This is a genomic window from Nonomuraea pusilla (genome assembly GCF_900109355.1).
Classification (GTDB): domain Bacteria; phylum Actinomycetota; class Actinomycetes; order Streptosporangiales; family Streptosporangiaceae; genus Nonomuraea; species Nonomuraea pusilla.
The window spans coordinates 54,285-106,061 of sequence record NZ_FOBF01000026.1; the positions used below are offsets into that span (position 1 = coordinate 54,285).

At 71.7% G+C, this 51,777-nt stretch carries 68 protein-coding genes, 1 tRNA gene and 1 pseudogene (2 of these 70 running past the window's edge); 46 read left to right on the forward strand and 24 right to left on the reverse strand.

What is annotated here, in order from left to right:
• On the reverse strand, positions 1-33 hold the beginning of the coding sequence (locus tag BMX74_RS37130) for a BlaI/MecI/CopY family transcriptional regulator (RefSeq protein ID WP_305728684.1). The gene continues 324 nt to the left of window position 1, outside the view; only the first 33 of its 357 coding nucleotides appear in the window; it begins with the start codon at positions 31-33; its stop codon lies off the left edge, out of view.
• Positions 34-87: 54 nt separating this feature from the next.
• Here BMX74_RS37130 and BMX74_RS37135 point away from each other — a divergent pair, with 54 nt between their 5' ends.
• On the forward strand, positions 88-591 hold the full coding sequence (locus BMX74_RS37135) for an O-acetyl-ADP-ribose deacetylase (RefSeq protein WP_055504986.1): 504 nt from the start codon (positions 88-90) through the stop codon (positions 589-591).
• Here the strand turns inward: BMX74_RS37135 and BMX74_RS37140 are convergent.
• Both BMX74_RS37140 and BMX74_RS37145 read right to left on the reverse strand, forming a co-directional pair.
• Positions 564-1,508: a class I SAM-dependent methyltransferase gene (locus BMX74_RS37140; protein WP_256257510.1), complete on the reverse strand. Its 945-nt coding sequence runs from the start codon at positions 1,506-1,508 to the stop codon at positions 564-566. The genes BMX74_RS37135 and BMX74_RS37140 overlap by 28 nt on opposite strands.
• A complete protein-coding gene (locus BMX74_RS37145) occupies positions 1,501-2,244 on the reverse strand; it encodes an SDR family NAD(P)-dependent oxidoreductase (protein WP_091105179.1) in 744 nt (247 codons plus the stop codon). The genes BMX74_RS37140 and BMX74_RS37145 overlap by 8 nt, the downstream gene beginning before the upstream one ends.
• A gap of 93 nt (positions 2,245-2,337) precedes the next feature.
• Between BMX74_RS37145 and mshA the strand changes: the two genes are divergently transcribed.
• From mshA to BMX74_RS37160, 3 genes are read left to right on the forward strand one after another with little or no spacing between them, the layout of a single operon-like run.
• Positions 2,338-3,615 carry a D-inositol-3-phosphate glycosyltransferase gene (gene mshA, locus BMX74_RS37150; protein ID WP_269085606.1) on the forward strand — a complete coding sequence of 426 codons (1,278 nt, stop codon included), beginning with the start codon at positions 2,338-2,340 and terminating at the stop codon, positions 3,613-3,615.
• A 32-nt stretch (positions 3,616-3,647) separates the two neighbouring features.
• Complete coding sequence (locus BMX74_RS37155) at positions 3,648-4,139, forward strand: type III secretion system chaperone family protein (RefSeq protein WP_236714860.1); 492 nt, start codon at positions 3,648-3,650, stop codon at positions 4,137-4,139.
• Between the two features lie 28 nt (positions 4,140-4,167).
• Entirely contained in the window at positions 4,168-4,911 is a 744-nt protein-coding gene (locus tag BMX74_RS37160; RefSeq protein WP_055504990.1) for a phosphoglyceromutase, read from the forward strand.
• Between the two features lie 64 nt (positions 4,912-4,975).
• Here the strand turns inward: BMX74_RS37160 and phoU are convergent, their stop codons facing one another.
• Positions 4,976-5,620: a phosphate signaling complex protein PhoU gene (gene phoU / locus BMX74_RS37165; protein WP_055504991.1), complete on the reverse strand. Its 645-nt coding sequence runs from the start codon at positions 5,618-5,620 to the stop codon at positions 4,976-4,978.
• A 132-nt stretch (positions 5,621-5,752) separates the two neighbouring features.
• On the opposite strand from phoU, the gene BMX74_RS37170 reads away from it, so the two are divergent.
• Both BMX74_RS37170 and BMX74_RS37175 read left to right on the forward strand, forming a co-directional pair.
• Positions 5,753-6,922 (forward strand): sensor histidine kinase, encoded by a 1,170-nt coding sequence (locus BMX74_RS37170; protein ID WP_091105180.1) that lies wholly within the window; start codon positions 5,753-5,755, stop codon positions 6,920-6,922.
• A complete protein-coding gene (locus BMX74_RS37175) occupies positions 6,919-7,611 on the forward strand; it encodes a response regulator transcription factor (protein ID WP_055504992.1) in 693 nt (230 codons plus the stop codon). The genes BMX74_RS37170 and BMX74_RS37175 overlap by 4 nt, the downstream gene beginning before the upstream one ends.
• 96 nt (positions 7,612-7,707) lie before the next feature.
• Here the strand turns inward: BMX74_RS37175 and BMX74_RS37180 are convergent, their stop codons facing one another.
• Positions 7,708-8,289 carry a copper chaperone PCu(A)C domain-containing protein gene (locus tag BMX74_RS37180; RefSeq protein ID WP_055504993.1) on the reverse strand — a complete coding sequence of 194 codons (582 nt, stop codon included), beginning with the start codon at positions 8,287-8,289 and terminating at the stop codon, positions 7,708-7,710.
• A gap of 240 nt (positions 8,290-8,529) precedes the next feature.
• On the opposite strand from BMX74_RS37180, the gene BMX74_RS37185 reads away from it, so the two are divergent.
• From BMX74_RS37185 to BMX74_RS37200, 4 genes are all read left to right on the forward strand, one after another.
• Positions 8,530-9,012, forward strand: a complete 483-nt coding sequence (locus BMX74_RS37185) for a CarD family transcriptional regulator (protein ID WP_020544658.1) — start codon at positions 8,530-8,532, stop codon at positions 9,010-9,012.
• Positions 9,013-9,029: 17 nt separating this feature from the next.
• Positions 9,030-9,497: a 2-C-methyl-D-erythritol 2,4-cyclodiphosphate synthase gene (gene ispF / locus BMX74_RS37190; protein WP_055504994.1), complete on the forward strand. Its 468-nt coding sequence runs from the start codon at positions 9,030-9,032 to the stop codon at positions 9,495-9,497.
• 299 nt (positions 9,498-9,796) lie between these two features.
• Positions 9,797-10,084: a GlsB/YeaQ/YmgE family stress response membrane protein gene (locus tag BMX74_RS37195; RefSeq protein ID WP_055504995.1), complete on the forward strand. Its 288-nt coding sequence runs from the start codon at positions 9,797-9,799 to the stop codon at positions 10,082-10,084.
• Between the two features lie 97 nt (positions 10,085-10,181).
• On the forward strand, positions 10,182-10,454 hold the full coding sequence (locus tag BMX74_RS37200) for a GlsB/YeaQ/YmgE family stress response membrane protein (protein ID WP_055504996.1): 273 nt from the start codon (positions 10,182-10,184) through the stop codon (positions 10,452-10,454).
• Between the two features lie 310 nt (positions 10,455-10,764).
• On the opposite strand, the gene BMX74_RS44545 is transcribed toward BMX74_RS37200, so the two are convergent.
• Positions 10,765-12,045 (reverse strand): hypothetical protein, encoded by a 1,281-nt coding sequence (locus BMX74_RS44545; protein WP_091105182.1) that lies wholly within the window; start codon positions 12,043-12,045, stop codon positions 10,765-10,767.
• 54 nt (positions 12,046-12,099) lie between these two features.
• On the opposite strand from BMX74_RS44545, the gene BMX74_RS37210 reads away from it, so the two are divergent.
• The 9 genes and pseudogenes from BMX74_RS37210 (at position 12,100) to BMX74_RS37240 (ending at position 17,531) form a co-directional block, all read left to right on the forward strand.
• A complete protein-coding gene (locus BMX74_RS37210) occupies positions 12,100-12,486 on the forward strand; it encodes a PPOX class F420-dependent oxidoreductase (RefSeq protein WP_055504998.1) in 387 nt (128 codons plus the stop codon).
• Between the two features lie 43 nt (positions 12,487-12,529).
• Positions 12,530-13,921 carry a cysteine--tRNA ligase gene (gene cysS / locus BMX74_RS37215; protein ID WP_055504999.1) on the forward strand — a complete coding sequence of 464 codons (1,392 nt, stop codon included), beginning with the start codon at positions 12,530-12,532 and terminating at the stop codon, positions 13,919-13,921.
• A 147-nt stretch (positions 13,922-14,068) separates the two neighbouring features.
• Positions 14,069-14,275 carry an LLM class flavin-dependent oxidoreductase gene (locus BMX74_RS45205; protein ID WP_218154173.1) on the forward strand — a complete coding sequence of 69 codons (207 nt, stop codon included), beginning with the start codon at positions 14,069-14,071 and terminating at the stop codon, positions 14,273-14,275.
• Positions 14,188-14,529 (forward strand): annotated as a pseudogene (locus tag BMX74_RS46800) (LLM class flavin-dependent oxidoreductase); the annotation flags it as partial. The gene BMX74_RS45205 and the pseudogene BMX74_RS46800, both read left to right, overlap by 88 nt.
• Complete coding sequence (locus BMX74_RS46100) at positions 14,493-14,915, forward strand: hypothetical protein (protein ID WP_256257516.1); 423 nt, start codon at positions 14,493-14,495, stop codon at positions 14,913-14,915. The pseudogene BMX74_RS46800 and the gene BMX74_RS46100, both read left to right, overlap by 37 nt.
• Positions 14,912-15,688 carry an alpha/beta fold hydrolase gene (locus BMX74_RS46105; protein ID WP_091105183.1) on the forward strand — a complete coding sequence of 259 codons (777 nt, stop codon included), beginning with the start codon at positions 14,912-14,914 and terminating at the stop codon, positions 15,686-15,688. Before BMX74_RS46100 ends, BMX74_RS46105 begins: the two co-directional genes overlap by 4 nt.
• 66 nt (positions 15,689-15,754) lie before the next feature.
• On the forward strand, positions 15,755-16,453 hold the full coding sequence (locus BMX74_RS37230) for a winged helix-turn-helix transcriptional regulator (RefSeq protein WP_091105185.1): 699 nt from the start codon (positions 15,755-15,757) through the stop codon (positions 16,451-16,453).
• Between the two features lie 19 nt (positions 16,454-16,472).
• Complete coding sequence (rlmB, locus tag BMX74_RS37235; RefSeq protein ID WP_091105187.1) at positions 16,473-17,438, forward strand: 23S rRNA (guanosine(2251)-2'-O)-methyltransferase RlmB; 966 nt, start codon at positions 16,473-16,475, stop codon at positions 17,436-17,438.
• Between the two features lie 20 nt (positions 17,439-17,458).
• A tRNA-Thr gene (locus tag BMX74_RS37240) sits at positions 17,459-17,531 on the forward strand.
• Positions 17,532-17,592: 61 nt separating this feature from the next.
• Here the strand turns inward: BMX74_RS37240 and BMX74_RS44550 are convergent.
• Positions 17,593-18,162: a site-specific integrase gene (locus BMX74_RS44550; protein WP_091105188.1), complete on the reverse strand. Its 570-nt coding sequence runs from the start codon at positions 18,160-18,162 to the stop codon at positions 17,593-17,595.
• Here BMX74_RS44550 and BMX74_RS44555 point away from each other — a divergent pair.
• The 5 genes from BMX74_RS44555 to BMX74_RS37270 all read left to right on the forward strand — a co-directional run bounded on the left by BMX74_RS44555 (position 18,117) and on the right by BMX74_RS37270 (position 21,980).
• Positions 18,117-19,148: an NsdA family TPR-like regulatory protein gene (locus BMX74_RS44555; RefSeq protein WP_091105190.1), complete on the forward strand. Its 1,032-nt coding sequence runs from the start codon at positions 18,117-18,119 to the stop codon at positions 19,146-19,148. The two genes, BMX74_RS44550 and BMX74_RS44555, sit on opposite strands and share 46 nt — an antisense overlap.
• 36 nt (positions 19,149-19,184) lie before the next feature.
• Positions 19,185-19,877 (forward strand): RibD family protein, encoded by a 693-nt coding sequence (locus BMX74_RS37255; RefSeq protein WP_091105191.1) that lies wholly within the window; start codon positions 19,185-19,187, stop codon positions 19,875-19,877.
• On the forward strand, positions 19,874-20,347 hold the full coding sequence (locus tag BMX74_RS37260) for a cytidine/deoxycytidylate deaminase family protein (protein WP_091105193.1): 474 nt from the start codon (positions 19,874-19,876) through the stop codon (positions 20,345-20,347). The genes BMX74_RS37255 and BMX74_RS37260 overlap by 4 nt, the downstream gene beginning before the upstream one ends.
• Positions 20,348-20,598: 251 nt before the next feature.
• Complete coding sequence (locus tag BMX74_RS37265; protein ID WP_091105194.1) at positions 20,599-21,186, forward strand: hypothetical protein; 588 nt, start codon at positions 20,599-20,601, stop codon at positions 21,184-21,186.
• Positions 21,187-21,668: 482 nt separating this feature from the next.
• On the forward strand, positions 21,669-21,980 hold the full coding sequence (locus BMX74_RS37270; RefSeq protein WP_143078910.1) for a hypothetical protein: 312 nt from the start codon (positions 21,669-21,671) through the stop codon (positions 21,978-21,980).
• Between the two features lie 830 nt (positions 21,981-22,810).
• Here BMX74_RS37270 and BMX74_RS37275 read toward each other — a convergent pair.
• The 3 genes from BMX74_RS37275 to BMX74_RS37290 all read right to left on the reverse strand — a co-directional run bounded on the left by BMX74_RS37275 (position 22,811) and on the right by BMX74_RS37290 (position 25,125).
• On the reverse strand, positions 22,811-23,617 hold the full coding sequence (locus tag BMX74_RS37275) for an LLM class flavin-dependent oxidoreductase (RefSeq protein ID WP_177227654.1): 807 nt from the start codon (positions 23,615-23,617) through the stop codon (positions 22,811-22,813).
• Between the two features lie 115 nt (positions 23,618-23,732).
• A complete protein-coding gene (locus BMX74_RS37280; protein WP_091105199.1) occupies positions 23,733-24,509 on the reverse strand; it encodes a hypothetical protein in 777 nt (258 codons plus the stop codon).
• A gap of 484 nt (positions 24,510-24,993) precedes the next feature.
• Positions 24,994-25,125: a TetR family transcriptional regulator gene (locus BMX74_RS37290; RefSeq protein WP_218154174.1), complete on the reverse strand. Its 132-nt coding sequence runs from the start codon at positions 25,123-25,125 to the stop codon at positions 24,994-24,996.
• Positions 25,126-25,209: 84 nt separating this feature from the next.
• Between BMX74_RS37290 and BMX74_RS37295 the strand changes: the two genes are divergently transcribed.
• Both BMX74_RS37295 and BMX74_RS37300 read left to right on the forward strand, forming a co-directional pair.
• Positions 25,210-25,977: an FAD-dependent oxidoreductase gene (locus tag BMX74_RS37295; RefSeq protein ID WP_218154175.1), complete on the forward strand. Its 768-nt coding sequence runs from the start codon at positions 25,210-25,212 to the stop codon at positions 25,975-25,977.
• On the forward strand, positions 25,974-26,693 hold the full coding sequence (locus BMX74_RS37300) for a hypothetical protein (protein WP_091105202.1): 720 nt from the start codon (positions 25,974-25,976) through the stop codon (positions 26,691-26,693). The genes BMX74_RS37295 and BMX74_RS37300 overlap by 4 nt, the downstream gene beginning before the upstream one ends.
• A gap of 10 nt (positions 26,694-26,703) precedes the next feature.
• Here the strand turns inward: BMX74_RS37300 and BMX74_RS37305 are convergent, their stop codons facing one another.
• Both BMX74_RS37305 and BMX74_RS37310 read right to left on the reverse strand, forming a co-directional pair.
• Entirely contained in the window at positions 26,704-27,057 is a 354-nt protein-coding gene (locus tag BMX74_RS37305) for a response regulator (RefSeq protein WP_256257517.1), read from the reverse strand.
• 244 nt (positions 27,058-27,301) lie between these two features.
• Entirely contained in the window at positions 27,302-27,739 is a 438-nt protein-coding gene (locus BMX74_RS37310; RefSeq protein ID WP_091105204.1) for a VOC family protein, read from the reverse strand.
• 346 nt (positions 27,740-28,085) lie between these two features.
• Here BMX74_RS37310 and BMX74_RS37315 point away from each other — a divergent pair, with 346 nt between their 5' ends.
• The 3 genes from BMX74_RS37315 to BMX74_RS37325 all read left to right on the forward strand — a co-directional run bounded on the left by BMX74_RS37315 (position 28,086) and on the right by BMX74_RS37325 (position 30,115).
• Positions 28,086-28,688, forward strand: a complete 603-nt coding sequence (locus BMX74_RS37315; protein ID WP_143078912.1) for a hypothetical protein — start codon at positions 28,086-28,088, stop codon at positions 28,686-28,688.
• A 206-nt stretch (positions 28,689-28,894) separates the two neighbouring features.
• The gene (locus BMX74_RS37320) at positions 28,895-29,533 is read left to right on the forward strand and encodes a class I SAM-dependent DNA methyltransferase (protein WP_256257518.1); all 639 of its coding nucleotides are present in this window, start codon (positions 28,895-28,897) and stop codon (positions 29,531-29,533) included.
• 12 nt (positions 29,534-29,545) lie between these two features.
• Positions 29,546-30,115, forward strand: coding sequence for a 2'-5' RNA ligase family protein (locus BMX74_RS37325; protein WP_091105207.1), 570 nt, complete (start codon positions 29,546-29,548; stop codon positions 30,113-30,115).
• Between the two features lie 19 nt (positions 30,116-30,134).
• Here the strand turns inward: BMX74_RS37325 and BMX74_RS45210 are convergent, their stop codons facing one another.
• Positions 30,135-30,437 (reverse strand): hypothetical protein, encoded by a 303-nt coding sequence (locus tag BMX74_RS45210; RefSeq protein WP_218154176.1) that lies wholly within the window; start codon positions 30,435-30,437, stop codon positions 30,135-30,137.
• On the opposite strand from BMX74_RS45210, the gene BMX74_RS45215 reads away from it, so the two are divergent.
• Entirely contained in the window at positions 30,421-30,867 is a 447-nt protein-coding gene (locus BMX74_RS45215) for a TetR/AcrR family transcriptional regulator (protein ID WP_218154181.1), read from the forward strand. The two genes, BMX74_RS45210 and BMX74_RS45215, sit on opposite strands and share 17 nt — an antisense overlap.
• Before the next feature lie 16 nt (positions 30,868-30,883).
• Here the strand turns inward: BMX74_RS45215 and BMX74_RS37340 are convergent, their stop codons facing one another.
• Positions 30,884-31,291 carry a helix-turn-helix domain-containing protein gene (locus BMX74_RS37340; RefSeq protein ID WP_055505020.1) on the reverse strand — a complete coding sequence of 136 codons (408 nt, stop codon included), beginning with the start codon at positions 31,289-31,291 and terminating at the stop codon, positions 30,884-30,886.
• 124 nt (positions 31,292-31,415) lie between these two features.
• On the opposite strand from BMX74_RS37340, the gene BMX74_RS37345 reads away from it, so the two are divergent.
• The 9 genes from BMX74_RS37345 to BMX74_RS37385 all read left to right on the forward strand — a co-directional run bounded on the left by BMX74_RS37345 (position 31,416) and on the right by BMX74_RS37385 (position 38,138).
• The gene (locus BMX74_RS37345; RefSeq protein ID WP_091105212.1) at positions 31,416-32,045 is read left to right on the forward strand and encodes a TetR/AcrR family transcriptional regulator; all 630 of its coding nucleotides are present in this window, start codon (positions 31,416-31,418) and stop codon (positions 32,043-32,045) included.
• Between the two features lie 325 nt (positions 32,046-32,370).
• Positions 32,371-32,460, forward strand: coding sequence for a potassium-transporting ATPase subunit F (locus BMX74_RS37350; protein WP_055505022.1), 90 nt, complete (start codon positions 32,371-32,373; stop codon positions 32,458-32,460).
• Positions 32,461-32,997: a potassium-transporting ATPase subunit KdpA gene (locus BMX74_RS37355; RefSeq protein WP_063792165.1), complete on the forward strand. Its 537-nt coding sequence runs from the start codon at positions 32,461-32,463 to the stop codon at positions 32,995-32,997. It abuts the gene before it with no gap.
• Between the two features lie 120 nt (positions 32,998-33,117).
• Entirely contained in the window at positions 33,118-34,521 is a 1,404-nt protein-coding gene (locus BMX74_RS37360) for an FAD-dependent oxidoreductase (RefSeq protein WP_091105214.1), read from the forward strand.
• A 195-nt stretch (positions 34,522-34,716) separates the two neighbouring features.
• Positions 34,717-35,970 carry an MFS transporter gene (locus BMX74_RS37365; RefSeq protein ID WP_091105215.1) on the forward strand — a complete coding sequence of 418 codons (1,254 nt, stop codon included), beginning with the start codon at positions 34,717-34,719 and terminating at the stop codon, positions 35,968-35,970.
• Complete coding sequence (locus BMX74_RS37370) at positions 35,967-36,341, forward strand: ArsR/SmtB family transcription factor (protein WP_055505024.1); 375 nt, start codon at positions 35,967-35,969, stop codon at positions 36,339-36,341. The genes BMX74_RS37365 and BMX74_RS37370 overlap by 4 nt, the downstream gene beginning before the upstream one ends.
• Positions 36,342-36,396: 55 nt before the next feature.
• Positions 36,397-36,993, forward strand: coding sequence for a hypothetical protein (locus tag BMX74_RS37375; RefSeq protein WP_091105217.1), 597 nt, complete (start codon positions 36,397-36,399; stop codon positions 36,991-36,993).
• A gap of 64 nt (positions 36,994-37,057) precedes the next feature.
• A complete protein-coding gene (locus BMX74_RS37380) occupies positions 37,058-37,720 on the forward strand; it encodes an HNH endonuclease family protein (RefSeq protein WP_236714861.1) in 663 nt (220 codons plus the stop codon).
• Between the two features lie 82 nt (positions 37,721-37,802).
• Positions 37,803-38,138: a rhodanese-like domain-containing protein gene (locus BMX74_RS37385; RefSeq protein WP_055505027.1), complete on the forward strand. Its 336-nt coding sequence runs from the start codon at positions 37,803-37,805 to the stop codon at positions 38,136-38,138.
• Between the two features lie 26 nt (positions 38,139-38,164).
• On the opposite strand, the gene BMX74_RS37390 is transcribed toward BMX74_RS37385, so the two are convergent.
• From BMX74_RS37390 to BMX74_RS44565, 3 genes are all read right to left on the reverse strand, one after another.
• Positions 38,165-38,821, reverse strand: coding sequence for a response regulator transcription factor (locus BMX74_RS37390; protein WP_055505028.1), 657 nt, complete (start codon positions 38,819-38,821; stop codon positions 38,165-38,167).
• Positions 38,818-39,954, reverse strand: a complete 1,137-nt coding sequence (locus BMX74_RS37395) for a sensor histidine kinase (RefSeq protein WP_143078914.1) — start codon at positions 39,952-39,954, stop codon at positions 38,818-38,820. The genes BMX74_RS37390 and BMX74_RS37395 overlap by 4 nt, the downstream gene beginning before the upstream one ends.
• A gap of 70 nt (positions 39,955-40,024) precedes the next feature.
• A complete protein-coding gene (locus BMX74_RS44565; protein WP_176573433.1) occupies positions 40,025-40,189 on the reverse strand; it encodes a hypothetical protein in 165 nt (54 codons plus the stop codon).
• A gap of 429 nt (positions 40,190-40,618) precedes the next feature.
• Here BMX74_RS44565 and BMX74_RS37400 point away from each other — a divergent pair, with 429 nt between their 5' ends.
• Genes BMX74_RS37400 through BMX74_RS37410 form a run of 3 tightly spaced genes read left to right on the forward strand, consistent with a single transcriptional unit; the run spans position 40,619 to position 43,561 of the window.
• A complete protein-coding gene (locus BMX74_RS37400; protein WP_256257519.1) occupies positions 40,619-42,115 on the forward strand; it encodes a serine/threonine-protein kinase in 1,497 nt (498 codons plus the stop codon).
• Between the two features lie 34 nt (positions 42,116-42,149).
• Complete coding sequence (locus BMX74_RS37405; protein ID WP_055505031.1) at positions 42,150-42,686, forward strand: flavoprotein; 537 nt, start codon at positions 42,150-42,152, stop codon at positions 42,684-42,686.
• Between the two features lie 35 nt (positions 42,687-42,721).
• Positions 42,722-43,561 (forward strand): alpha/beta fold hydrolase, encoded by an 840-nt coding sequence (locus BMX74_RS37410; RefSeq protein WP_055505032.1) that lies wholly within the window; start codon positions 42,722-42,724, stop codon positions 43,559-43,561.
• 26 nt (positions 43,562-43,587) lie between these two features.
• On the opposite strand, the gene BMX74_RS37415 is transcribed toward BMX74_RS37410, so the two are convergent.
• Positions 43,588-43,971, reverse strand: coding sequence for a VOC family protein (locus BMX74_RS37415; RefSeq protein WP_055505033.1), 384 nt, complete (start codon positions 43,969-43,971; stop codon positions 43,588-43,590).
• Positions 43,972-44,212: 241 nt separating this feature from the next.
• On the opposite strand from BMX74_RS37415, the gene BMX74_RS37420 reads away from it, so the two are divergent.
• Complete coding sequence (locus BMX74_RS37420) at positions 44,213-44,536, forward strand: hypothetical protein (RefSeq protein WP_091105220.1); 324 nt, start codon at positions 44,213-44,215, stop codon at positions 44,534-44,536.
• Positions 44,537-44,646: 110 nt separating this feature from the next.
• Here BMX74_RS37420 and BMX74_RS37425 read toward each other — a convergent pair whose 3' ends face one another.
• From BMX74_RS37425 to BMX74_RS37435, 3 genes are all read right to left on the reverse strand, one after another.
• Positions 44,647-45,081, reverse strand: coding sequence for a CBS domain-containing protein (locus BMX74_RS37425; protein ID WP_091105222.1), 435 nt, complete (start codon positions 45,079-45,081; stop codon positions 44,647-44,649).
• 118 nt (positions 45,082-45,199) lie between these two features.
• Positions 45,200-45,478, reverse strand: coding sequence for an antitoxin (locus tag BMX74_RS37430; RefSeq protein ID WP_091105223.1), 279 nt, complete (start codon positions 45,476-45,478; stop codon positions 45,200-45,202).
• Between the two features lie 66 nt (positions 45,479-45,544).
• The gene (locus BMX74_RS37435; protein WP_091105225.1) at positions 45,545-46,300 is read right to left on the reverse strand and encodes a class I SAM-dependent methyltransferase; all 756 of its coding nucleotides are present in this window, start codon (positions 46,298-46,300) and stop codon (positions 45,545-45,547) included.
• A gap of 99 nt (positions 46,301-46,399) precedes the next feature.
• Here BMX74_RS37435 and BMX74_RS37440 point away from each other — a divergent pair, with 99 nt between their 5' ends.
• Positions 46,400-46,942, forward strand: a complete 543-nt coding sequence (locus tag BMX74_RS37440; RefSeq protein WP_256257520.1) for a CGNR zinc finger domain-containing protein — start codon at positions 46,400-46,402, stop codon at positions 46,940-46,942.
• A 3-nt stretch (positions 46,943-46,945) separates the two neighbouring features.
• On the opposite strand, the gene BMX74_RS37445 is transcribed toward BMX74_RS37440, so the two are convergent.
• The 3 genes from BMX74_RS37445 to BMX74_RS37455 form a co-directional block, all read right to left on the reverse strand.
• Positions 46,946-47,890 (reverse strand): D-2-hydroxyacid dehydrogenase family protein, encoded by a 945-nt coding sequence (locus BMX74_RS37445; protein WP_055505038.1) that lies wholly within the window; start codon positions 47,888-47,890, stop codon positions 46,946-46,948.
• Between the two features lie 244 nt (positions 47,891-48,134).
• A complete protein-coding gene (locus tag BMX74_RS46405; RefSeq protein WP_055505039.1) occupies positions 48,135-48,500 on the reverse strand; it encodes a ClpX C4-type zinc finger protein in 366 nt (121 codons plus the stop codon).
• 17 nt (positions 48,501-48,517) lie between these two features.
• The gene (locus BMX74_RS37455) at positions 48,518-48,877 is read right to left on the reverse strand and encodes a hypothetical protein (RefSeq protein WP_055505040.1); all 360 of its coding nucleotides are present in this window, start codon (positions 48,875-48,877) and stop codon (positions 48,518-48,520) included.
• Positions 48,878-49,187: 310 nt separating this feature from the next.
• Here BMX74_RS37455 and BMX74_RS37460 point away from each other — a divergent pair, with 310 nt between their 5' ends.
• Positions 49,188-51,020, forward strand: a complete 1,833-nt coding sequence (locus BMX74_RS37460; protein ID WP_091105226.1) for a glycosyltransferase family 2 protein — start codon at positions 49,188-49,190, stop codon at positions 51,018-51,020.
• Positions 51,021-51,116: 96 nt separating this feature from the next.
• Positions 51,117-51,777: the 5' portion of an energy-coupling factor ABC transporter permease gene (locus tag BMX74_RS37465; protein WP_055505042.1), read on the forward strand. Its footprint extends 365 nt past the window's final position; only the first 661 of its 1,026 coding nucleotides appear in the window; its start codon is at positions 51,117-51,119; its stop codon lies off the right edge, out of view.

Here is a 51,777-nt window from a genome sequence, read left to right on the forward strand (position 1 = left end):
GATGCTGCGCTCAAGCTCGCCAAGACCCTTCACGACCATCAGGGTAGCTCTACAACCTGTCGAGCTGGCATCCGGGAGGCTGAAGAGATGGATATCACGCTGGTGCAGGGCGACATCACCGAGCAGCGGGCCGACGCCCTCGTGAACGCCGCCAACTCCTCCCTGCTGGGCGGCGGCGGGGTGGACGGCGCCATCCACCGCCGCGGCGGCCCCGAGATCCTGGAGGAGTGCAGGCGGCTGCGCGCCTCCACGTACGGCGCGGGCCTGCCCACAGGACAGGCCGTCGCCACCACCGCGGGACGGCTGCCCGCCCGCTGGGTCATCCACACGGTCGGCCCCGTCCACTCCGCGTCGGAGGACCGCTCGCACCTGCTCGCCTCCTGCTACCGCGAGTCGCTGCGCGTCGCCGACACGCTGGGCGCCGCCCTGGTGGCCTTCCCCGCCATCTCCACGGGCGTCTACCGGTGGCCGATCGACGACGCCGCGCGCATCGCGCTCGACGCCGTGCTCCAGGCGACCACGCGGGTGGCCGAGGTGCGGTTCGTCCTGTTCGACGCCCGCGCCTACGCCGCGTTCGAGTCCCTGCTCTGACCGGAGCCGCGCGGGCCGCCGTGGGGGGCGACCGCGTGCCAGGGCAGGGTCAGCTCGCCCAGCCGCCACCTGGAGCGACCGCCGAGCGGCGGGCGCGCGGCCACCTCCCAGCGCGCGGGCAGGGCCTCCACGGCGGCCAGCCACCGCTGCCGCAGCCCGTGCGCCCCGTACGGCGCGCTGACCGCCCACGCGTGGTCGAAGTCCCTGAGGAAGGCGTGGATCGGCTCCCCGGGGACGTTCCTGTGGATGAGCGTCTTGGGCAGCCGGTCGGCCAGGTCGGAGGGCCGCTCGAAGGCGTCGAAACGGGCCGAGAGGGTGAGCGTGCGCGGCCCTGAGCGGTCGAGCCCCACCCAGACGGCCCGCCGCCCGTTCTCGGAGCAGGTGCCCTCGACGAGGACGCCGCCGGGGGCGAGCCCGGACAGCAGGACGTCCCAGTAGTGCCAGGCCTCCTCCTCGCCGTACTGGCGCAGCACGTTGAAGGCGCGCACCAGGGCCGGCGGGCGCGGCACCGGCAGCTCGAAGCCGCCCAGGACGAAGCTCAGCCCCTCGCGCTCGTACGGCTTGGCGACGGCCACCCTGGCCGGGTCGATCTCGACGCCGACGACCTCCACGGCGGGCGCGACCGCGCGCAGCCGGGTGAACAGCTCCAGCGTGGTCGTGTGGGAGGCGCCGTAGCCGAGGTCCACGACGAGGGGGCGGTCGGCGGCGCGCAGCAGCGGGCCGTGCACGGCGGCGATCCAGCGGTCGGCCCGCCGCAGCCGGTTGTGTCCCGTGGTGCCCCTGGTGATCGTGCCGACCGGGCGGCGCGCCTGGGCGGCGCCGGCCGGCCGCCCCGCCTCCCTCGCCCGGCCCGCAGGGGGGGCGGCAGGGGGGCCGGCAGGGCCGCCCGCCCCTCTCGCGCCGCCCGGCTCAGCCACCGACGCGGTGCACCTTGTGCTGGGCCGCCTGGGCGCGCGGGCGGATCACCATGCGGTCGATGTTGACGTGCGCGGGCCTGGTCACGCACCAGGCGATGGCGTCGGCGACGTCGCCCGCGGTCAGCGGGTCGGGGACGCCCGCGTAGACCTTGGCCGCGGCCTCCTCGTCGCCGCGGAAGCGGGTCACCGCGAACCCCTCGGTCCGCACCATGCCGGGCGCGATCTCGACGATCCGCACGGGCTCGCCGACGAGTTCGAGGCGCAGCGTCTCGGTCATCGCCGACTGCGCGTGCTTGGCCGCGCAGTACCCGCCGCCGCCCTCGTACGACACCAGGGCGGCCGTGGAGGTGAGCATGACCAGCACGCCGTCGCCCGACGCGATCAGCTTGGGGGTGAGCGCCCTGGTCATGCGCAGCGAGCCGAGGACGTTCACGTCGTACATGCGCTGCCAGTCCTCCGGGTGGGCCTGCGCCACCGGCTCCAGGCCGAGCGCGCCCCCCGCGTTGTTCACGAGGACGTCGCAGCGCTCCAGCGAGGCGGCCAGCGCCTCGACGCTCTCCTGGTCGGTGACGTCGAGCGCGGCGGGCCTGATCCCCGGCACCTCGGCGGCCAGCTTCTCCAGGCGTTCGACGCGCCGCGCGCCCGCCACCACGTCGTACCCCTCGGCGGCGAGCCGCCTCGCGGTCGCCTCGCCGATTCCGCTGCTCGCGCCGGTCACCACAGCCGTTCTCCGCATGGTGCCCATCCTGCCAGCACCCCCCGCCGCGAGCTGCCGCCGGGAATGTCGGAAAAATCTGGATAGTTGTATTCCGCTTGGAGGTGGTGTCGAGTGAGGCGACGACGGGTCAGCCGGGTCGCGACCATAAGCATGCACACGTCCCCGCTGGACCAGCCCGGCACGGGCGACGCCGGCGGCATGAACGTGTACATCGTCGAATCCGCCAAACGGCTCGCCCAGCTCGGCGTGGAGGTGGAGATCTTCACCCGGGCCACCGCCCGCGACCTGCCCCCCGTCGCGGAACTCGCCCCCGGCGTCCTGGTCAGGCACCTCACCGCGGGACCGTACGAGGAGATGGACCGCGCCGACCTGCCCGGCCAGCTGTGCGCCTTCCTGTCCGAGGTGCTGCGCACCGAGGCCATGTACGACCCGGGCCGCTACGACGTCATCCACTCCCACTACTGGCTCTCCGGGCAGGTCGGCTGGCTGGCCAAGGAACGCTGGGGCGTGCCGCTCGTGCACACCATGCACACCATGGCCAAGGTCAAGAACCTCCTGCTCGCCGAGGGCGACAGGCCGGAGCCGCAGGCCCGCGTCGTCGGCGAGGAGCAGGTCGTCACCATCGCCGACCGCCTCGTCGCCAACACCGCCGACGAGGCCCGCGAGCTCATGGACCTGTACGACGCCGACGAGGGCCGCGTCGCCGTCGTCAACCCCGGCGTGAACCTCACCGTCTTCCAGCCCGCCTCCCAGGGCGCCGCCAGGCGCCGCCTCGGGCTGCCGCAGGACGCGCGCGTCCTGCTCTTCGTCGGCCGCATCCAGCCGCTCAAGGCCCCCGACGTGCTGCTGCGCGCCGCCTCCAGGATGCTCATCGACGACCCGTCGCTGCGCTCGCGCCTCGTCGTGGCCTGCGTCGGCGGCCCCTCGGGCAACGGGCTCGCCCGCCCGCAGATCCTCACCGACCTCGCCGCCGAACTGGGCATCTCCGACGTCGTACGCCTCGTCCCGCCCGCCCCGCAGGACGAGCTGGCCGACTGGTACCGGGCGGCCGACGTCACCGTGGTGCCGTCGTACAGCGAGTCGTTCGGCCTGGTCGCCCTGGAGTCGCAGGCGTGCGGCACGCCGGTCGCGGCGGCCGCCGTGGGCGGGCTGCGCACCGCCGTCCGCGACGGCGTCTCCGGCGTGCTCGTGGACGGCCACGACCCCGAGCGGTGGGCCCTGGCGCTGCGGCCCTTCGTCACCGCGCCGGACTTCCGCGAGCACCTGTCGTCGGGCGCCCGCGACCACGCCGCCGCCTTCGGCTGGCAGGCGACCGCCTCCCGGCTCAAGGAGGTCTACGCCCAGGCGCTCGCCCACCTGACAAAGGCTCCGGTCGCCGTCAACTTCTGACCCCGCCCCCGCCGCCTGTCTAGGCTGTACGCATGGCTGCACCCATGCGCGAAGTCGTCGAAGCGGCGCTCAAGGCCGCGGACGTCACCTACGACGAGCCGCGGCCGGGGGCGTTCCTGGTCAAGCTGCCCGGACAGCACAAGCTGGCCACCATGACCTGGCTGATCGCCGGCGAGCGGGTGCTGCACGTCGAGGCGTTCTTCTGCCGTCAGCCCGACGAGAACCACGAGGAGTTCTACCGCTGGCTGCTCGGCAAGAACGGCTCCATGTACGGCGTCCACTTCTCCCTCGACCCCGTCGGCGACGTCTACCTCGTGGGCAGGGTCCCGCCGGCCGCCGTCGACGCCGAGGAGGTCGACAGGCTGCTCGGCTGCGTCCTCACCTACTCCGACGAGTGGTTCGACCGGGCGCTGGAGATCGGGTTCGCCTCCTCCATCAGGCGCGAGTGGGAGTGGCGGGCCAAACGCGGAGAGTCCCTGGCCAACCTGCAGGCCTTCGCCCGGTTCGCCGACCCCGATCGGTAGCCCGCGGGCCGTACATAGGATGGGCCGCATGGCGACTTTGGTGCTGCTGCGGCACGGCGAGAGTGACTGGAACGCGAAGGGCCTGTTCACCGGTTGGGTGGACGTCACCCTGTCGGCGAAGGGCGAGGACGAGGCCCGCCGGGGCGGCAGGCTCCTGGTGGACGCCGGGGTGCGGCCGGACGTCGTGCACACGAGCCTGCTGACGAGGGCCATCCAGACGGCCCAGTTCGCGCTCGGCGAGGCGGGCCTGGCCTGGCTGCCGGTCAGGCGGAGCTGGCGGCTGAACGAGCGCCACTACGGCGCGCTCCAGGGCAAGAACAAGGCGCAGACGCGCGAGGAGTTCGGCGACGAGCAGTTCATGCTCTGGCGCCGCTCGTACGACGTGCCGCCGCCGCCCATCGCCGACGACGACGAGTACTCCCAGGCGGGCGACCCCCGTTACGCGCTGCTGCCGCCGGAGCTGATGCCGCGTACCGAGTGCCTCAAGGACGTCGTCGAGCGGATGCTGCCGTACTGGTACGACGAGATCGTCCCCGACCTGTCGGCCGGGCGCACCGTGCTGGTCGTGGCGCACGGCAACTCGCTGCGCGCCCTCGTCAAGCACCTCGACGGCATCGGCGACGAGGAGATCGCCGGGCTGAACATCCCCACCGGCATCCCCCTCAGGTACGAGCTCGACGCCGACTTCCGCCCGGTGCGCAAGGGCGGCGAGTACCTCGACCCCGACGCGGCCGCCGCCGCGATCGAGGCCGTGGCCAACCAGGGCCGCTGACCCCCGCCCCCCGCCCGCCTCGGCGGCGGGCGGGTCCACGCGGGTCGGCTCGGGTCGGCTCGGGTCAGCTCGGACGGGCGCCGGTCACCAGGTAGACGACGTCGCGCGCCACGCGCACGGCGTGGTCGGCGTACCTCTCGTAGTACCGCCCGATCAGCGTGATGTCGATCGCCGGCTCGACGCCGTGCTGCCAGTCCTTGGCCAGGATGTTCCTGAACAGCCGCCGGTGCAGGCGGTCCATCGCGTCGTCGTCCTCGTCGAGCTCCATGGCCGCGTCCACGTCGCGCGACGCCACGCAGCTGCCCGCCTTGGTGACGAGCGTCTCGGCGATCTGCCCCATCTCCAGGATCGTGGAGCGGATCTCCGGCGGGATGGCCGAGTCGGGGTGCCGCAGGCGCGCCACCTTGGCGACGTGCACCGCGAGGTCGCCCATGCGCTCCAGGTCGGTGCCCATGCGCAGCGCCGTGATGACCATTCTCAGGTCCACCGCGACCGGCTGCTGCCTGGCCATCAGATCGAAGATCGACGTCTCGATCTCCGCGAACAGCGCGTTCACCTCCTCGTCGCGGGAGATCACGCTCTCCGCGAGCGGGAGGTCGGCGTCCAGGAGCGCCGTGGTGGCGCGGGAGATCGCGGATCGGACGAGCCGCGTCATCTCGACCAGCTTGCCGGTGAGGGAATCGAGTTCTTCGTGGTACGCGTCGCGCATGTCGTCACCGTACGTGGCGATCGATGAACGAACTCCTACGTCGAGATGAACTTTCCAGGAAAGGGCTGTTCATCCCCAGGTGAGGGGTCTGTTCCTGCGAGAACGCCACCTACCATCGGAGGCATGAGTGAGATGGCCATGAGCTTCGCGGCCCTGGCCGGGTTCGTGGTGGGCGCCATCGCGGTGCTGTTCTACCGGAACCAGATCGAGGCCCCGAGCAGGAAGGACCCCGGCGAGGCCGCCCCCACGGGCGCCCTGCCCCAGGGCGTGGCCTCCGTGCTGGCCGTGCTGCCCTCGTCCGCCGTGGTGCTCGACGCCCACGACCGCGTCCTGCGGGCCAGCTCGGCCGCCAGGGCGTTCGGGCTGGTCAAGGGCGACAGGCTGATGGCCGCGGAGCTGCTCGCCCTGGCCCGGCAGGTGCGCAGGGACGGCGAGATCCGCGAGAGCGAGATCGACGTCGCCGGGCACAAGTTCGGCCAGGAGACCACGAACTTCGCCGTCCGCGTCGCCCCCCTCGGCTCGTACGGGCAGGTGCTGGTGCTGGCGGAGGACCAGACCGAGCGGCGCAGGGTCGAGGCGGTGCGCCGCGACTTCGTCGCCAACGTCAGCCACGAGCTGAAGACCCCGGTCGGCGCGCTCAGCCTGCTGGCCGAGACCATCCAGGACGCCGCCGACGACCCCGAGGCCGTGACCCGCTTCGCCGGGCGGATGCAGCACGAGGCCGCCCGCCTGACCTATCTCGTCCAGGACCTCATCACGCTGAGCAGGATCCAGGGCGCCGAGCCCATCCCCACCCCCGGCCAGGTCTCCATCGACGAGGCCGTCCACGACGCCATCGACCACTGCAACACCAAGGCCGTCGCCAAGGACATCGCCCTCGTCACCGGCGGCACCGAGGGGCTGCGCGCCTGGGGCGACGACGAGCTGCTCGTCACCGCCCTGCGCAACCTCATCGACAACGCGGTCGCCTACAGCCCCGAGCACACCAGGGTGGTCGTCAGCGTCAGGCCCGCGGGCGACTCGGTCGAGATCAGCGTCAGCGACCAGGGCATCGGCATCCCCGAGGAGGCCCTGGAGCGCATCTTCGAGCGGTTCTTCCGCGTCGACGCCGCCCGCTCACGCGCCACCGGCGGCACCGGCCTTGGCCTGGCCATCGTCAAGCACGTGGCGGCCGCGCACGGCGGCGAGGTGTCCGTCTGGAGCAAGGAGGGGTCCGGCTCCACCTTCACGCTTCGCCTGCCCGCCTTCGGCGGCACCGCGATCGCAGTACCACCCTCGATTCCCCTGGAGGCTGCTTCATGACCCGAGTCCTTGTCGTCGAGGACGAGGAGTCCTTCTCCGACGCACTGTCGTACATGCTGCGCAAGGAGGGCTTCGAGGTGTCGGTCGCGGCGACCGGGCCCGAGGCGCTCGACACCTTCGACCGCAACGGCGCCGACCTGGTGCTGCTCGACCTGATGCTGCCCGGCCTGCCCGGCACCGAGGTGTGCCGGTCCCTCAGGCAGCGCTCCAAGGTGCCGGTGATCATGCTGACCGCCAAGGACAGCGAGATCGACAAGGTCGTCGGGCTTGAGCTGGGCGCCGACGACTACGTGACCAAGCCGTTCTCCTCGCGCGAGCTGGTCGCGCGCATCCGCGCGGTGCTGCGCCGCCAGGGCGACGTGGTGGAGGAGCTGGAGACCGCGGTGCTCGCGGTCGGCCCGGTCAGGATGGACGTGGACCGGCACGTCGTCGCCGTGCGCGGCGAGCAGGTGCAGCTCCCGCTCAAGGAGTTCGAGCTGCTGGAGGTGCTGCTGCGCAACGCCGGGCGGGTGCTCACGCGGGGCCAGCTCATCGACCGCGTCTGGGGCGCCGACTACGTGGGCGACACCAAGACGCTGGACGTCCACGTCAAGCGGCTGCGCGCGAAGATCGAGTCCGACCCGTCCAACCCGCGCTGCATCCTCACGGTGCGCGGCCTGGGCTACAAGTTCGACGCCGCCGACGACTGAGCGGCGGCGCCGCCCTACGCGAAAGCCCTTGTCCCGGTACGACACGCCGTACCAGGACAAGGGCTTCTCCGTGTCAGGGGGACGCCGGGGCCGGCGTCAGTGCGCCTCCTCCGAGGCGGTCGGGGACGGCGAGGCCGAGGGGGTCGGCGCCGCGGTCGCGTTCGGGGCGGGCGGGTAGTCCTTGAACTCCCGGCTGCGCGTGACCACAGGCACGTTCAGAGAGATCGTCCCGGCGTTGGCGAACTGGAGGTCCAGACGGATGCTCTCGCCGCCCCTGAGGCTCTTGGAGACGCCTTCGAGCATGATCTGGGGCTCGGGCTTGCCGGTGTTGACGAGCTCGTTGCTCGGAAGCTGGATCGGGGCCTTCAGCTTGACCTCGCCCATGCTGCCCGCCGAGACGGACTGGAGCGTGTCGGCGGCGCCTCCGGTGTTGAGGATGTTCAGGTAGACGGGGACGGAGCCGCGCCAGGCGATCTGCGCGCCCGAGTCGGGGCCGAGGATGAACGCCTGGGGGATCTGAATGCCGCGGGAGCCGTACGCGCCCTGCTCGATGAGCACCGCCGCCTCGTTCGGGTGGTACGGCTTGTTGGTGTTGGCGTCGAATCCGGCCGCGCAGCCGGCCAGTACGGGGGCTGCCAAGAACGCGGCGGCTGCGACAATCCAGCGACGGCGGGTCACGGGCGGGTTCTCCTTGGTCTAGCGCATGCGTGTGGGGCAGCGCCCACCATATCGACCCGAATCCGTGGTCATATCCACCCCCCTGCAGGTCATTCGGTATGTCCGGAAATCCCATTCATGCAGTCGAGAGGTTGTCAAGTGCTAATATGCGGCCTTGACCTGCAGTTATGGGGATTTCACTGTTCCGGGAGGCTGTGGACGCGTGGTACCCTGGAGTACAGCGGAAGGGGTACTTGTCACATGACTTTCCAGGTCGGCGACACGGTCGTCTACCCCCACCATGGGGCTGCTCGGATCGAAGCAATCACGACGCGATCCATCAAGGGTGAGGAAAAGACCTACCTGGTGCTCAAGGTCGACAAGGGCGACCTTACCGTCCAGGTGCCAGCTGAAAACGCGGAACTCGTCGGCGTGCGCGACGTTGTCGGCCAGGAAGGCCTTGAGCGTGTTTTCGACGTCCTCAGGATGCCGCACACGGAAGAGCCCACCAACTGGTCGCGCCGCTACAAGGCCAATCTGGAGAAGCTCGCGTCCGGCGATGTGAACAAGGTCGCCGAGGTGGTGCGCGACCTGTGGAGGAGAGACCGTGAGCGCGGCCTTTCCGCCGGCGAGAAGCGCATGCTCGCCAAGGCGCGCCAGATCCTCGTGAGCGAGCTGGCGCTCGCCGAGAAGACCAACGAGGACAAGGCCGAGGCCCTGCTCGACGAGGTTCTCAACTCCTGAACACGAACATTCCACGGGTGGGCGTCGGTGTCGACGTCCACCCGTTCGCATCCGGGCGCGAGCTGCACCTCGCCGGCCTGCACTGGCCGGGCGAGACCGGGCTCGCCGGCCACTCCGACGGCGACGCCGCCGCCCACGCGGCCTGCGACGCCCTGCTCTCCGCCGCCGGTCTGGGCGATCTCGGCGGGCTGTTCGGCACGTCCGACCCCCGCTGGGCCGGCGCCTCCGGCACGACCCTCCTGGAGGAGACCGCGCGCCAGGTGCGCGCTGCTGGCTACGAGATCGGCAACGTGGCCGTCCAGATCATCGGCAACCGGCCCAAGCTGGCGCCGCGCCGCGAGGAGGCCGAGAAGGCCCTCAGCGCGGCCGTGGGCGCCCCTGTGAGCGTCAGCGCCACCACCACCGACGGTCTCGGCCTGACGGGCCGTGGAGAGGGCGTGGCGGCCCTCGCGACCGCGCTCGTGGTGAAGCCCCAACTCGGGTGAGCGGCCGGGCTCCCGCACTCGCTCGGCTCCGGTGGATCGTCGGAAGGCCGAAGCTCTCTCTTGGGCTCGGGGCTCCGGTGGGTCGTGGAAGGCCGGAGCTCGCGTGAACCTCCTGCCGGAGCCCCGCGTCCCTCTACGGGACGAGTGAGGCCGTCCCTGGCGGGCCGTCGGTGAGGGCGTCCCGCCGAGCCGGAGACGGCGGTTCGTCACTGGCGCGGTGCGAACCGCCGTCTCCCCCGGGATAGCCGGTCGATATGTCGGGTATGTCCCTTTCGTAGGCATCTCGGGGGGAGCTGCATATGATCGGCGCGATCGTCTCCGCCATCGTCATCGGCGCCATCATCGGCGCGCTGGCCAGGCTGCTGGTACCGGGCAGGCAGAACATGTCCATCTGGCTGACCCTGATCGTCGGAATCGTCGCCGCCCTCATCGGCACGCTGATCGCCCAGGGCGTGGGCGTGGCCGACACCAAGGGCATCGACTGGTGGGAACACCTCATCCAGCTCGCCCTCGCCGTCATAGGCGTGCTGCTGGTCACCAAGTTCACCGCGGGACGCACCCACCGACCAGGAGGAACGGCGCCCTGACCTGGCGTTTTCCAAATCCGCGCATAATCGCGGTAGATCGGGTAGCGAGCTTCCCCGTGAGAGTGAACCGTTCACTCTCACGGGGAGGTTTCGTGCTATGACCATCCAGTCCATCCTCGGCGCCATCGTCATCGGCGCCGTGATCGGCGCGATCGGCCGCCTGCTCCTTCCCGGCAGACAGGCCATCGGCTGGATCCTCACCGTCGTCGTCGGCATCGTGGCCGCCCTGATCGGCACGGCCATCGCGCAGGTCCTCGGCGTCGAGACCACACCCGGCATCGACTGGATCGAACTGGTGATGCAGGTGGTCCTGGCGATCGTCGGTGTCGGCCTCGTCGCGGGACTCCGGCGCGGCGGCACCAGGGTGTGAGACCGGCCCACAAGCACCGCAAGTGAGAACCGCAAGTGAGAACCGCGGGTGAGAACCGCGGGTGAGAACCGTGGCCCGACGGCCCGCCCGGACTCGGCGACGAGCTCCAGGCGGGCCGCCCGCATGCCGTCGTGAAAGCGGCTCCGTGCCGGGTGCCGGCCTCCGCACCCGGCTCCTCCCCGCGTGCTCCGCCTGCGCCTGGCTCTTGCCCGCGTGCTCCGCCTGCACCTGACTCTTCGCCGGCGCCCCGCCTGCGCCTGGCCCTTTGCCGTGGTCCCGCCTGTGCGGGGCTGTGGGCAGTTCGGCGGGGTCAGTCCTCCGGCGGGCGTGGAGTGCTGCGCACGCGCTTGGCGGGGGGCGGGGTGTCGTCCGTCACCGCCGGGTGGGGCGCGGTGTCCTCCAGGTCCTCCTCAGGCCCGCCCTCCGCGGTCTCCCCGCCGTCGCCATCGCCGTCGTCCGCCCGGTCCTCCGCGCGGTGCCGCCGGGGCTCGCGCGGGTCCTCCTCGTCCACCGGGACGACCGGGACCGGCTGGGTGTCGGGGCCGCGGTCCTTCAGCGGATGCACGAGGACGTCGGACGGCTTGACCCTGTCACCCCATCGCACCCGCCGCCGCTCCTCACGCGGCTCGGGCGCGGCCTCCGGCACGGCCTCGGGTTCGGGCGCGACCTCGGGTTCGGCCTCGGGCTCGGGCTCGGCGGCGGGGGTGGGCTCCGGCCGGCGCTCGGCTTCCTTCGGCTCCGGCTCCGCCGTCTCCCGTACGGCGGACCGTGGCCGCCTCTCCGGGCTGGGGGCCGGTTCCTCGGCCGGGGGCGCGGGTAACGGGCCGGGCTCGGAGTCCTGCTTCCGCCGCGACTCCGGCTCGCGCGCGGCCGCCCGCGCGGTGGCCGCCGGCCACTCCGTGACGCGCTCGGACACGGGCGTCGTCTCGGCTGGGGGCCGGGTTTCCGACACGGGACGCGGCTCGGACACAGGGGGCGTCTCGGGCGCCGGGGTCGGGCCCACCACGGGCGTGGGCCGCAGGACCTGCTCCGCCGGGTACGCCGTCAGCGGCGGCGCCTCCTCCGGCGCCCCCGTACGACGGAACGGGACGATGTCGTCCTCCCCGCCCGCCCCGGCGGCGCCGTCCGCGGCGTCGGCGGCCCGTGCCGTCTGGACGTGCTTGATGAGCAGCAGCCAGACCCACAGGGCCACCGCGAGCATGACCCACGGCGCCAGGGCGACGCCCACGGCCGCCCGCGTCGCGTCGAACGAGACGCGCAGCGCCGTCGCGACGTCGGCCGCCGCGGCGGCCCCGAGCAGCAGGACGAGCACCACCGCCGCCTGCGCCCGCACGAGCGGCCTGGCCGCGCGCAGCAGCAGCACGCCGACCAGCGCGACCACCAGCAGCGCGTCGAACGCCGCCGGGTACAGGTAGGCCAGGTCGCTCCTGGCCTCGCCGGCGAGGGCCAGCGCCCGCAGGTCGTCGAAGGAGAGCGCGCACGCGGCGCCGGTCAGGGCGGCGACGGCGACCCCGGCGAGCGCGATGCCCAGACGGCGGAGCGTCGAGGGGCGCGAAGGGGCGGGGGCGGGCGAGGGGGGAGTCACGTCCATGGCGGTTTCGAGCCTACAGAAGAATGGGGGCCAAGGACCGATCAAGGAGAGCACATGGCCGAGCTGACCGAAGAGGCGCGCGCGCTGCTCGACGCGCCCAACCACGCCGTCGTGACCAGCCTGAACCCCGACGGCGGCCCGCAGTCCACCGTCGTGTGGGTGCGCACCGACGGCGACGACGTCCTCTTCTCCACCCTGAAGGGACGCAGGAAGCCGACCAACTTCGCCCGCGACCCGCGCGCCAGCCTGCTGGTCATCGACCCGGACAACCCGTACAGGTACGTGGAGGTGCGCGGCCGCGTGACCATGGAGGACGACACGGAAGGCACGCTGATCCAGGAGCTCGCGCACAAGTACACCGGGAAGCCGTGGCAGGATCAGCCGGGGGCCGAACGCCTGGTCGTCCGGATCCGCCCGGAGAAGGTGACGTTGCGAGGCTGATTATTCGGCATGTGAGCCCTGCCGAGGCGTTAGCCTTGCGTTCGTGAGCCTGCACATCTACGACACCACCACGCGCGCCATCCGTGAATTCGTTCCGGTCGAAGCCGGCCGGGCGTCGATTTACCTGTGTGGTGCCACCGTGCAGGCTCCTCCGCACATCGGGCACATCCGCTCGGGCGTGAACTTCGACGTGCTGCGCCGCTGGCTCATGCGCTCCGGCTACGACGTCACGTTCTGCCGCAACGTCACCGACATCGACGACAAGATCATCAGGGTGTCGGCCGAGGAGGGCGTGCCCTGGTTCGTCGTGGCCGAGCGCAACCAGCGCGCCTTCACCTGGGCGTACGACACGCTGGGCTGCCTGCCGCCCACCGTCGAGCCGAGGGCCACCGGCCACGTCCCCGAGATGATCACGCTGATGGAGCGTCTGATCGAGCGGGGCCACGCCTACGCGTCGGGCGGCGACGTCTACTTCAGCGTCCAGTCCTGGGCCGACGAGTACGGCGAGCTGTCCAACCAGAAGCTCGAGAACATGCGCGCCGCCGCCGACACCGACGACGAGTCGTGCAAGCGCGACCCGCGCGACTTCGCACTGTGGAAGGGCGCCAAGCCGGGCGAGCCCACCTGGCCCACCCCGTGGGGCCTCGGCCGTCCCGGCTGGCACCTCGAGTGCTCGGCGATGGCCACGAAGTACCTCGGGCCGACGTTCGACATCCACGGCGGCGGCATCGACCTGGTCTTCCCGCACCACGAGAACGAGATCGCCCAGTCCAAGGCGGCGGGCGACGGCTTCGCCCGCTACTGGATGCACAACGGCCTGGTCAAGATCGGCGCCGAGAAGATGAGCAAGTCGCTCGGCAACTCGCTGCTGATCCCCGAGATGGTGCAGAAGGTGCGTCCGGTCGAGCTGCGCTACTACCTCGCCGCCCCGCACTACCGCTCCTCCATCGAGTACTCGGAGGAGGCGCTGCTGGAGGCCGCGGCGGCGTACCAGCGGATCGAGGGGTTCGTGACGCGGGCCGCCGAGGTGATCCACGACGTCGACGCCGACGCGCCGCTGCCGCAGGCGTTCGCCGACGCGCTCGACGACGACCTGGGCACGCCGCAGGCGCTGGCCGTCGTCCACGAGGTGGTGCGTGAGGGCAACGTGGCGCTGTCCAGGGGCGACAAGGAGGCCGTGGCGCGGCTGCTGGCCGAGACCCAGAACATGCTCGACGTCCTCGGCCTCGACCCGCGCTCGCCGCAGTGGCGCGGCACCGGCTCCGACCTGGCGCCAGTCGTCGACGTGCTGGTGGCGGTCGCGCTGGAGCAGCGCAAGGCCGCGCGCGAGCGCAAGGACTACGCCGCCGCCGACGCGATCCGCGACCAGCTCGCCGCCGCCGGCATCACCGTCGAGGACACCCCGCACGGCGCCCGCTGGGAGCTGTCCCGCTAACCGGTTCTCCGCGTCTCCCACCGCTCCTCCCGCCGTCCGTGGCGGGGGGAGCGGTTTCTTTTGTGCCGCACCCCCCTTTACTTCTTGATGTTGAAGCGTATGCTTTAAAATCGAGAAGCTTCTTGAGTGGCGATGACGGGAGGCGACATGGCGGCACCACGGATCGGCTACCTGCTGCCGACGCGCGACTGGACCATCCTGGGCGGCGACGTCGCCGCGCTGGCCGAGCAGGCGCGTGCGGCCGAGGACCTGGGGTTCGACTCGGTGTGGGCGGGCGACAGCCCCGTCACGCGGCCCAGGGCCTCCTGGCGCACCAGCTCGCCACCCTGGACGCCATGCCAGGAGGACGGGTGATCGCGGGCATGGGCTCGGGGTTCGCCAACCCGGCCACGCGCGCCCAGTTCGAGGCCCTGAACGTCGACTTCGGCACCCGCGTCAGCCGCATGGAGGAGACGCTCGCCGCGATGCGCCTGCTGTGGTCCGGACGCGGGGTCTCCTTCGCCGGCCGGCACTTCGCGTTCAGCGACGTGAGCATCGCCCCCCGGCCCGTACGGGAAGGAGGGCCGCCCGTGTGGCTGGCCGGAGGCGGGGCGCGGGCGCTGCGGCGGGTCGCGCGCCTGGCGGACGGCTGGCTGCCGTACCCGCCCACCCACCGCCAGTACGCCGACGAGCGGGCCTCCTCGCCGGGTCGCCCGTCACGCCCGCCCTGTACGCCACCCTCTGCCTCGACGACGACCCCGAGCGCGCCCGCGCCCGGCTGCGGGTCAGCATCGAGCGGTACTACAACGCGCCGCTGGAGTTCGTCGAGGGCATCCAGGCGATGTTCGCGGGCACGCCGGACGGGGCCGCCGCCTGGCTCAGGGGGTACGCCGACGCGGGGGCCGAGCACGTCGTGGTCCGGCTCGCCGTGGACGACCACCGGCCCGCCATGGAGGAGTTCGCGGGCCTGGTGCTGCCGGCGCTGCGGCCGTTCCGGCAGGAGGTGCGGGTGTGACCGCGTACGTGCTGGTCGCGGGCGCCTGGCACGGCTCGTGGGCCTGGGAGCGGGTCGTCCCGGTCCTCGCGAGTGGGGGGGTGCGTACCGTGACGCCCGACCTGTCCGCCGACCCGGACGCCGGGCTCGACGACCACGTGGCGGAGGTGGTGGCGGCGCTCGACACGCTGAACGACGCTCTCGACGACAGGCCGCATGGCGGGGCGTCGGACGGGCTGCATGGCACGGCGTCGGATGGGACACGCGGCGCGGCGCCGGGCGGGCAGCGTGGCGCGGCGTCGGACAGGACGCATGGCGCGGCGCTCGACCACCAGGAGGGCGCGGCGGGCGGCGGGTCGCCTGACGTGGTGCTCGTCGGGCACAGCTACGCCGGCCTGGTGGTGCGGCAGGCCGCGGCGCTGCGGCCCGCGGCCGTGCGGCACGTCGTCCTCGTGGACGGCTGGGCCGGCCCGGACGGCGCCGCCCTGTTCGCGCTGGCGCCCGACGGCTTCGAGGCCGCGGTACGCCGCTCGGCCGGCGGCCGGCCGCTGATCCCGCCCCCGCCGCCCGGGACGTTCGGCGTCACCGACCCCCGCGACGCCGCCTGGCTCCGCGAACGGCTGCGCCCCCACCCGCTGCGCACCTTCAGCGACGCCACCACGCTCACCCCCGCCGTCGACCGCATCCCCGGCACGGCAATCCAATCCTCTGCCGCCCCGCGACCTACCCCTTCGAGCGGTTCGCGAAGGAGGTGGGATATCGCACCGTCGCGATCGACGGCCCGCACGACGTGATGCTGACCCGTCCCGAGCCGCTCGCGCGCCTGCTCCTGGACGCCCCCGGCCACTAGAGTGGGGCGAGTGGATCAGCGGACGTACAACCAGTTCTGCGCCACCGCACGCACCCTCGACCTGGTCGGGGAGCGGTGGACGCTGCTCATCGTCCGCGAGCTGCTCACCGGCCCCAAACGCTTCACCGACTTCCAGCACAGCCTGCGCGGCCTCGGCACCGGCCTGCTGGCCGCCCGGCTGAAGCACCTCGAACGCGAGGGCCTCGTCCGCAGGACCACGCTGCCGCCCCCCGCCCGCACCCCCGCGTACGCCCTGACCGAGGCCGGAGCCGAGCTCGGCCCCGCCGTGCTCGCGCTGGCCCGCTGGGGCATGAAATGGGCGATGGGGGAGCGTCGCGCCGACGAGACCTTCCACAGCGGCTGGGCCCTCCTCGCCCTCGAATCGTGCTTCGTCCCCGAGGCCGCCGAGGGCCTGCGCGCCGTGTACGAGTTCCGCGTCGGCGACCCCGCCGGCGGTGACGTCTTCCACCTGGTGGTCGACGACGGCGCCATCGACGCCGCCCACGGCCCCGCCCAGCGGCCCGACGCCGTGGTCGAGGCCGGCGACGACGTCCTGACCGACATCGCCGCCGGGCACCTCACCCTCACCGAGGCCCTGGCCGGCGGCCGGGCCGCCGCCACCGGCGACCCCGAGGCGCTGCGCAGGCTCGGCCACCTGTTCCGCCTGCCCCGCCCCGCCGCTCGCCGGCCGGTCGGCGACGCCTCCTAGCCCGAGTACCCTTGTTGCCATGGCAGCAGGGGGTAGGGCGTCGGGCAGGCCCGCGAAGAAGAAGGGCCCGAGCAAGGGCACCGGAGGCCAGGGCCGGCGCGGGCTCGAAGGCAGAGGCGCCACGCCGCCCGCCGAGATGCGCCACTGGTACAAGGACAAGGCGCGGACCGAGCGCATCGCCCGCGAGGAGCGCGGCGGCACGCGCCGTCCCGGGCAGCCCGCCAAGCAGCGACGGTCCGACGACGCCCCCGAGTACATCGGCGGACGCAACCCCGTCCTCGAAGCCCTCCAGGCCGGCGTGCCCGCCGGCGCGCTCTACATCGCGCAGCGCGTCGACAACGACGACCGCGTCCGCGACTCCATCAAGATCGCGGCCGAACGCGGCATCGCGCTGCTGGAGGTCACCCGCGACAAGCTCGACCGCCTCACCGAGGGCGCAGTCCACCAGGGCATCGCCCTCCAGATCCCGCCGTACGAGTACGCGCACCCGTCCGAACTCGTCGAGCTGGCCCAGGACGCCGCCGAGGTGCCCCTGATCGTCGCGCTCGACGGCGTCACCGACCCGCGCAACCTCGGCGCCATCGCCCGCTCCGCCACCGCCTTCGGCGCCCACGGCCTCCTCGTCCCGTCGCGCCGCTCCGCCGGCGTCACCGGAGGCGCCTGGAAGACGTCCGCCGGCACCCTGGCCAACCTCCGCGTCGCCCGCGCCAGCAACCTCACCGCCGCCCTGCGCGAGTACCGTGACGCCGGCCTCTTCGTCATCGGCCTCGACGGCGCCGGCACGACCGACATCGGCGACGTCGAGCTCCTCACCGAGCCCCTCGTCATCGTCGTCGGCTCCGAAGGCAAGGGCCTGTCCAGGCTCGTCCGCGAACAGTGCGACGTCGTGGCCCGCATCCCCATCCAGGCCGCGGCCGAGTCCCTGAACGCGGGAGTGGCGGCAGGAGTGGCCCTGTACGAAGCGGCTCGTCACAGACGTCGGTAGCGTCTACACTGATAGGCCGCGCCGACGTAGCTCAATCGGCAGAGCATCTGTCTTGTAAACAGAAGGTCAGGGGTTCGATTCCCCTCGTCGGCTCTGCATCAGAAAGGCCCCTGAGTAGGCATTACGCCGCCAGGGGCCTTCTGCTTTCCGATCTTCAACCGGTGTCCTGGGCGCCTTCGGGAGCCACCTTGGGAGCCACCGGGGTCTGTTCGCCCAGGAGAGCGCTGGAGATGGCCTCGGTCGCGGCGCGGCGATCGCCTTCCAGGAGGTGTCCGTAGACGTCCTTGGTGATCGCGATGCTGGCGTGCCCGAGGACTTCGGACACCACGTGGAGCGGAGTGCCTTGGGCGAGCATGAGTGAGGCGCCGGAGTGGCGGAGCTCGTGCGGATGCCAGTGGCCGAGGCCCGCCTTCTTGGCCAGGCGGGAGAACAGGTGCGAGAAGGTGTCCGGGTCGGACGGGTTGCGAAAGCCGTGGGGAACATCAGGCCGTGCTCCGTCCAGTCCCCGCCGGCCTTGAGCCGTTCCTGGTTGTGGGCGGCCTTGTGCCGCTTGATCGCCTCGACCAGCTCGGGGGTGAGGCAGAGGACACGGCGTGAACGCTTGGTCTTGAGTTCGCTGATCACGATGCGGGTCCTGGCCGTGGCGTTCGGGTCGCGGTTCTTGAGCCGCTTGACGGAGTGGGTGACCCGGAGCGTGCGAGCGTCCGGGTCGAAGGCGTCCCACATGAGCCCGAGCGCTTCACCACGACGCAGGCCGAAGACGAGGGCCAGGAGGACGAGGACACCCATCCTGTGATCGGCGGCTGTGCCGAGAAGCATCTTGCCTTCCTCCACGGTCAGCGTCCGGCCTTCCTCGACGGGTACGCGGGGAGGCATCGACAGCGCCGCCACGTTCCGCACGACCAAGCCCTCCCGCTCCGCCTGGCCCAGGGCCTGGCGCAGGACGGCCCGCATGTTGCGGATGCTGTTCGCCTTGTAGCCCGCCGTGCGCTTGGCCTGCCACAGGGCATCGACTGGCTCTACCACGACGTCGGCGACTTCCGCGCTGCCCAGTACTGGACGGACCGTACGCTGGAGCTGTCGCACGCCGTCGCCGACCGGGACATGACCGCCTACATCATGGCGCGCAAGAGCCAGCTCGCCGGTGACACCGGGGATCCGGTCGCCGCCGTGGACATGGCCGAGGCAGCGAGCAACCTCGCCCGCCCAGGCAGCCGCCTTCAAGCTCTCGCACCCACCTACGCCTGCCACGGGCACGCCCTCCAGCACGAGGACGACGCGGCCCGACGCGAACTCGACCGCGCCCACGAACTCCTCCTCCAGGCCACCAGCGATCAAGCCTCATCCTGGGCCGTCTGGCTGGACGAGCCCTACCTCCAGGCCCAACGCGCAAGAAGCTACGCCGAACTCGGCAGGTTCAGCGAAGCCGTCGAAGGGTTTCGCCAGGCGATCGCCGCCGTCCCGCCCTCGTTCCGCCGCGACCTGGGTGTCTACCTGTCGCGCGAATCACTCGCACATGCAGGGGCCGGCGAGCCGGAGCAAGCCGCCGACGTCGCCATGTCCGCCCTCTACATCGCCGAGGAAACCGGGTCCGCCCGCATCATGAACGCCCTTCTCGCGCTGGACGAGCAGCTCGAACCCTGGCGGACCACGCCCCTGGTCGCCGAGCTGCACTCGGCCTTGAGGAGTACGGTGGTCAAGCAGGCATGATCACGACTTGATCGGTTCTCCCACCCGGAAGGTCCCATGCAACGCCCATACGTGCTGCTGAGCTGCGCGATGTCCGTGGACGGCCACATCGACGACACGACCCCCGAACGTCTCCTCCTGTCCAACGTCCATGACTTCGACCGAGTCGAGCAGGTACGAGCGGAAAGCGACGCCATCCTTATCGGCGCCACCACCATGCGCCGCGACAACCCCCGCCTCCTGGTCAACTCCGAAGCCCGCCGAGCCCAGCGGGCCGCCCAGGGCCTACCCCCGTACCCGCTCAAGGTCACCGTGACCAACAGCGGAGACCTCGACCCCACCCTCAAGTTCTGGCACCACGGCGGCGACAAGGTCGTCTACTGCCCCGACTCCGCCACCACCAAGCTGCGCGACTCCCTGGGCGACCTGGCCCAGGTGGTCGGCCTCGGCCCCACCGTGGACTTCGGCCGCATGCTGGACGACCTCGGTCGGCGCGGCATCAAACGCCTCATGGTCGAAGGCGGCGGCACCATCCACACCCAGTTCCTCACCCAAGGACTGGCCGACGAGATCCACCTCGCCATCGCCCCCATCTTCGTCGGCGACCCCAACGCCCCACGCTTCGTCAACCCCGGCGACTTCCCCGGCGGAACCGGCCACCGCATGGCCCTTGCCGAAGTCCGCGCCGTGGACGACGTCGTCCTCCTGCGCTACCTGCCGAAACAACCCTCAGGCAGCAAGACCTCATGACCGGCACCGCCACCGAAGAAGACCGCCAATGGCTGCACGAGGCGATCGAACTCTCACACCAGTGCCCACCATCAAGTACCGCCTTCTCCGTCGGAGCCGTCATCGTCGACGACCAGGGCAACGAGATCAGCCGCGGATACTCCCGAGAGACCGACGCCCATGTCCATGCGGAGGAATCCGCCTTGGCCAAAGTCCCCACCGACGACCCCCGCCTCAAAACGGCCACCCTGTACAGCAGCCTGGAACCCTGCAACCAGCGACGCTCACGCCCGCGAACCTGCACCCAGCTCATCCTGGAGGCCGGCATCCCCCGCGTAGTGATCGCCTGGAAGGAACCACCCACCTTCGTGAGGGACGCCAACGGCACCGAAGCCCTGACCGCCGCAGGCATCACCGTAATCACCCTGCCAGACCTGGCCGAAGCCGCACGAGCAGCCAACACACACCTGCTTGGAAAGCCAAGCTCATAGATCCCGGGCGACTTGCCGAATTGTTTTCATAGGTATCAAGCGGCGGCGCGGCGCGCCGCCGTACGCCCCGCGCCAGCGCTGCCGCGCTGCGCGTGCGGCCTGGGGGCCGTTCTCGCGCGGCACGCCGCGCGGGGCGTCGCCGTAGCACCTCCCGCGCCGTACTAACCGAACCCGCCGACCCAGCGCCGCACCACCGCACGGGGCCAGTGCTCTGACTATCCGGCGTCTTCGGATACCGCTAATGTGACGCCGTGATCAACAAGCCGCCTGGATTACCGTTCCTGATCGTCTTCTCGGCCGCAGCCACCTTCCTCTTGATATGGGCCAGCTATCCGTCCTGGTACGGGTTCGAGACGTTCAAGTTCGGGATCCCCATCGGCTTCGTCCTATTCCTCTACTGGACGATCCGGATCACATGGGCCGACCACAAGGCAAAGGCGCCAGCCGGCTTACTCAATAGCGCGCTCATGCCGTGGTACATCGCCATAGCCGTCGGGCTCGCCCTCATCACCAATGCGCCGTTCTGGATCCGCTACACCATCTCCGAACCGAGCCTGAGAGCGTACGCCACAGCAGTGGATCAGAATCCTGGTCGCAAAGAGCCTTGCCAATGGGTTGGCCTGTACTACGTATGCGACGGAAGGCGGTACGACGATCTCTTGACAGGGGAAGAGATCCCCGGCAGCGCACGGCTGGTAGTCCGGGACCTGTTCCAGCAAGACGACAAGGGCTTCGTCTGGCTGACCTCTGGCGAACCAAACGAAAATGCCGACGGCGGCGACCGCTACACCCATCTCGAAGGGTATTGGTACAGCTACCTGTACGACAGTTCGTGGTAAGTGGTTGGCCCATCGACAAGGCATTCTCAGCCTGATGGTCGTAGGACGGCATAGAGAACCAACCAGCCTCCGGCGGGGGCGCTCCGACTCCGGGATGATCACCGTGTCTGAGACAAGGTCGTAAGTGGCTAAGGAGGAAGCCTGATCATCCCGCCCACCATCGACCCGGGACAAGCCGAGCAGACCAGGGTCACGGGTACCAGATCGTTCGTCCGGTGGGGCGCTCCATCTGGTACCCGTGACCCTGGCCCACTTCCCCTTCGGGCGGGTCGACGGCAGACGGGATGATCAGGCGGCGTGGTGCGCGCGTTGCGCAAAGAACACCAGGTCACGGGCTGATCGCCGGGCCATTAGCGGGCCATTAAGAGGGTGACGAGGGGTCAACCACGGTCACTCAGGACCGACTCGCTGCCCAGCTCAGCGCCCCAGAAGGTCGTGATCGACGCAGTTCCCAAGCTGACAGTTCTCTTACCCTCGTCCTCATGGCATCACCGCGTGAGCTTCCTGCCGACGTCGCCCGCGTGCAGGGCATGCGAGACTTCGCCGCCTACCTGGAAATCATGGCGGACGACTTCGACACCGATCGTGCCGACTGTGAACGGCAGCGCCGTGAGGGCAAGCAGTTCGTCGATGGGCGCTGGAGCAGTATGTACGTCGGCGACTTTCTCAGAACGTGGGCGGCCTGGCTCCAGGACGGCTGTCTTCGCGAAGGAGCTCCGTTCAAGGGCGACGTCGACCCGCTGACGTGGCAGTCGCTCGCTCTTCAGATCCATGTCGCCCACCTGTACGAGTAGGTCGTTGCTGGAGCCACCTTGGGAGCCACTCAGACGGACGATCATGAACTGAGGTGAACAGGTCTGAACAGCCGAAGGACTGGCGACCAGCGTGGCGAACGTGTCCGAACGCCCATGAAGATCGTTTGGGGACCTTGTAAACAGAAGGTCAGGGGTTCGATTCCCCTCGTCGGCTCTGCTGGGAAGCCCGGGTCATCTGGCGGATGACCTGGGCTTTCTGCTGTAGTGGATCACTGTGAGCTGTCCGGCGCCGTCCGGCCGCGAACGGCCCGCGGCGGCCGTCCGCGCCCAGTCCGCGCCCACGCACCAGGAACAACATCCGGGCAGTCCAAGCGCCGCGGAGCCCGGCTCGATGTAGATCACCTGATATCCACACCCGAGACGAGTACGCGGCACGTAATACCAGGTCAGGAGGTTGGCGGCAGGACCGCGACGGAGCTGGGCCGCTCGCACCGAGGCATCCAAGTCTGCTGAGGGTCGCCGGCGCCCGGGAGGACCTCGACGATCTGAAGGTCGCGGCGCGGGAGTCCATGAACGGGTACTCGCGCAGCAAGTACCCGCACTGGATCAACCAGGGGAACAGTTATTTGGGTGGTTATCAGCGGTCAGGCATGTAAGGCATGTTGGTGTGTCCGAACGTGCCTGACCGATATCGCGTGTGCTCGTCTGCTGTCGTGTCTGCGGCGGCAGGGTGAGGCAACCGTGCGCCGGGGACGCGCGGGCCCCGGCGAGCAGGCGCCGCCGCGCATGCTGGTGGCGTGCCGCGTACTCGACCCCTATGGAGCCCGCCTTATCGAACTGCCCTGAACCACGCGCTCACCGCAGGTGCTTCACACGGGCGGACCCGCCTTAACGCGCCGCACCAGCCGTTCCATCGACCCCCGGTGGCTGTGGAGATGCTCCAACCACCATGTGGCGCCCGCGTCGGCGTAGGCCCGGACCGACGAGCCCGGCTCGCTCACCCCGATGACCGCCACTTCGAGGTCGCCTGCGTTTACCCGGTACCGGCGCAGCTCACTGGCCTGGGCGGCCAGGGAGTCGGGTGAAAGCGTCATAAGGCCCTCCTGGTCGTCGCCGGCGACGATCCAGCCGTCCCAGCGCGCGGCACGCCGAAGCGCACCCGGAGCCGTCCCGCCGACCCACACCGGCACCCGGGGCTGCTGGAGGGGCAGCGGCGCGAGCCGTACCCCGTCGACGCTGTAATGAGCGCCCCGGTGGTGCACTTCCTCGCCGGACCAGAGCGAGGTCATCACCTCGAGGGCCTCGTCGAGCACGACCCCGCCCGGACGCGTTCGGCCGAATGCGGTGAACTCCTGCCGCACGCCGCCCAGACCGGAGCCCAGGATCACGCGACCACCGCTCAGCCTGTCGAGCGTCGCCACCGTCTGGGCCAGCCTTTCCGGGCGGTGCCGGGCCACAGCCGTCACCGCCGTGCCCAGCCTGATGTGCGAGGTCGCCTGCGCCGCCGCGGCCAGCGTCACCCATGGGTCGGCCGGTGGCATGCCCCAGGTGAAGGCCAAGTGGTCCCACACCAGCACGGCGTCCCAGCCGGCGGCCTCGGCCTCCCGGGCGAGGGTGACCAGGTGGGCCGGCTCCGCGAGGTCACCGAGGATCGCGACGTCGATGCCGTAACGCATGCCCCTACCCAAGCATCCGGCACCGACAGTGCTGGAGGCCGCGATCGCGCGCACCGAGTTCGACACCATGGCCAAAGCCGCCGACGCATGCATCACAAAGAATCTCCGGGGCCGCTCAGCCGGTGTGGGTGGCGAGCTTCCGGCGGAGATCGAGGTTCTCTCCCCGGGCGGCTTCCAGCGCCTTGCGCATCTCGGTGATCTCCGTGCGGTGGTTGCGGGTCATCTCTTCCAGCTTCCGGGCGAGCGCGCGCACGGCCGCCGAGGTGGAGCCCGCGGCCTGGTTCTGGTCTGGTGCGGGTTGGCGGGTGGACCGGCCGGTCGTCCTGGTGCGGTACTTCTCGATCAGTGGCCGTAGCTCGGGGTGCCGGTAGAGGAAGTCGGTGCTCACGTTCGCCGTGCGGGCGACCGCGGCGGAAGTGACCGCTGACCGTCGTCGACGAGCTTCTTGAGGCCGTCCCGGGCCCGCTGCGCGGCGGTCTGGGGGCGGGCGGCCGTCGCGGCCCGCAGGTGGCTGGGGAGCTGGTTCAGCGGTGCTCCCTTCGGTGGCCTTGGCGCCTTCGGCCTGGTCCGCCGGGACCCTCTCGGGCCGGTCGGGGGCGCCGGCGCCGCGAACGGCCCGGCGCTTGCCGTCCTCGTGGACGGCCACCTGGTCGATCGCGACCAGGATCTTGCGCAGGGCGGTGGTCTCGGCACCGGCCAGCCAGATGTTGTCCTCGCTCATGGGCTCGCCGAACCTGGCGGTGAACTGGGCTTGGCGGCGGTCGATCAGGGCCTCGGTGTCGTTGAGCTGGCGTTCGAGCTCGGGGCGGTGGGATTCGTCGGTGACGGACTTCCCGCAGGGCAGGCACGCGTTGCCCTTGGAACAGACCTGTTGGGCGGCAGTGTGCACCACCCGTTGAGCAGGACTCGGTCGGCGCGCTGGTCCAGGTGCACGAGCTCGTACAGGTCGCCGGGGTCGATGGCCACCACTTCGCGGCCTGGCTCAGCCAGTCGGTGGTGAGGTGGCTGACGTTGGCCCGGTTGCGTCCCGACGGCTGGTGTTCGCGGAGCGGGATGCGGTCGTCCAGGACCGGGTTCCGTACGTTCAGCCGCCATCAGTCGCCGTCGTGGTAGCCGTAGGCCAGCCGGTCTTGGACGCGCTTGAGGAAGTACTCGGTGTATTTCACGACGTAGGCGCCGATGTCCGTCTCACCGAGCTTGATTCGCGCCAGACGGACCTCCCGGACCCATTCGTCCTTGGAGAAAGCCGTGATCGAGGGCCCGGACCGGGCGGCCGCCGATCCATGACCAGCGGCCAGCGCCGGGCCGTTGCAGAGCCCCCCGAGCCGGTTCGGCCGCGGCGGCGAACAGCTTCTCCTCGCTGCCGAAGTAGCGCATCACCATGGCCGGGTCGATCCATACGTGGAGGCAACGGCCCTGATGGTGATCTTGTCGTAGCCGTCTGCGGCGAAACGTTCGCGGGCCGCGACCAGGATCGCGGCCTTGGTGTCGGCGGAGGACCTCCTCATGTCAACAATTGTAGGCCAACGCCTGTTGACATAGCTGTCGGCCTCGCTTACTTTATGCCAACAGACGTTGACCAAGGAGTCGACATGAACGCCGAAGTGCTCATCGCCGGAGCCGGGCCCGCAGGGCTCACTGCTGCGATCGTCCTGGCCCAGCGCGGCCGGCAGGTCATGATCGTGGACGCGCAGGCGAAGGGCGCCAACACCTTCCGCGCCGCCGTCGTGCACTCACGCACCCTGGAGGTGCTGGAGCCGTACGGTGTGGCGGACCGACTGGCCGCGCACGGCATCCACACGCCGGTCTTCACCATCCGCGACCGCGACAAGGTCCTGGTGCCGGTGCCCTTCGACGGCTTGCCCACCGCCTACCCCTACACCCTGATGATCTCCCAGGCCGACACCGAGGCCTGTCTGCTGGCCCGCCTGGAAGAGCTCGGCGGCAAGGTGATCAGGCCTGCCCGGGTGAGCGGCATCGAGCAGGACGCCGACGGCGTCACCGCCGCCTTGGACGACGGGCAGCGCATCCGCGCCGCCTACCTGATCGGCGCCGACGGCTTGAACAGCACGGTCCGCCAGAGTGCCGGAATTGGTTTCACCGGCGGCACCTACGCCGAGTCGTTCGTCCTGGCCGATGTTCGCCTGCCGTCGCCCGCAGGCCGAGCAGGTAGTCGCGCTGGCCGGGCGGCTCACCGAGCTGGCCGCCGCCGCCTCAGGTCGCCGCGTGCTGCGCAACCTGGTCCTCGCGCTGGCAGGCCGCATCCCCGCCGTCCGCAACCGCCTGGCCTGGCAGCTGTCCGGCCTGAACAGAAGGCAAGCCGCGTGAACGCCCGCCTCATCCGAAGGGACGCATCGTGAAACTCGTCAACGACCGCCTTGCCGTCAAGGCCCGACTCGTCGAACCGAACGACTGCGGCTACCTGCTGTTCGCCGCCGAGACCGGCACCTGGCGTGGTCCCTTCCCCACCTCGGTCCCCTCGCTCGACGGGCTGAAGGCCATCGCTGTCGAACTGGCCGCCCGCCCCGAGGTGGAGGACGCCACCGTCTTCCGCGGCCGGTTGCGCCCGCCGGGCGAGGGCGATGAGATCCTTGCCGCACGCGGCCGTGCGCCCGCCCGCTACGACGTGGTCCTGCTGGTGCGCACAACCGACATCGACAGCGCGCTGGCTCTGCGCGACGATCCCCTGTACGGCAAGGCCACGAGCCTGCTGCCCGCCCGCCGTACCCACCAGATCGTGGGCCGCAACGCGGCCCGGCTGGGCGACGTCGACCACGGCCCGGACCACCCCTTCCTGTTCAACTACTTCTACGCCGACGACCCCGCGACATTGCTGAAGGTGTGGGAGTACACCGCCGGCTGGTTCCAGGCCAAGACCGCATTGCCCAACTCGACCCTGCTGCAGCCGCTGGAAGGGGAGAGCCCCGAGTACGGCATCATCAATCACGCGAGCTGGCCGAACTTGCCCACCTTCCTGCCCGGCCTGATCTTCCGGCCCACCTTCCGCAGCTTCGTGCTGGCCAATTTCAAGGCGAACGGCATCGCGGCCCAGCCGATCATCTACCGGCGGGTCTGACGTCTACCTGCTACGTGGTTCCTACCACCCTCCTCTGCATATGAGGTCGAGCAGCAATGGAACGGTCAGCTGTGCCAGCCGTTCGTCCGGCTCGGCGGGTTCCGGCGTCATCTGCGGCGCGTACCTTTCCAGTACGCGGCGGGTGACGCGCGGCGACGGCGCCGCCTCGCCTGCCGCCACGGCCCGGAATCGCGTTCAGCAGTTCCTGCGGCCGGGTGTTCTTCGGCAGGGACCCGGCCGCTCCGGCCTTGAGTCCGGCGAAGGCGTACTCGTCCAGATCGAAGGTGGTCAGGATGAGGACGCGCGAGCGCGGGCTGTCGCGCACGATCCGGCGGGTGGCTTCGATGCCGTCCAGGCCGGGCATGCTGACCCGCGACGACGTCCGCGTCGACGCCGGCGTCAACCTGGACGGCGCCTACGTCGGCCTGGCCACCCGGGGGGTGCCCAGGCCGTTCCTGCGACTGGCGGCCGAGACGCAGACGCGTGACAGCGAGCCGAGCTGGAAGCAGTCCGGCGGGCCTCCACCGGATGGAGGTGGGAGCTGCGCTTCAAGGACGCGGCCCACGGCTCGTTCACCGACCTGCGGCCGCTGCACACGCCCCGATGTGCTACTCCGTGTCCTGCTCGTCCTCGTCGGCGTGGAAGGACGGGAGGTAGGAGATACCCACGAGCATCCCTTCGGGGCTCATGAGCCGGGCGGTCGTCTGGCCCCATGGCTCCTCGTGAGCCTCGATCAGGATCTCCTGCCCCTTGGACCGGAGTTCTTCGACGGCGTCGGCGACGGCTTCGGGGGATGAGACTTCGAGTTCGATCCACGCCTGCGGGACCGGCCGGTCCTCGGGCCATTGATCAGTTCCGAAAGTCGCTTGGGCCGCTTGGCTGAGGGGCCAAAGGGCGAACGCCTTCGTGCCGGGCAAATCGGACGCGTGGTAGTAATCAGGAGCAACCTCATCGAACGGAATGCCGATCGTTTGCGACCAGAAGTTGAACGTAGCGTCCGGATCAGTACCGATCGGCCCGAATCCGGCTACGAATGCTATGTCCATTTCTCCATGGTAAAACCGCGACCTATTCGGCGATCAGTCGCCGGGCTTCCGGAGATCCCGCCCGACTTCTGCCGGACGGTGACGCATCTGGGCAGTGCGGACGAGGCCCGTGCGGCGGCGTGCTCAGGGACACGGCCTCGGCCTGCGCCGGAGAGGCGGCGAGCGCCCCTCGGGTCGTGGTGAAGATGACCGCCCGGCGGTTCTCGGTGCGTCCCGCGGGATCGTTCGAACCGCCGGCCTTGGTGTCGGCGCGTCCGGCTTCGCCGCCGATCTCGTGCGCAAGTGCACCTGTCGTTACTGGCCCGCATTCATTAGGTTGGAGAAGCCCGATGTTCCAGGAGCGTTCATGGATCATAGGTTCGTGCGTCTGGTCGTCTACGTGGTCAGGTTCGCGGGCGTCGTCGCGGGGCTCTGGGGTGTCGCCTACGTGATCAACGGCGCCACGCAGGCCGGCGGGTTCATCACCGTTCGCGCGGTCCCCCGGCTGGATGCCGCCGAGCAGCTCGGGCTGAGCGGGGTGAAGCTGCCCAGCGGCGTCTCGCTGGCAGGTGAGGAGCTGTCCCTGCAGGTTTGGAACTCCACGCTCGTCGAGCAGGTGGTCTCGCGTGCGGACATCATGCTGGGCGGCCTGTGCGCGCTCGTCGCCGCCTTCCTCCTCCGGGGCCTGCTGACGTCCATGCTCGAACGGCAGCCCTACCGCAGCGGCAACGCCGCCCGGGTCGCCTGGCTCGCCGTCCTCGCGGTCGCGGCGGGAGCGGCTCAGGCGCTGCCCGGCCTCGCGGGGGCCGCCGTGCTGGACAGGGTGGGGCTGAGCGGGACGTTCGGGGCGGCGTACGGCCTGTCGTGGGTGCCGTTCGTGGGGGCCGCGTTCCTGCTGGCGCTGGCCGTGGCGCTGCGCCAGGGGCGGGCGGCGTCACCTGCGCCGGCAGCCGGGTCCGGCGGCGCCTGATCGCGGTGACGCATCATCCCGGGCCGGACGGCACCGGCGAGCCGCCACGCGCAGGAAAGCGGCGTTACCCGGGTCCCTGCCGGACTCGTCGGTGCATGACATGGGCTTGCTCGCTGAGGTCGTGGTCAGCCGGGTGGGCGGAGTGGACACGCCGGGCGGTCGTTGATCGACGACCTCTGCCGGACGATGAGCTACAGTCGTCCGCCGTGGCCGAATCCTCCCCCTATCTGACCGTGACGGCGGACGCCTACGACGCCGTCGCCGACCTCTACGCCGACTTCGTCCGGGACTCGCTCGACCGCCTGCCGATGGATCGCGCGATGGTCGCCGCGTTCGCCGAACTCGTACGGGCGGCGGGGCCCCGGCCGGTCGTCGAGGCCGGCTGCGGTCCCGGGTACATGACGGCGCACCTGCGTGACCTCGGACTGGACGCCTTCGGCGTCGACCTGTCTCCCGCGCTGATCGACATCGCCCGCAAGGATTATCCTGACCTGCGGTTCGAGGTCGGTTCGATGGGCGCGTTCGACGTGGCCGACGGCGAGCTGGGCGGGCTGCTCTCCTGGTACTCGGTCATCCACGTCCCGCCGCCGGAGCTGCCGCCGTACTTCGCCGAGTTCCGCCGGGTGCTGGCCCCGGGCGGTTACCTCCTGCTCGGTTTCTTCGAATCAGAGGGCGGCCCGGTGCTGCAGTTCGACCACAAGGTCACGCCGGCTTACCGGTGGCCGATCGACGACTTGGCCGACCTGGCCCGCGAGGAGGGGTTCGTCGAGGTGGCGCGGATGTTGCGCGAGCCGTTGGAGGGTGAACGATTCCGCCGCGGCCACCTGCTGTGGAGATGTCCCTGAGATCATTCCGTCATGGCGGACGAGACTGCAGGGCGGTTCCGGGCGGGGGAGACGGCCTTGGTGGCCGTCGTGGAGGAGGCCGAGCCGGTGGCGGGGCCGTGGCGGCGGCGTTTCGACTCTTTCGCCTCCGTCGGCGTTCCCGCGCACGTGACTGTGCTTGTGCCGTTCCTGGACATCGAGCGCATCGACTCCGGGGTGATGGATGATCTGCGGGCGCTGGTCGGCGAGCATGACCCGTTCACCGTTCGGTTCGAGGGGTGTCGGCGTTTTCCTGGCGTGCTCTACCTCGCGCCGACGCCCGACCAGCCGTTCCGCGCGCTGACCGAGGCCGTTGCGGCGCGGTGGCCGGAAGCGCCGCCGTACGGCGGGCAGTTCGCGGACGTCGTCCCGCATCTGACTGTGGCGCATGGCCAGGAAGGGCACGTGCTGGACGAGGTGGAGGCCGCGCTGGCCACGCGGCTGCCGGTGACCGCCGACGTCGGCTCGGTCAGCCTGTTCGTCTGCGACGGTGACCGCTGGCACCGGCACGCCGACTTCTCGTTGCTCGGGCTGCCTGCTGCTCGTCCGGGCTCGTCGTCATGACAACGGCTGGGGGTGCGGGCTAGGCCATCTTGGCCTGCAGGGCGGGGAAGTGGCGGGCGGTGCTGAGGAAGGTCCTGAAGGCCCAGCGGGTGACGGTGCCGTCGGGGTCGCGCTCGTACCGCTCGTACGTCGCGTCGAAGCGCACCGCGTCCTCCATGCCGCCCAGCAGGACCTGGCGCAGTGTGATCCGGCTGACGGAGTGGTGGTCGTCGGCCGGGTCGGGGTGGACGGGGGTCGGCAGCACGAGCAGTTCCTTCCCGGTGTGGGTGAGGAAGGCGAAGTCCTGCCGCGCGGCCCGCGCCGGGGTGAACAAGCAGCTCATCTCGTACTACTTCGGGGGCAAGGAGGGCCTGTACCAGGCGATCGGGGATCACTGGCGGGAGCGTGAGACCGCCCTGGCCGGGCCCGCCGGGTCGCTCGGCGAGCTGATCGCCTCCTACGTCCGCTTCGACGTCGAGCACGGCGGCTTCGGCAGGCTGCTGGTCTGGGACGGGCTGACCGGGGCTGCGCCCGACCCGCGGTTCGCCGAGGGGGTCCGCGCGATCGTCGAGGACCTGCGAGGCCGGCAGCGGGCCGGCGAGTTCCCCGCCGACCTCGACCCGGCCGCGCTGGCGGTGGCGCTGTTCGCGATCGCCGCCGCCGGGGCCGCCTTCCCGCAGGTGGTGGCCGCGGTGAGCGGCCTGACGCCCGAGGAGTTCGGCGAGCACTACGCCACCCAGATGCGCGCGCTGGTCGATCGTCTCTCGGGTTAGAAAGGGCGGAGAGGGGTCAGGCTTCGCGGTCGAGGCGGCTCGTGACGAGTTCCAGGACGCGGGCGGCGGTCCGGAGGTCGTCGGCGGGGATGCCGGCGTAGGCGCGGGCGACGACCTGGCCGGTCTCGGCGCGTACGCGGGCGAACAGCTCCTGGCCGGCGGGGGTGACGGCGTGTTCGGTGGTGAGCAGGCCGGCGGTGACCAGGTCGTCCAGGATCTGCCGCACCTGGGCGGGATCGGCGCTGCGCAGGGCTTGGGAGAGCCGCGCGGCCGGCTCCCCGGTGGGTGCGGGATCCGTGGCGGTGGCGGCCAGAGTGAGGGCGATCCAGTGCTGCTTGGTGACGCCCGTGGTGGCCAGGGCACGGACCAGCACGGCCTCGTGCGCGTCCTCGGCCTGACCGACGATCTTCGGGTTCAGCGACATGACGGCTCCTTAAGAGAAGCGGGGTAGTGGGAAAATTCTGGCACTCGGTCTCGTTTGGTGGCAAGTGTCGAATGGGGCTTGGTCTCCATCGATCCTCGGCGTCGTTTCGGGGTAGGATGCGTCCGTGCTCGACGAACGTTCCTTGCCGCTGCGCGAGCGCAAGCGGCTCCGCACGCGCCGCACGCTGGCCGAGACGGCGTTGCGCCTGTTCACCGACCACGGGTTCGAGGCCACCACGCTGGAGCGGCTGGTGGAGGAGGCGGAGGTGTCCAAGAGCACCTTCTTCCGCGCCTTCCCCGCCAAGGAGGCCGTGGCGGTCGAGGCCGAGACCGAGGTGTGGACGGCCTACACCGCCGCGCTGGATCGGGGCCGGCCGGAGGGCGTGGTCCTCGACGTGCTCCGCGACGCCCTCACCGAGGTCGCGGTCGCGCTCGACCCCGACTGGGACCGGCGCTACGTCGCCACCCGCAGGCTGATCCTCACCGCGCCGGCCCTGCTGGCCTACGTCGACCACTACCGCACGGGCGTCGAGCGCCAGGTCGTCGCCTGCCTGGCGGGCAAGCTCGGCCTCGACGACGGCGACCTGCGCCTCCAGGTCCTCGCCGAGCTCACCACGACGGCCTGGAGCGTCGCGGCCCGCGACTGGGTCCGCAACGAGGCCGACGGCGGTCGCGAGCGGCTCGTCCGGCGGCTGCGGGACGCCTTCCGCGCCGTGCCGGCCAGCCTGGACCTGCGAGCGCCGGGCACCGGCTGAGGCCACGGCACGGCGCCACGGCACGGCACGGCACGGCGCCACGGCACGGCACGGCGACGCCGACTGCCCCTCGCCGTCGCCCTGACGTCGTCGTCCCGGCGGGCCGCGTAGGAAGGTCATCAATATTCCGGCGGGCGGCGTATGAATGCCGTCAAGATCCGCCATATCTCGCAATTCGGGCGATTTGCTTGCCGTGTGGCCGCCTGTCCGGGCGGCACGCAAGCACACGTCTGCGAGGAGTGGGGATGGCTGACGTCATCTTCGTCGCCCTGACGATCGCGATCTTCGCGATCTTCGGGCTGCTGGTGAGGGCGGTGGAACGGCTGTGAGCGCCGTCAACGCCGTCGGTCTGGTCGGCGCAGTCGTACTGGTGATCTTCATGGTCGCCGCTCTGCTGTTCCCGGAGCGCTTCTAGATGGCCGCGCTGTTCATCGCCTCGCTCGTCGCCGCGCTGGTGCTGGTGCACAAGCCGCTCGGCGACCACATGCACCGCGTCTACGCCGGCGCCAGGCACAGCGCCGTCGAGCGCGCGATCTACCGCCTGCTGGGCGTGCGCCCCGACGTGGAGCAGCGCTGGGGCGTCTACGCCCGCGGCCTGCTCGCCTTCTCCGCCGTCTCGATCCTCTTCCTGTACGGACTCCAGCGCCTGCAGGACAAGCTGTTCCTGTCGCTCGGCCTCGGCCCGGTGCCCGACCACATCGCCTGGAACACCGCCGTCAGCTTCGTGACCAACACGAACTGGCAGGCGTACTCCGGCGAGTCCACGATGGGCCATCTGGTGCAGATGTCGGGCCTGGCGGTGCAGAACTTCGTCTCGGCGGCCGTCGGCATGGCCGTCGCGATCGCCCTCGTACGCGGCTTCGCCCGCAGGGGGTCCGAGACCATCGGCAACTTCTGGGCCGACCTGGTACGCGGCACGATCCGCATCCTGCTGCCCATCGCCCTTGATTAGAAGGTTGTCTATGTAGCATGCTGGGCGTGCTGCTTAGATGTTCTTCTAAGCAAAGTGTGGGGCAGGTAACAGTGCGCCGTCCTTCGGGTGCGGGCATGGAGGATCGTGAGGAGAACCGTCATGAGTGGATGCTGCGGCCCGGTCACCACGAACACGACCGCCGTCGAGCCGGAGCCGGGCAGGCAGGCGTCCCGTCCAGGGGACCTGCCCGTCGTGGTGGTCGGGGCCGGTCCCGTCGGGCTGGCCGCCGCCGCCCACCTCGCCGAACGCGGCCTGGACTTCCTCGTCCTGGAGGCCGGGGACCGCGCCGGGGCGTCGATCGCGCGCTGGGGTCACGTCCGGGTGTTCAGCCCGTGGACGTACGACATCGACGCCGCCGCCCGCCGCCTGCTGGAGGCGTCCGGCTGGCAGGCGCCCGACCCCGAGTGGCTGCCCACCGGGGCCGAGCTGGTCGAGGAGTACCTCGCGCCCCTGGCCGCGCTGTTCGGCGAGAGGGTGCGGTTCGGGGCGAAGGTGAGCGCGATCAGCCGCCTCGGCCACGACCGGGTCCGCACCGCCGGACGCGAGCAGGCGCCCTTCGTCGTCAGGCTCGCCGGCGGCGGGGAACTGCACGCCCGCGCCGTCGTCGACGCCTCCGGCACGTACGACACCCCCAACGTCCTCGGCGCGAGCGGGCTGCCCGCGTACGGCGAGGCCGAGGCGGGCGACCTGATCGACCACGCCCTGCCGGACGTCCTCGGCGCCGACCGCGACCGCTACGAGGGCAGGCACGTCCTGGTGGTGGGCGCCGGGCACTCGGCCGCCACCACCCTGCTCGCCCTCGCCCAGCTCGACGACACGCCGGTCACCTGGGCGATCAGGGCCGCCGGCGCGACCCGCGCCTACGGCGGCGGCGACGCAGACGCCCTGCCCGCGCGCGGCGCGCTCGGCACCCGCCTGCACGCCCTCGTCACCGCCGGACGGATCCGCCTGGTGACCGGCTTCTTCACCCACGCGGTGGAACGCGACGGCGAGCGGGTACGGGTCGTCAGCCGCGACCCGTCCGGCGCGGAGCAGAGCGTGACCGCCGACCGGGTCGTGGCCGCGACCGGCTTCCGCCCCGACCACGCCATCGCCGCCGAGCTGCGGCTCGACCTCGACCCGATCCTCGGCTCCACCCGCGCGCTCGCCCCGCTCATCGACCCGAACCACCACTCCTGCGGCACGGTCCCGCCGCACGGCGCCGACGAGCTGGCCCATCCCGAGCCCGGCTACTACGCCATCGGCGTCAAGAGCTACGGCCGCGCCCCCACCTTCCTGCTGGCCACCGGCTACGAGCAGGCCCGCTCCGTCGTCGCCGCCCTGGCCGGGGACTGGGAGGCGGCCCGCGAGGTCCGCCTCGACCTGCCCGAGACCGGGGTGTGCTCCTCCGGCCTCGCCGAGGCGCAGGAGCAGCGCGTCGGCCTGGCCACCGGGATCAGCGGCGGCCTGCTGTCCACGCCTCTGCCGGTGGCCTCCACGACGGGCGGAGGCTGCTGCGGCTGACACGTCCACCTACGACGATCACAGGGAGGCCCGCATGGCGGACGCTCACGGGGCGCGGCTCGCCCGGCCGCTGGTCACCCGGGGTGCGGGCTCGTGAGCGCCGCCCGGCCCGGCCCGGTCTCCGCCCTCCCCGCAGAGGGCGGAGACCGGCGTCGTCGGCTACGAGGGCTTGGCCGTTTCACGCAGGAACGGCGGGTGGTGGCCGCCCTGGCCGTCACCCAGACCGTCGGGTTCGGCGTCCTGTACTACGTCTTCTCGGTCCTGCTCGACCCCATGGCCCGCGACCTGCGGGCCTCTGCCTCCCAGGTGGCGCTCGCGCTGACGCTGTCGGTGCTCGTGTCCGCCCTGTGCGCGCCGTTCGCGGGCCGCTGGCTGGACGCCCGCGGCGGCCGGCTGCTGATGACCGCGGGCTCGGTGCTGGGCACGCTCGCCCTGCTCGCGTGGTCCAGGGTCGAGAACGTCGTCCAGCTCTACGCCGTGTTCGCGGCGGTCGGCGTCGCCTCCGCCATGGTGCTGTACGAGGCGGCGTTCGCCGTCATCGTCGCCCGGTTCTCCGGGCGGGGCCGCGCGTCCGCGCTGCTCGCCGTGATGGTCGTGGCGGGGTTCGCGTCCTCGATCTTCCTGCCGCTCGCGGGCGTGCTCGTCCAGGCGCACGGCTGGCGGCAGGCCCTCGTGATCCTCGCGGCGCTGTACGGCGCGACGGCGATCCCGCTGCACGCCGTGGCCCTGCGCCGGTCCCGATCCGCCCCCGAGGCGGGCCTCGGAGGCAGCGACGACCCGGGTCAGGCGGATCAGGCGGGCCGGACGGACGGCGTGGCCGGCGTGGCCGGCGGCGGCCGGGCCACGCTGGTGCGCGCCGCGACCCGCCAGGCGGCGTTCTGGCTGCTGACCGTCGCCTTCACGCTCCACAACGCGGCCACCGCGACCTTCTCCGTGCTGCTGGTCACCTACCTCGTCCACCTCGGTCACCCGCCGCTGCTGGCGGCGACCGTGGCCGGGACGCTCGGGATCCTGTCCGTCACCGGCCGCCTGGTCATCACCGGCTTGCAGAGCCGCCTGCCCACGGCGCTCGCCGCCGCCGCCGTCTTCACCCTCCAGGCGCTGGCGGCGGTGCTGCTGCCGCTGACAGGGGCGGGCGTCGCGGGGGCGGTCACGGCGGTGCTGCTGTTCGGGCTCGGCTTCGGCGTCGGCGCCCTGACCAAGCCGCACCTCCTGGCCGAACGGTACGGCACCGTCGCCTTCGCCAGCCTGTCCGGCCGGATCGCGCTGCCCGCGACGCTGGCCAAGGCCGGGGCGCCCGCGGCGGCGCTGGCCGTCGCCCTCACGGCCGGGTACGGCTGGGTGATGGCCGCGGTCACGCTCGCCTGCCTGGTCGCCGCCGCGACACTGGTGGCCTACCACCGCGTATCATTTAGACGGCCATCGAACCATGGGGAGGCGCCGGCATGACCACGACGACGACCCCGCCGGTCGCCGAGGCGGCGGCCTGCTGCGCGCCGATCGCCCGGCAGCCGCTGGCCGAGCCCGACGCGGCCGAGCTGGCCGCCCTGCTCAAGGCCGTCGCCGACCCCGTACGGCTGCGGCTGCTGTCCATGATCGGCTCGCACGCCGGGGGTGAGGTGTGCGTGTGCGACCTCACCGCCGCCTTCGACCTGACCGCGCCCACCATCAGCCACCACCTGAAGGTGCTGCGCACCGCCGGGCTCATCGACGGCGAACGCCGCGGCACCTGGGTGTACTACCGCATCGTCCCTGAGCAGGTGGCCCGACTCGGAGCCCTGTTCACGCCGCTCGCCGGCCCTTCCACCGCCAGGACGTGAGGCTTACGCTGAGCTTCTCCCTGTCCACGTCCTGATCCCGTATCCGGGGGGTCGCGTGTCCGATGACGTCGCCGCATCCCAGCCGCTGCCCCTCGCCCGCGGCACTGCCGAGGAGGTGGCGGTCGAGGAACGGCGACGGCACCGGGCCTCCGCGTTGGCGCCGCTGATCGGGGCGGGGCTCGCCGCGGTCAAGGCGACCCTTTCCTGGGGCTGGGTGGGCGCCGCCGGAATCGCCGGCACCGCCCTGATCGCCCTGACGCTCGTCGTCGCCACCAGGAAGATCGCGGCCGTCCGGCTCCGTGCCGCGTCCGGCGCTCCTTCCGCGTTCGCCGTCGTCTTCGAACCGTTGGACCCCGCCGACTACCGGCGTTTCGGGGCCAGGCAGTGGCGGAGGCGGTCGTGCCGGGCGCTGCTGGTGATCGACGGCGGCCGGCTGGCCTTCCGGCCCGGTGAGCGTGGCCGCCGCGAGGGCTGGAGGGACTTCTCCGTGCCGCTCACCGGCGTTCGTTCCGTCGTCGTGCGTCCGTCCCGGGTCACGCGCCCGGTGACGATGGCGTTCGTCGAGTTGGAGGGCGGTGGCGTGCTCTGCTTCCGCGCTCTCGACCGCGGCTCGTCCCTGGTCGCGGCGCTGCGTGAGGCGGGAGCCGGTTGAGGCGCGGGGAGGCCGTCCACGGGGACGGCTGAATATCGTCGGCGGAGGCGGGGATGCCGGGGGTATGGGTGGAACCATGATCTTCCAGCGGGTGTCCCGCGTCGCCGTTCTCGCTCTCCTGGTCGTCCCGGTCGTCGCCGTCCTCGCCGCCCCGCCCGCGGCGGCCGAGCCGCGCGGCCGCTCGCAGGCCCAGGCCGCGGCGTCGGCCCGTCGCATGCTGGCGCAGCTCAAGGTCGCCAGGCCGTTATCCATCCGCGGCTACACCCGCGACCGGTTCCAGCCCCGTTGGGGGAGGTACAAGGGCAGGTGCGACGCGCGCGAGGCGGTGCTGGCCCGCGACGGGCGGCGGGTGCGCCGCAACGCCTCCTGCCACCCGGTGAAGGGAGTCTGGTACAGCCCGTACGACGGCAAGTGGCTGAAGAGTGAGAAGTACGTGGACGTGGACCACGTCGTGCCGCTCGCCTACGCCTGGCGGTCGGGGGCGAAGCGGTGGAGCAAGGCGAAGCGGCACGCCTTCGCCAACGACCTCACCCGTCCCGAGCTGGTCACGGTCAGCCATTCGGCGAACATCGCGAAGGGCGGCCAGGGCCCGCAGAGCTGGCGTCCGCAGCGCCGCGCCTACTGGTGCCGGTACGCCGTCTCGTGGATCACCGTGAAGCGCCACTACCGCCTGTTCGTGACGAGGAAGGAGAAGGTCGCCCTGCTCAACATGCTGCGTACCTGCTGAGAGGTTGACGATCCGGACTGTGGTCCGGTAGTTTTCGTGCCGTCCGAACAATCGGACCGTAGTCCACTTATGGAGGCGGCGCATGACCACGCACATCAGCCGGGACGAGCTCAAGGCCGCGATCGACGCCGGGACCGTGACCGTCGTCGACGCGCTCGGCGGCCAGTACTACGCGCAGCAGCACCTCCCCGGCGCCATCGCGCTGGTGGAGGGCGAGGTGGCCGGCAGGGCCGCCGAGCTCCTGCCGGACAGGGACGCCGCGATCGTCGCCTACTGCTCCAACCCCGCCTGCTCCAACAGCGAGGCGGTCGCCAGGCGGCTGGTCGCGCTCGGGTACACCAACGTCCGCACGTACCGGGAGGGCATCCAGGACTGGGTGGAGGCGGGACTCCCGGTGGAGACGTCCGTCAGCGCCTGACCAAGCGGAGCACCGGCCCCCGGCGGTCAGCCGCCGGGCCGGACGAGGCCGCTCTCGTACGCCAGGATGACGAGCTGCACCCGGTCGCGCACCCGCAGCTTGGCGATGGACCTCGTGATGTGGGTCTTGGCGGTGAACGGGCTGATCGTCAGACGTTCGGCGATCTCGTCGTTCGACAGCCCGAGGGCGACCAGCCGCACCACGTCCACCTCCCTGGAGGTGAGGACGGCCAGCCGCCGCCTGGCGACCGGGGCCGGCCCCTGCCGGTGGGCGAACTGCTCCACCACCCGCCGGGTCACCCCAGGGGACAGGAGCGCGTCGCCCGCGGCGACGGCGGCGACCGCGCGGCGCAGCTCGCTCGGTTCGACCTCCTTGGTGAGGAAGCCGCTGGCCCCGGCGCGCAGCGCGTCGAAGACGTGCTCGTCGGTGTCGAACGTGGTGAGGATGATCACCCGGCAGCCGGGGCCGTCGACGATGCGGCGGGTGGCGGTGATGCCGTCCATGCCGGGCATCCGGATGTCCATGAGGACGACGTCGGGCAGGGCGCCTCGCGCGAGCCGAACCGCCTCCTCGCCGGTGGCGGCCTCGCCGACGACGGTGATGTCCCGGGAGCGGGCCAGCAGGCTGCGGAAGCCGGCCCGTACCAGTGCCTGGTCGTCGGCGAGGAGCACCGTGATCGTCATGCGGCCGAGCCTGCCACAGGGATCTCCGCCCGTACCGAGAAGCCGCCGGGCGCGGACTCCAGGGCGAGCACGCCCCCGAGGGCGCTCACCCGCTCCCGCATGCCGGTCAGGCCGTGCCGCTCGACGATCTCGCCGCAGCCCCGGCCGTCGTCCGCGACCTCGACGGTGACGCGGCGCGGCCCGCAGCCGAGCGTCACCTTCACCTTGGCCGCCCCTGAGTGCTTCAACGCGTTGGTGAGCGCCTCCTGGACGACACGGTAGGCGGTGACGGCCGGCGCGCTGGGCACCGCGGACGGGTCGCCGAGCTCGACGAGGTCCACCTCCAGCCCGGCGGCGCGGGCGTCGGCGACGAGCGCGCCGAGGGAGGCGAGGCCGGGCTGCGGGGCGGTCGCGCCGGGGCTGTCGCGCAGGACGCCGACGAGGGAGGCGAGGTCCGTCATGGCGCGGTTCCTGACGTCCTTGGCCACGCGCAGCGCGGCGGCGGCCTCGGCGGGGTCGTCGTCGAGGGCGTCGGCGGCGACGTTGAGCTGGACGCCGACGACCGCGAGGGTGTGGGCGACGATGTCGTGCACCTCGCGGGCGGTCCTGAGCCGTTCCTCGGCGGCCTGGGCGCGGCTCTCGCTCTCGCGCAGGTGCCCGCGCCACCGCGCGACGGCGGCGCAGACGAGTCCCGCGCCGACGAGGAGCGCCAGCAGCAGCGTCTCGCCGGCGATGTGGATGACGTACCGGGGGACGTTCTTGTCCAGGACCCACCGGAAGTCGACGGCGGCGTAGGCGAGCTGGGCGACGCCGACGAGCGCCACCCACCGCACCCGGGGCGTGCAGGCGGCGCTGAAGTAGGCGACCGACGCGGGCCAGATCCAGCCGCCCTCGAAGTCGCTGGAGAGGCGATAAGCGAAGATCGCGGCGATGGACAGGAGCAGGACGGTCATCGGCCAGCGGCGCCTGACCAGGACGAGCGCGCCGAGGAACAGCGCGAGGAGGATCGCGCCGTCCCAGGGCGACCCGGGCACCTCGGCCGCCATGATCCCGGTGACGACGCCGACGACGGTGACGAGGGCGAGCGCCAGGTCGAGCAGGCCGGCGGAGTGACGCACGGGCGCGGGCACGCGCCGCGGAAACGTTACGGCCACGGGGGAGCCTTTCTCGGTCGTTCAGAGGGCACGGGCCCGCCATGGGGCCCGTGCCGTACGGGTGTCGCGGTCAGACGTGGGTGACCAGGAGGGTCACGCCCGCCTCGCCGCCGCAGTCCACGAGCACGGGGCCGACGCCGTTGCCGACCTCGGGGGCGAGGGTGGCCTTGGCCACGAACCGCTTCGGGTTGTCGTCGATGATGCGGACGTTCACGAGCACCGGCTTCCCTGTCATCCCGGAGAAGACGCCGCGCAGCTTCTCGCCTCCGCCGCAGTGCCCGGTGATCGTGACCTCCTCGCCTCGGCGGGACCCAGCCCGAGCATCCCGGCCGTCAGCCCGGCCGCCACGAGCGCGATCGTCGTCCTCTTCGCCATGTCCGATTCCCTTCCTACGGCTCGTCCGGATGGGGCGACGCTAGAGGGCGGCGGGTGCGGCGCGCGTCGTCCTCGGCTCGTCACTTCGGCGCACACCGGACGGATCACGGCCTACACCGGAAGGAGTACGGACGATTCGGTCGGGGACGTGACGCTTGGGCACCCTTTGATCACCGTTCGCCCGCCTGGCGCCCCTCCCGGCCTTTACTATCTCCCTTGCCCGTGCCGGTCGAGAGATTGACAGGAGGCGACGGATGGTCGCAGAGCCTCGGGCGCGGGTGGTGGCGCCGTGACGCCGCTCGCCGGCCGGTACCGCCTGCTGTCGCAGCTCGGCCAGGGCGGCATGGGCACGGTCTGGCGGGCGATGGACGAGCTCCTGCGGCAGGAGGTGGCCGTCAAGGAGGTCAGGTTCCCGCCCGGCCTGGACGAGGCGTCGCGCGCCGAGTTCGCCGAGCGCACGCTGCGCGAGGCGCGGGCGGCCGCCACGCTGCGCTCCCACCCGTCCATCGTCACCGTGCACGACGTGGTCCTCGACGGCGGCAGGCCCTGGATCGTCATGGAGCTGGTGCGGGGGCGGTCCCTCGACCGGGTCGTCCGCGACGACGGCCCGCTGCCGCCCGACCGGGTCGCCGCGATCGGCCTGCGCGTGCTCGACGCGCTCGGCGCCGCGCACGCGGCGGGGATCCTGCACCGCGACGTCAAACCGGCCAACGTCCTGCTGACGGACGACGGGCGCGTCCTGCTGACGGACTTCGGCATCGCGACCATCGCGGGCGACCCCAACCTGACCCGTACGGGCCTGCTGTCCGGCTCGCCCGGCTACATCGCGCCTGAGCGGCTGCGCGGCGAGGCCGACGGCCCTCTCGGGGACCTGTGGGCGCTGGGCGCCACGCTGTTCACGGCCGTCGAGGGCGGCCCGCCCTTCGCCCGCCAGAACGAGGCCGCCGTGCTGGCGGCGGTCCTCATGCAGGAGCCCGCGCCGTTCAGGCGGGCGGGCCCGCTCGCGCCCGTGCTGGCCGCCGTCCTGGAGAAGGACCCGGCCCGCCGCTGCTCGGCCGAGGAGGCGGCCGTCCGGCTGGAGGCGGTCGCGAAGGGCGACGCGGCGACCGAGCCGGGCTGGAGGCGGAGGCGCGGCACGCAGCGGGGTGGGCCGGGGCGGCGGAGGCAGATCGTGGCAGGCGCCGCGGTCGCGCTGGTGCTGGCCGTGGTCGCGGGCGTGGCGCTGGTGCCCTACTTCTTCCCGAACGCGGTGCGCCTGCTCGGGTACGTGCTGACACCGCGCAGCACCCACACGGCCGCGCCGGCGCCGACGACCCGCCCGCCGTCGCCCACGCCCAGGATCACGGGCCGCGTGGAGGCGTGCGACCTGCTGACGGGGCCCCAGGCGCGCTCGCTGTTCCACAGCTCCGTGCGGCGGCAGTTCATCATCGCCCAGAGCTGCCAGTGGCAGGGCGCCGACTACAGCACCCTCAACCTCTTCGTGACCGTCGGGATGAGCGGGGGCACCGCGGAGCAGTACTACGACCTGCTGGTCGAGCAGATGAAGGACGAGCCGAAGCGCCGCCCCGGCACCAAGCTCCGCACGGGGCCCGACGTCGGGGACGAGGCGTTCAGCCACACCGGTCCCGTGGGCTATCTGGGGCTGTACGAGACGAAGATCATCTATCGGCTGTCGAACGTCACGGTGTCGCTCACGGTACGGGCGAAGCGGCCCGGCTACACGATGGCCGACCGGGCGGCGAAGCTCGTCGAGACCGCCCTCGTCGCCCGCCGCACGACCGGCTGACCGGATCCGGTGAGCCTCGTGTGATCCTTGGCAGATGACCCGACCCGGCACACTCCTCCACGTCGTCGTCTGCGCCGCCGCGCCCGCCCCCGACGTCGGCCGTCTCGTCGTCCTGGCCCAGGAGGCGGGCTGGACCGTCCAGATCGTCGCCACCCCGTCCGCGCTCGACTTCATCGACGTGGCGGCGCTGGAGCGGCGGACGGGCCGCCCCGTCCGCAGCCGTTACCGCAGGCCGGACGAGCCGAAGCCGCCGAGGGCGGATGCCGTCGTCGTGGCTCCGGCGACGTACAACACGGTGAACAAGTTCGCGCGGGGCATCGCCGACACGTACGCGCTCGGCGTCCTCGCGGAGGCGCCGGGGCTCGGCATCCCCGTGGTGGTGCTGCCGTTCGTCAACACCGCGCTGGCCGGGCGCGCCCCCTTCGCGGAGGCGGTGGCCGGGCTGCGGGCGGAGGGCGTGCGGGTGCTGCTGGGGCCCGGCGAGTTCGAACCGCATCCGCCGAGCGCGGGGCCCGACCGGATCGAGGCCTTCCCCTGGCACCTCGCCCTGGCCGCCCTGCCGGGCCGGTAGGTGCATCATCCGCGGGAACTGGGAGGATTCTCCGCATGCCGACCTTCGCCGCGCCCGACGGGACCGTCCTCGCCTACCACGAGCTGGGGGAGGGCGACCCGGTGGTCTGCGTGCCCGGCGGCCCGATGCAGGACTCCGGCTACCTCGGCGATCTCGGCGGCCTGCCCGGCCGGCGACGCCTGATCATGCTGGACCCCCGCGGCACCGGGGCGTCGCAGGCTCCGGCCGACCCCGGCTCGTACCGGTGCGACCGGCTGGCAGGCGACCTGGAGGCGCTGCGCGAGCACCTCGGCCTCGACCGGCTGGACCTGCTCGCGCACTGCGCGGGCGCGAACCTCGCCACGCTGTACGCCGCCGCCCACCCGGGGCGCGTCGGCAGGCTCGCGCTGATCACGCCGAGCACCAGGGCCGTCGGCGTCGAGGCCACCGGTGAGGCCAGGCGCGCCGTCGCGCGGCTGCGCGAGGACGAGCCGTGGTTCGAGGCGGCCTTCGCCGCGCTCGGGTCCATCGTGGCCGGCCGGGCCGGCGACGCCGACTGGAAGGCGATCGACCCCTTCTTCTACGGCCGCTGGGACGAGGCCGCACAGGCCCACCTGGCGTCGCAGGCGGGCCGCAGGAACGACGAGGCGGCCGCCGTGTTCGCCGCCGAGGGGGCGTTCGACCCGGACGTCACCCGCGCGGCGCTCGCCGCGTTCGCCGCGCCGGTGCTGCTGCTCGCCGGCGAGGTGGACCTGAACACGCCGCCGGAGGTCGTGGCCGCGTTCGCGGCGCTGTTCCCGGACGCCGAGTTCGTGGTGCAGCCGGGGGCCGGCCACTTCCCGTGGCTCGACGACGCCGGCCTGTTCACCGCGACCGTCGCGGCCTTCCTCGGCTGACGGTCCCCTTCTCGCCGGCGGCTTCGTCAGCCGCCGGAGCCGTACGGGCGGGTGATGATCTCCAGGTTGTGGCCGTTGGGGTCGGACCAGTAGAGGCCGCGCCCGCCGTCGTTGGTGTTGATGCGGCCCTCCTGCTGGTGGCCCGGGTCGGCCCAGAAGGTCAGGCCGCGCTCCTTGATCCTGGCCCAGATCTGGTCGAACTCCTCCTCCGACACCAGGAAGGCGTAGTGCTGCGGCCGCACGGCGTCGGTGGCCCGCATGACGTCCAGGGAGACGCCGTTGGCGAGCTCCACCACGCGGAACGGGCCGAAGACGGGGGCGGTCGGCAGCCCGAGGAGGTCGGTCAGGAAGCTCGCGGTCTCCTCACGGTCACGGGCGTGGACGATGGTGTGGTTGAGCTGCACCGGCATGGTCGTTCTCCCCTCACGCGCCGGGTGGTGCGGCGACGGGGGACAGGTGGATCCCGGCCGGCCGCCAGACGCCATTGTCCTGCACGGCGACGTGAGTGACGCGGAAGCTTCCGTCGCTGTGTCGTGCCTGGCAGGCGGCCTGCTGGGTGTGGACGCCGACGGACACGGCGGCGTGCCGTGGTCGCCCCCCGGGCTGAACCGAGGGCTTCCGCCGCGCCGCAGGAGATGGCACGCTCGTCCCATGGGGACGGCGCAGAGGGCTTTCCGGCGGTTACGCACGCAGATCCGCATCGGCAACTCCTACGGCGTCGATGAATGGCCCGCCTGGCTGATCTGGCTGGGTTTCTTCCTCGGGCTGCTCATCGCCGTCACGCGGGTGGCCGGCCTGCCGGACGGGCCGAGGGGCTGGATCACCGCCGACATGGCGCCCGCGGCGCAGTGGGTGGAGCACTTGTGCCATCTCTTCGCGGGCTGCTTCATGGCGATGATCAACGGCGAGGCGCTGCTGCACAGGGCCCGGCGCAAGCGGGGATCCGTCGAGCGTTCGGAGCATGGCGCGCTCTGAGAGCCTGGGCCGGACTCCGGGTGGGAAGCGCGGAAAGCCGGCCGTCCGCGCGCCGGCCGCGGATCGCGGCCGGCGGGGAGGGCCGGCGTGGCCGGAGTGACGCGTCCCCGTCAGGCGGTGCGGTCGGACGCGCCCGACTTGATGGCCTCGACGAAGTCGGCGAGCTTCTCCTCGGGCAGGTTCTGCGCGAGGTCCGCCTCGCTGATCATGCCGACCAGCTGGTGGTTCTCGATCACCGGGAGCCGCTTGATCTTGTGCTGGGTCATCTGGCGCAGCACGTCGTCGACGTCGGCGTTGGCGTCGGTGTAGTAGGGCTTGCCCTGCGCGAGCTCGGAGGCGCGGCATGAGCGCGGGTCCTTGCCCTCGGCCAGGCACTTGATGACGATGTCGCGGTCCGTGATGATGCCATGCAGCTTCTGGTCGTTGCCGCAGATGGGCAACGCCCCGACCCCGAGGTCGCGCATCATCCGGGCGGCGTCGATGAGGGTCTGGTCCTCGCCGATGCACTCGGCACGCGGATGCATGATGTCTCGTGCCGTGGTCATGAGGGTTCTCCTCTCGTCCGTCCTTGCTGTGGCCCCTACCCTCCCGTCCGGGACGAATCCTCTTGTCGCCCGCCGCGGGAGCGGGCGACCGCCGGGACGGGGCGGGCGCGCGGGCGCTCTACCGCGGCCGCGCGGCCGGCGGCTCGTCGGGCGGGCGCCGGTCCGTCTCGTCCGTCGTGTACGGGCCCGCCGTGGGCTCGTCCGCCACGCGGTCGGCCCGGCCGCCGCCGTAACGGCGCTGGACGGCGTCGGCCCCCTTGCCGATCTGCTCGTCGTACTTGTGTCCGGTGCGTTCCTTGGCGAACCGCTCCGCGCGGTCCACCAGCTCGTCGGCCTGCTTGGAGTGACCTCTGGCCAGGTTCTCGGCCTTCTTCAACCACTCTCCGATTCGGCCCATGACCGCTCCTTGTCCCTCGTGGTTACGGTCGTCCCCTACCCCGGGGCGGCCGGAGGAACGTGGGGCTCACCCTCGGACGGCGCACAGAAGGCGGTTGTGCCCGCGCTGCCACAGGGTTCCCACCTCCTTGAACCCGGCCTCGCGCAGCGCGTGGACGTGCTGCGACAGCAGGCGCGACTCGGAGCCGTGGTGCGCGGCCCCGGCGGTGCTGCGTTCGGCGTCGAGGGCGGCGAAGTCGGGGTCGGCGGTGATGGCGTCCCACCAGGCCCGCCAGTCCTCGGGCGGGTTGGCGCCGAAGGCCCGCTCGGTCTGCCTGGCGTGCACGGCCAGCTCCAGGCGGGCCAGTTCGGGGGTGGCGTCGCCGGTCTCCATGTGGTCGCCGTTGAGGAGGACGCCGCCGGGCCGCAGCACCCGCGCCACCTCGACGAAGACCCGCTCCAGGTCCTCGGGGGAGATCCAGTGGAGCGCCGTGGTGCTGACGGCGGCGTCGGCGGGACGGTCGAGGCCGAGCGCCTCGGTCCAGCCGGGGGTGCGCAGGTCGGCGGGGACGAAGGTCACGTGGGGGTAGGCGGCCCGGCCCAGCCCGATCAGGAGGGGGTCGGCGTCGACGGCGACGACGGTGGCCTTGGGCAGGCGTTCGAGCAGGCGGGCGGCGAGCGAGCCCGGCCCGCAGCCGAGGTCGATGACGAGGGGGTCGGGGCGGCCGAGCGCCTCCACGGCGTCGATCAGGGCGGTGAAGCGTTCCTCCCGGTCGGGCAGGTAGCCCTCCTGCTGGCGGTCCCAGCGCGCGATCCACCGGAGTGCGGCATCGTGGGTGAGCACAGACGTCTCCTTGTGACTGTCATATAAGCTTTCGGCAGTCACAACCTAGAACACGAAGGCGTAACTGGTCAATTGGATTACAACAGTCACACCGATGCCGTGGTCCGCGTCGCGGTGGCCCTCGTGAACGAGCTGACCCCCGGGGAGCGCCGGGGACGCCCGTACGCGCCGCCCCCCGACCTCGCCGGCGTGACCACCGGCGGCATGCGGGCCGTGTACCCGAGCCAGCGCGACGTCACGGAGGCCGAGGCCCGCGAGCTGGCCGGCGTGGCCGAGCGCCTGCGCGAGGTGTTCACCGCCGCGGCCGACGGCGACATCGACACCGCCGCCGTACGGGTCAACGCGCTGCTGGAGGAGACGCGGGCCAGGCCCATGCTCGAACGCCACGACGGCGAGCCCTGGCACCTGCACTTCCACGGCCCCGGCGGCACCATGGCCGGCGACTGGGCGGCGAGCTGCGCCACCGGCCTGGCCGTCGTGCTCGGCAGCGAGTTCCACGACCGGCTCGGCGTGTGCACCGCGCCGCACTGCGACCGCGTCTACGTGGACGTCTCCCGCAACGGCACCCGCAGGTTCTGCTCGACGGCCTGCCAGAACCGGGTCAAGACGGCGGCGTTCCGCGCCCGCGGCAGGGCCGAGTGAGCGTCAGGAGAGCACCCTGACGGGACTGCCGTCGAGGAACGCCTCGATGTCCTCGACGGCCTCGCGGTAGTACGTACCGTAGTTGCCCCAGGTGACGTACCCGAGGTGGGGCGTGGCCAGGACGTTCGGGAGGGTGCGCAGCTCGTGGCCGTGCGGCAGCGGCTCGGTCTCGAAGACGTCGAGCCCGGCGCCCGCGATGCGGCCCGCCTTGAGCGCGGCGACCAGCGCGGCCTGGTCGACGATCGCGGCGCGCGAGGTGTTGACGAGGTAGGCGGAGGGCCGCATGAGCGACAGCTCGCGCTCGCCGATGATGCCGCGGGTGCTGTCGCTCAGCACGACGTGGACGGAGAGCACGTCCGAGTCGGTCATGAGGGTGTCGAGGCCGGGGGCCAGGCGGACGCCCAGCTCGTCGGCGCGCTCCTGGGTGAGGTTGCGGCTCCAGGCGAGGACGTTCATCCCGAACGCCTGACCGATCCTGGCCATCTGCGACCCGATCTTGCCCAGGCCCAGCAGTCCGAGGGTGGCGCCGTGCAGGTCGGCGCCGACGGTGCTCTGCCACGGGCCGCCCTCGCGCAGCGCGTGCGCCTCGGGGACGAGGTGGCGGGTCAGGCCGAGGATGAGCGCCCAGGTGAGCTCGGTGGGGGCCGTGGAGCCGCTGCCGGTGCCGCAGACCGTGACGCCCTGGGCGCGGGCGGCGTCGAGGTCGATCGAGGCGTTGCGCATGCCGGAGGTGACGAGCAGGCGCAGGTTCGGCAGCCGGGAGAACAGCTCGGCGGTGAACGGCGTGCGCTCGCGCATGATGACGACGATCTCGTGGTCGTGGATCGCGGTGACGAGGTCGTCCTGGGTGGCGAAGTGCTCGCGGAAGCTGGTGACCTCCACCCGCGACCAGTCGGCCAGGCCGAGGGCGACGCCCTGGTAGTCGTCGAGTACGGCGCAACGCGGCATGGGCGCGATCCTACGCGGCGGCCGGCGGGGCGGGCCCGGTCGCCCCCCTGCTCCAGCTCCCCGGGTGCGGCCGGGGAGCTGGAGCCCGTTCATCGGGCGGCGGCGAGTCGTTCCGCCTCCGCGTGCAGCGCGAGGATCAGGACGAGCTCACGGTGGAGCTCCTCCAGATCGGGCGCTACATCTCCATCTATAGCGCGCATATCGGGCCTCCGTGGAGAAAAGACGCCCCACGGGTCACGCTGGTTTACGTCTCCGTCCGGAATCTCTCCCAGGCGGACTGCCGGGTCATGCCGAGCGAGGCGCCGATGCGTTCCCAGCTGACGTCCCGTGTGCGCAGATGGCGTACCCATTCGCGCAGATTGTCGTCGACCTGGGCCTGCACCGTGGCGATCTTCGGCAGGTGTTCGAGAATCTGCTCCTCGGTCATGGACTCCCATGCGGGGAGGCGGGGGCGGGTGGAGTCGCTCAGGCGCTCCTGTTCGAGGATTGCCTCGCACAATTGCACGCATTCATCGCAAATGTGGACGCCCGGACCGGCGATGAGTTTCCCCACCTCGGTGCTTTTCTTGTGGCAGAAGGAACAGTGGAACGCGTCCATCCAGTCAGGCATGGCCTGACGGTAGCGCGTCAGGAGACCCCTGACAAGCCCTCGTCGCGATCTGGTGTCACCCGCGTCCGCAGGATCGCCAGCCGCTCCGCGTCGATCTTCTGGCAGATGGTCGCGTAGGCGTCCAGCACCTGGTGGTACGCCTTCACCGCGGCCTCCAGCTGGACGCGCAGCGCCGCCGCCCGCTCGGTGTCGCCGCGCTCCTCCGCCTCGGTGAGCAGCCTCCTGGCCTCGTCCACGATCTCCTCCGCGCGCAGCCTGGTGCGGCGGAGCAGGACGGAGCACTCGTGCAACTCGCCGAGTCGTGCCGAGGCGACGATGAATTCCGCGCTGCGCACGACCGACCCGCGCGCCGCCCATCTGCGGAGATCCGATGCCATTCCCGCTCCCTCCCCGGTCAAGGTTGCCTAACTGTAGACGCGCCACCCTTCCCGATGGATCACTCCGTAGTAGCGGACTGCTCCGCGTGGGGAGGTTTCTCAACCCCCGGCGGAAAAGCGTTTCTCCCGGCCCCGGCGGGGTGCGTGAATTGCGGTTTTACGGGCCCTGCCTGCGCTTATCTGCGGAATGCCGTGAATCTTCGGTGATGGCAAAAGCGGGGGAAGGAAGATATCCGATCAGCTCCCGGGGCCACCGCCACTCGTCACATACTGAAGCCGGACGGCAGCACGACGTGATGCTGAGGTGAGGATGTCAGGGACAGAACCGGTCAAGGACGCGGTCGAGGACGCGGTCGACGTCAGCGTCGTCATCCCCGTCCACAACTGCCGCCCGTACCTCGACCGGTGCCTCACCTCCGCCCTGGTGCAGCGGGTCCGCAAGGAGATCGTCGTCGTCGACGACGGCTCCACCGACGGCAGCGGCGACCTGCTCGACCTGTACGCGGCCTACCACAGGGACGTCGTCAAGGTCGTGCACATCGAGGCGTCCGGAGGCGCGGGCCGGCCGCGCAACGTCGGCCTCGACCACGCCGGCGGCCGCTACGTCTTCTTCTGCGACGCCGACGACCACCTCGGCCCCGAGGCGCTGGAGCGCATGGTGGCCATGGCCGACAGGAACGGCTCCGACATCGTGCTCGGCAAGATCGTCGGACACGGCAGGCGCGCGCCGATGTCGATGTTCCAGCGCAACGCCGAGCGGGTGACCCTGGCCGACAGCGCCGTCTACAACAGCCTGAGCTGCTTCAAGCTGTTCCGCAGGGACATGCTCGAACGCCACCGCGTCAGGTTCGCCGAGGGCCTGCTCGTGGGCGAGGACATCCACTTCACCGTCCACGCCTACTGCCACGCGGGAGTCATCTCGGTCGTGGCCGACCACGACTGCTACCACCTCGTCTCCCGGCCCGACGGCACCAGCATCATGCAGCGTCCCGACAGCAGAGACCCGCTCGCCTGGCTGGAGATGATCAGGGGGCCGATGCGGCTCATGGCCGAGCACGTCGGGCCTGGCCCGCTGCGCGACCACCTGCTGCGCAGGCACTTCAGGCTCGACGCGTTCGCCTGGCTCGGCCAGCCGTTCCTGGAGTCCGACGACGTGCGGCGCAAGGAGATCGCCCAGGAGGTGGCCGCCCTGTGCGACGAGTGGCTCACCCCGGGTGTGCGCGAGCGGCTGGGCAGCACCGACAGGCAGCGGGTCGCGTCGCTGCACGACGTCGAGCGCCTGGTGCGCCTGGCCAGGATCGAGAACGCCACGGTGCGCCGCAGGCTCACGGGCCTGCGCTGGGACGGCGCCGGGCTGGTCGTCACCGGCACCGCCGGGCTGCGCGGCATCGCCGGCGACGACGGCGTCTCGGTGGTGCTGCGCGCCCGCCACGACCCCGCCGGCGAGCTCGTCGTGCCCGCCGAGCGAGAAGGACGGCGCTTCACCGCCCGCGTGGACGTCGCCGCGCTGGGCTCGGGCGTGTGGGACCTCCGGGTCGCGGTCGAGGTCGAGGGCGTCGTCAGGTACGGCAGGCTGGGCGCCGAGCGCGACGGCGCGGTCACGCGCCCGGCGCCCAGGCTGCTCGCCGCCCCCGGCGGCTGCCGGGTGGCGCTGCCCTACTTCACCAGGGACAACGGCAACCTGAGCATCGACGTCGGCGGGCACGTCGTGCCGGTGCCCGGCCGCGTGCGGGTGGTGAGAACCCGCTGGGGCCTCGGCCGGCGGCTGCACGTCGACGGGGAGATCAGCGTGGCCGGCACCACGCCGCCGGCCTCGGCGATCAGGCGTGTCGTGTGGCGTGAGCGCCACACCGGGCGGGAGCGCGCCGACCCGGTGCTGGCGCTGCCCGAGGGCGGCTTCGCGGCCAGGCCGGCCGTCGGCCGCTTCCCGCCCGGCACCTGGGACGCCTATCTGGAGCTCGACCTGGGAGGCCCGCCCGCGCGCTTCCGCGTCGAGACCGACGCGGGCACGGTCGTGGCGCCGCCCCGCTGGCGGGGGCTGCTGAAGAAGGCCAGGCCGTACGCCACGTCGGGCCGGGGGCGGCTGAGCGCGGCGGTGCGGCGGCTGACGCCGGAGGCGGTCATCAGGAAGATCACGCTGTGACCCTTCAGGTCGCTCTTCAGTAATTGCCACCTATGTGCAGGTGCAAGGGCATGTCCTAAGGTAGGAAGGTCTGTTCGTCCTCCTGGAGGCAGTGCCGTGCACGTTCCCGATGGCTTCTTCAACGCGGCGACCTCGGTCTCCGCCGGCGCGGTGGCGGCCGCCGGGGTCGCCGTCTGCCTGCGTGGCGCCCGCCGCGAGCTCGACGACCGCACCGCCCCGATGGCCGGGCTCGTCGCCGCGTTCATCTTCGCCGTCCAGATGCTGAACTTCCCCGTCGCCGCGGGCACGAGCGGCCACCTGCTGGGCGGCGCGCTGGCCGCGATACTCGTCGGGCCGTACACGGGCGTCCTGTGCATGGCGGTGGTCCTGCTCGTGCAGGCGGTGTTCTTCGCCGACGGCGGGCTGACCGCGCTCGGCGTGAACGTCACCATCATGGGCATCGTGACCGTCCTGGCCGGGTGGGGCGTCTTCCGCCTGGTGACCCGGCTCGCCAGGGGCAAGGCCGGGGTGACCGCGGGGGCGTTCCTCGCGGCGCTCGTCTCCGTGCCGGTCTCGGCGCTGGTGTTCTCGCTGCTGTTCTGGATCGGCGGCACCGCCCCCGTCGACCCGATGGCCGTGGCGGCGGCCATGGGCGGCGTCCATGTGCTCATCGGCATCGGCGAGGGCCTGATCACCGCGGTCACCGTCGCCACCGTGCTGGCCGTGCGGCCCGACCTGGTGTACGGCGCCCGCGGGCTGTCCAGGCGGCTGGTCCTGC

Coding starts and splice junctions, on each gene's coding strand:
- BMX74_RS37315 (WP_143078912.1), top strand. CDS start 28,086: ATGGATCATAGGTTCGTGCGTCTGGTCGTCTACGTGGTCAGGTTCGCG.
- BMX74_RS44565 (WP_176573433.1), bottom strand. CDS start 40,189: ATGACAGGGAAGCCGGTGCTCGTGAACGTCCGCATCATCGACGACAAC.
- BMX74_RS37135 (WP_055504986.1), top strand. CDS start 88: ATGGATATCACGCTGGTGCAGGGCGACATCACCGAGCAGCGGGCCGAC.
- BMX74_RS37145 (WP_091105179.1), bottom strand. CDS start 2,244: ATGCGGAGAACGGCTGTGGTGACCGGCGCGAGCAGCGGAATCGGCGAG.
- BMX74_RS37255 (WP_091105191.1), top strand. CDS start 19,185: ATGCAACGCCCATACGTGCTGCTGAGCTGCGCGATGTCCGTGGACGGC.
- BMX74_RS37390 (WP_055505028.1), bottom strand. CDS start 38,821: ATGACGATCACGGTGCTCCTCGCCGACGACCAGGCACTGGTACGGGCC.
- BMX74_RS37360 (WP_091105214.1), top strand. CDS start 33,118: ATGAGTGGATGCTGCGGCCCGGTCACCACGAACACGACCGCCGTCGAG.
- BMX74_RS37460 (WP_091105226.1), top strand. CDS start 49,188: ATGTCAGGGACAGAACCGGTCAAGGACGCGGTCGAGGACGCGGTCGAC.
- BMX74_RS37405 (WP_055505031.1), top strand. CDS start 42,150: ATGACCCGACCCGGCACACTCCTCCACGTCGTCGTCTGCGCCGCCGCG.
- BMX74_RS37410 (WP_055505032.1), top strand. CDS start 42,722: ATGCCGACCTTCGCCGCGCCCGACGGGACCGTCCTCGCCTACCACGAG.
- rlmB (WP_091105187.1), top strand. CDS start 16,473: ATGGCAGCAGGGGGTAGGGCGTCGGGCAGGCCCGCGAAGAAGAAGGGC.
- BMX74_RS45205 (WP_218154173.1), top strand. CDS start 14,069: ATGGCGGCACCACGGATCGGCTACCTGCTGCCGACGCGCGACTGGACC.
- BMX74_RS37305 (WP_256257517.1), bottom strand. CDS start 27,057: ATGCCCGGCCTGGACGGCATCGAAGCCACCCGCCGGATCGTGCGCGAC.
- BMX74_RS37455 (WP_055505040.1), bottom strand. CDS start 48,877: ATGGCATCGGATCTCCGCAGATGGGCGGCGCGCGGGTCGGTCGTGCGC.
- BMX74_RS37325 (WP_091105207.1), top strand. CDS start 29,546: ATGGCGGACGAGACTGCAGGGCGGTTCCGGGCGGGGGAGACGGCCTTG.
- BMX74_RS37270 (WP_143078910.1), top strand. CDS start 21,669: ATGGCATCACCGCGTGAGCTTCCTGCCGACGTCGCCCGCGTGCAGGGC.
- BMX74_RS37380 (WP_236714861.1), top strand. CDS start 37,058: ATGGGTGGAACCATGATCTTCCAGCGGGTGTCCCGCGTCGCCGTTCTC.
- BMX74_RS37385 (WP_055505027.1), top strand. CDS start 37,803: ATGACCACGCACATCAGCCGGGACGAGCTCAAGGCCGCGATCGACGCC.
- BMX74_RS37155 (WP_236714860.1), top strand. CDS start 3,648: ATGGCTGCACCCATGCGCGAAGTCGTCGAAGCGGCGCTCAAGGCCGCG.
- BMX74_RS37260 (WP_091105193.1), top strand. CDS start 19,874: ATGACCGGCACCGCCACCGAAGAAGACCGCCAATGGCTGCACGAGGCG.
- BMX74_RS45210 (WP_218154176.1), bottom strand. CDS start 30,437: ATGAGCTGCTTGTTCACCCCGGCGCGGGCCGCGCGGCAGGACTTCGCC.
- BMX74_RS37370 (WP_055505024.1), top strand. CDS start 35,967: ATGACCACGACGACGACCCCGCCGGTCGCCGAGGCGGCGGCCTGCTGC.
- BMX74_RS37295 (WP_218154175.1), top strand. CDS start 25,210: ATGAACGCCGAAGTGCTCATCGCCGGAGCCGGGCCCGCAGGGCTCACT.
- BMX74_RS37340 (WP_055505020.1), bottom strand. CDS start 31,291: ATGTCGCTGAACCCGAAGATCGTCGGTCAGGCCGAGGACGCGCACGAG.
- BMX74_RS44545 (WP_091105182.1), bottom strand. CDS start 12,045: ATGGACGTGACTCCCCCCTCGCCCGCCCCCGCCCCTTCGCGCCCCTCG.
- BMX74_RS37170 (WP_091105180.1), top strand. CDS start 5,753: ATGGCCATGAGCTTCGCGGCCCTGGCCGGGTTCGTGGTGGGCGCCATC.
- BMX74_RS46405 (WP_055505039.1), bottom strand. CDS start 48,500: ATGCCTGACTGGATGGACGCGTTCCACTGTTCCTTCTGCCACAAGAAA.
- BMX74_RS37425 (WP_091105222.1), bottom strand. CDS start 45,081: ATGACCACGGCACGAGACATCATGCATCCGCGTGCCGAGTGCATCGGC.
- BMX74_RS37355 (WP_063792165.1), top strand. CDS start 32,461: ATGGCCGCGCTGTTCATCGCCTCGCTCGTCGCCGCGCTGGTGCTGGTG.
- BMX74_RS37310 (WP_091105204.1), bottom strand. CDS start 27,739: ATGGACATAGCATTCGTAGCCGGATTCGGGCCGATCGGTACTGATCCG.
- BMX74_RS37210 (WP_055504998.1), top strand. CDS start 12,100: ATGGCCGAGCTGACCGAAGAGGCGCGCGCGCTGCTCGACGCGCCCAAC.
- BMX74_RS37275 (WP_177227654.1), bottom strand. CDS start 23,617: ATGCGTTACGGCATCGACGTCGCGATCCTCGGTGACCTCGCGGAGCCG.
- BMX74_RS37415 (WP_055505033.1), bottom strand. CDS start 43,971: ATGCCGGTGCAGCTCAACCACACCATCGTCCACGCCCGTGACCGTGAG.
- BMX74_RS37445 (WP_055505038.1), bottom strand. CDS start 47,890: ATGCCGCGTTGCGCCGTACTCGACGACTACCAGGGCGTCGCCCTCGGC.
- BMX74_RS37175 (WP_055504992.1), top strand. CDS start 6,919: ATGACCCGAGTCCTTGTCGTCGAGGACGAGGAGTCCTTCTCCGACGCA.
- phoU (WP_055504991.1), bottom strand. CDS start 5,620: ATGCGCGACGCGTACCACGAAGAACTCGATTCCCTCACCGGCAAGCTG.
- BMX74_RS37430 (WP_091105223.1), bottom strand. CDS start 45,478: ATGGGCCGAATCGGAGAGTGGTTGAAGAAGGCCGAGAACCTGGCCAGA.
- BMX74_RS37195 (WP_055504995.1), top strand. CDS start 9,797: ATGATCGGCGCGATCGTCTCCGCCATCGTCATCGGCGCCATCATCGGC.
- BMX74_RS37185 (WP_020544658.1), top strand. CDS start 8,530: ATGACTTTCCAGGTCGGCGACACGGTCGTCTACCCCCACCATGGGGCT.
- BMX74_RS37160 (WP_055504990.1), top strand. CDS start 4,168: ATGGCGACTTTGGTGCTGCTGCGGCACGGCGAGAGTGACTGGAACGCG.
- BMX74_RS37290 (WP_218154174.1), bottom strand. CDS start 25,125: ATGAGGAGGTCCTCCGCCGACACCAAGGCCGCGATCCTGGTCGCGGCC.
- BMX74_RS37200 (WP_055504996.1), top strand. CDS start 10,182: ATGACCATCCAGTCCATCCTCGGCGCCATCGTCATCGGCGCCGTGATC.
- BMX74_RS37420 (WP_091105220.1), top strand. CDS start 44,213: ATGGGGACGGCGCAGAGGGCTTTCCGGCGGTTACGCACGCAGATCCGC.